This window comes from Nocardioides zeae, assembly GCF_010686755.1.
Classification (GTDB): domain Bacteria; phylum Actinomycetota; class Actinomycetes; order Propionibacteriales; family Nocardioidaceae; genus Nocardioides; species Nocardioides zeae.
The window spans coordinates 55,988-112,660 of record NZ_JAAGXA010000008.1 but is presented as its reverse complement, the minus strand read 5'-3'; the positions used below and the strand labels follow the sequence as shown (position 1 = coordinate 112,660).

The 56,673-nt window shown below is 74.7% G+C and carries 53 protein-coding genes (2 of these 53 only partly in view); 33 read left to right on the top strand and 20 right to left on the bottom strand.

Annotated elements, in window-relative coordinates:
• The 8 genes from G3T38_RS12745 to G3T38_RS12710 form a co-directional block, all read left to right on the top strand.
• Nucleotides 1-960 carry the 3' portion of a thiolase family protein gene (locus tag G3T38_RS12745; protein ID WP_163772690.1) on the top strand. The gene continues 177 nt to the left of window position 1, outside the view, so only the last 960 of its 1,137 coding nucleotides appear in the window; its start codon lies off the left edge, out of view; its stop codon occupies nucleotides 958-960.
• Nucleotides 961-1,011: 51 nt separating this feature from the next.
• Nucleotides 1,012-2,205, top strand: a complete 1,194-nt coding sequence (locus G3T38_RS12740) for a TetR family transcriptional regulator (RefSeq protein ID WP_163772689.1) — start codon at nucleotides 1,012-1,014, stop codon at nucleotides 2,203-2,205.
• Between the two features lie 77 nt (nucleotides 2,206-2,282).
• Nucleotides 2,283-3,512 (top strand): acyl-CoA dehydrogenase family protein, encoded by a 1,230-nt coding sequence (locus G3T38_RS12735; protein WP_163772688.1) that lies wholly within the window; start codon nucleotides 2,283-2,285, stop codon nucleotides 3,510-3,512.
• Nucleotides 3,509-4,615 carry an acyl-CoA dehydrogenase family protein gene (locus G3T38_RS12730; RefSeq protein ID WP_163772687.1) on the top strand — a complete coding sequence of 369 codons (1,107 nt, stop codon included), beginning with the start codon at nucleotides 3,509-3,511 and terminating at the stop codon, nucleotides 4,613-4,615. The genes G3T38_RS12735 and G3T38_RS12730 overlap by 4 nt, the downstream gene beginning before the upstream one ends.
• Nucleotides 4,612-5,364, top strand: coding sequence for an SDR family NAD(P)-dependent oxidoreductase (locus G3T38_RS12725; RefSeq protein ID WP_163772686.1), 753 nt, complete (start codon nucleotides 4,612-4,614; stop codon nucleotides 5,362-5,364). Before G3T38_RS12730 ends, G3T38_RS12725 begins: the two co-directional genes overlap by 4 nt.
• A gap of 7 nt (nucleotides 5,365-5,371) precedes the next feature.
• On the top strand, nucleotides 5,372-5,887 hold the full coding sequence (locus G3T38_RS12720; protein ID WP_163772685.1) for a thioesterase family protein: 516 nt from the start codon (nucleotides 5,372-5,374) through the stop codon (nucleotides 5,885-5,887).
• The gene (locus G3T38_RS12715; protein WP_163772684.1) at nucleotides 5,884-7,176 is read left to right on the top strand and encodes an MFS transporter; all 1,293 of its coding nucleotides are present in this window, start codon (nucleotides 5,884-5,886) and stop codon (nucleotides 7,174-7,176) included. The genes G3T38_RS12720 and G3T38_RS12715 overlap by 4 nt, the downstream gene beginning before the upstream one ends.
• Nucleotides 7,173-8,357, top strand: a complete 1,185-nt coding sequence (locus G3T38_RS12710; protein WP_163772683.1) for a thiolase family protein — start codon at nucleotides 7,173-7,175, stop codon at nucleotides 8,355-8,357. The genes G3T38_RS12715 and G3T38_RS12710 overlap by 4 nt, the downstream gene beginning before the upstream one ends.
• A 186-nt stretch (nucleotides 8,358-8,543) precedes the next feature.
• Here G3T38_RS12710 and G3T38_RS12700 read toward each other — a convergent pair whose 3' ends face one another.
• The gene (locus tag G3T38_RS12700) at nucleotides 8,544-9,782 is read right to left on the bottom strand and encodes an alpha-hydroxy acid oxidase (protein WP_163772682.1); all 1,239 of its coding nucleotides are present in this window, start codon (nucleotides 9,780-9,782) and stop codon (nucleotides 8,544-8,546) included.
• Between the two features lie 56 nt (nucleotides 9,783-9,838).
• Nucleotides 9,839-10,537, bottom strand: coding sequence for a FadR/GntR family transcriptional regulator (locus G3T38_RS12695; protein WP_163772681.1), 699 nt, complete (start codon nucleotides 10,535-10,537; stop codon nucleotides 9,839-9,841).
• 148 nt (nucleotides 10,538-10,685) lie between these two features.
• On the opposite strand from G3T38_RS12695, the gene G3T38_RS12690 reads away from it, so the two are divergent.
• On the top strand, nucleotides 10,686-11,684 hold the full coding sequence (locus G3T38_RS12690) for a hypothetical protein (RefSeq protein WP_163772680.1): 999 nt from the start codon (nucleotides 10,686-10,688) through the stop codon (nucleotides 11,682-11,684).
• A 123-nt stretch (nucleotides 11,685-11,807) separates the two neighbouring features.
• On the opposite strand, the gene G3T38_RS12685 is transcribed toward G3T38_RS12690, so the two are convergent.
• The gene (locus tag G3T38_RS12685; protein WP_163772679.1) at nucleotides 11,808-12,938 is read right to left on the bottom strand and encodes an RsbRD N-terminal domain-containing protein; all 1,131 of its coding nucleotides are present in this window, start codon (nucleotides 12,936-12,938) and stop codon (nucleotides 11,808-11,810) included.
• A 92-nt stretch (nucleotides 12,939-13,030) separates the two neighbouring features.
• Here G3T38_RS12685 and G3T38_RS12680 point away from each other — a divergent pair, with 92 nt between their 5' ends.
• Nucleotides 13,031-14,680, top strand: coding sequence for an FAD-binding dehydrogenase (locus tag G3T38_RS12680; RefSeq protein WP_163772678.1), 1,650 nt, complete (start codon nucleotides 13,031-13,033; stop codon nucleotides 14,678-14,680).
• Between the two features lie 83 nt (nucleotides 14,681-14,763).
• Here the strand turns inward: G3T38_RS12680 and G3T38_RS12675 are convergent, their stop codons facing one another.
• The 3 genes from G3T38_RS12675 to G3T38_RS22235 are packed head-to-tail and all read right to left on the bottom strand — an operon-like array spanning nucleotide 14,764 to nucleotide 18,060.
• On the bottom strand, nucleotides 14,764-15,645 hold the full coding sequence (locus G3T38_RS12675) for an endonuclease/exonuclease/phosphatase family protein (protein WP_163772677.1): 882 nt from the start codon (nucleotides 15,643-15,645) through the stop codon (nucleotides 14,764-14,766).
• Nucleotides 15,642-16,391, bottom strand: a complete 750-nt coding sequence (locus G3T38_RS22705) for a ZIP family metal transporter (RefSeq protein WP_163772676.1) — start codon at nucleotides 16,389-16,391, stop codon at nucleotides 15,642-15,644. Before G3T38_RS22705 ends, G3T38_RS12675 begins: the two co-directional genes overlap by 4 nt.
• Nucleotides 16,392-16,449: 58 nt before the next feature.
• Complete coding sequence (locus G3T38_RS22235; protein ID WP_163772675.1) at nucleotides 16,450-18,060, bottom strand: sigma-70 family RNA polymerase sigma factor; 1,611 nt, start codon at nucleotides 18,058-18,060, stop codon at nucleotides 16,450-16,452.
• Between the two features lie 406 nt (nucleotides 18,061-18,466).
• On the opposite strand from G3T38_RS22235, the gene G3T38_RS12660 reads away from it, so the two are divergent.
• From G3T38_RS12660 to G3T38_RS12650, 3 genes are read left to right on the top strand one after another with little or no spacing between them, the layout of a single operon-like run.
• Complete coding sequence (locus G3T38_RS12660) at nucleotides 18,467-22,909, top strand: DUF7507 domain-containing protein (RefSeq protein WP_163772674.1); 4,443 nt, start codon at nucleotides 18,467-18,469, stop codon at nucleotides 22,907-22,909.
• Nucleotides 22,906-23,370, top strand: a complete 465-nt coding sequence (locus tag G3T38_RS12655; RefSeq protein ID WP_163772673.1) for an FxLYD domain-containing protein — start codon at nucleotides 22,906-22,908, stop codon at nucleotides 23,368-23,370. The genes G3T38_RS12660 and G3T38_RS12655 overlap by 4 nt, the downstream gene beginning before the upstream one ends.
• Nucleotides 23,367-24,011: a class E sortase gene (locus G3T38_RS12650; protein ID WP_163772672.1), complete on the top strand. Its 645-nt coding sequence runs from the start codon at nucleotides 23,367-23,369 to the stop codon at nucleotides 24,009-24,011. The genes G3T38_RS12655 and G3T38_RS12650 overlap by 4 nt, the downstream gene beginning before the upstream one ends.
• A gap of 211 nt (nucleotides 24,012-24,222) precedes the next feature.
• Here G3T38_RS12650 and G3T38_RS12645 read toward each other — a convergent pair whose 3' ends face one another.
• A complete protein-coding gene (locus tag G3T38_RS12645; protein WP_163772671.1) occupies nucleotides 24,223-24,996 on the bottom strand; it encodes a sigma-70 family RNA polymerase sigma factor in 774 nt (257 codons plus the stop codon).
• A 65-nt stretch (nucleotides 24,997-25,061) separates the two neighbouring features.
• Between G3T38_RS12645 and G3T38_RS12640 the strand changes: the two genes are divergently transcribed.
• A complete protein-coding gene (locus tag G3T38_RS12640; RefSeq protein WP_163772670.1) occupies nucleotides 25,062-25,751 on the top strand; it encodes a hypothetical protein in 690 nt (229 codons plus the stop codon).
• A complete protein-coding gene (locus tag G3T38_RS12635) occupies nucleotides 25,748-26,470 on the top strand; it encodes a hypothetical protein (protein ID WP_163772669.1) in 723 nt (240 codons plus the stop codon). The genes G3T38_RS12640 and G3T38_RS12635 overlap by 4 nt, the downstream gene beginning before the upstream one ends.
• Here the strand turns inward: G3T38_RS12635 and G3T38_RS12630 are convergent.
• The gene (locus G3T38_RS12630) at nucleotides 26,433-27,830 is read right to left on the bottom strand and encodes a histidine kinase N-terminal 7TM domain-containing protein (protein ID WP_163772668.1); all 1,398 of its coding nucleotides are present in this window, start codon (nucleotides 27,828-27,830) and stop codon (nucleotides 26,433-26,435) included. The two genes, G3T38_RS12635 and G3T38_RS12630, sit on opposite strands and share 38 nt — an antisense overlap.
• 8 nt (nucleotides 27,831-27,838) lie before the next feature.
• Nucleotides 27,839-28,045: a hypothetical protein gene (locus G3T38_RS12625; RefSeq protein ID WP_163772667.1), complete on the bottom strand. Its 207-nt coding sequence runs from the start codon at nucleotides 28,043-28,045 to the stop codon at nucleotides 27,839-27,841.
• Between the two features lie 155 nt (nucleotides 28,046-28,200).
• Here G3T38_RS12625 and G3T38_RS12620 point away from each other — a divergent pair, with 155 nt between their 5' ends.
• Together G3T38_RS12620 and G3T38_RS12615 are read left to right on the top strand one after the other, a co-directional pair.
• A complete protein-coding gene (locus G3T38_RS12620) occupies nucleotides 28,201-29,784 on the top strand; it encodes a phospholipase D-like domain-containing protein (protein ID WP_163772666.1) in 1,584 nt (527 codons plus the stop codon).
• Nucleotides 29,785-29,837: 53 nt separating this feature from the next.
• Complete coding sequence (locus tag G3T38_RS12615; protein ID WP_163772665.1) at nucleotides 29,838-30,593, top strand: alpha/beta fold hydrolase; 756 nt, start codon at nucleotides 29,838-29,840, stop codon at nucleotides 30,591-30,593.
• A 306-nt stretch (nucleotides 30,594-30,899) separates the two neighbouring features.
• Here the strand turns inward: G3T38_RS12615 and G3T38_RS12610 are convergent, their stop codons facing one another.
• A complete protein-coding gene (locus G3T38_RS12610; RefSeq protein WP_163772664.1) occupies nucleotides 30,900-32,099 on the bottom strand; it encodes an acyl-CoA dehydrogenase family protein in 1,200 nt (399 codons plus the stop codon).
• Between the two features lie 364 nt (nucleotides 32,100-32,463).
• Between G3T38_RS12610 and ccrA the strand changes: the two genes are divergently transcribed.
• From ccrA to G3T38_RS12585, 6 genes are all read left to right on the top strand, one after another.
• Nucleotides 32,464-33,804, top strand: coding sequence for a crotonyl-CoA carboxylase/reductase (ccrA, locus tag G3T38_RS12605; protein ID WP_163772663.1), 1,341 nt, complete (start codon nucleotides 32,464-32,466; stop codon nucleotides 33,802-33,804).
• Between the two features lie 11 nt (nucleotides 33,805-33,815).
• On the top strand, nucleotides 33,816-34,298 hold the full coding sequence (locus G3T38_RS22230) for a LuxR C-terminal-related transcriptional regulator (protein ID WP_206675869.1): 483 nt from the start codon (nucleotides 33,816-33,818) through the stop codon (nucleotides 34,296-34,298).
• A 61-nt stretch (nucleotides 34,299-34,359) separates the two neighbouring features.
• Nucleotides 34,360-35,283 (top strand): LysR substrate-binding domain-containing protein, encoded by a 924-nt coding sequence (locus G3T38_RS12595; protein WP_163772662.1) that lies wholly within the window; start codon nucleotides 34,360-34,362, stop codon nucleotides 35,281-35,283.
• A 137-nt stretch (nucleotides 35,284-35,420) separates the two neighbouring features.
• Complete coding sequence (locus G3T38_RS12590) at nucleotides 35,421-35,771, top strand: CBU_0592 family membrane protein (protein WP_163772661.1); 351 nt, start codon at nucleotides 35,421-35,423, stop codon at nucleotides 35,769-35,771.
• Between the two features lie 126 nt (nucleotides 35,772-35,897).
• Complete coding sequence (locus G3T38_RS22700; RefSeq protein WP_307201983.1) at nucleotides 35,898-36,245, top strand: STAS domain-containing protein; 348 nt, start codon at nucleotides 35,898-35,900, stop codon at nucleotides 36,243-36,245.
• Entirely contained in the window at nucleotides 36,242-37,024 is a 783-nt protein-coding gene (locus tag G3T38_RS12585; RefSeq protein WP_338037636.1) for an alpha/beta fold hydrolase, read from the top strand. The genes G3T38_RS22700 and G3T38_RS12585 overlap by 4 nt, the downstream gene beginning before the upstream one ends.
• Before the next feature lie 6 nt (nucleotides 37,025-37,030).
• On the opposite strand, the gene G3T38_RS12580 is transcribed toward G3T38_RS12585, so the two are convergent.
• The 3 genes from G3T38_RS12580 to G3T38_RS12570 are packed head-to-tail and all read right to left on the bottom strand — an operon-like array spanning nucleotide 37,031 to nucleotide 38,744.
• Nucleotides 37,031-37,846: a DUF1295 domain-containing protein gene (locus G3T38_RS12580; protein WP_206675868.1), complete on the bottom strand. Its 816-nt coding sequence runs from the start codon at nucleotides 37,844-37,846 to the stop codon at nucleotides 37,031-37,033.
• Nucleotides 37,843-38,226, bottom strand: coding sequence for an STAS domain-containing protein (locus G3T38_RS12575; RefSeq protein WP_163772659.1), 384 nt, complete (start codon nucleotides 38,224-38,226; stop codon nucleotides 37,843-37,845). The genes G3T38_RS12580 and G3T38_RS12575 overlap by 4 nt, the downstream gene beginning before the upstream one ends.
• On the bottom strand, nucleotides 38,223-38,744 hold the full coding sequence (locus G3T38_RS12570) for an ATP-binding protein (protein WP_163772658.1): 522 nt from the start codon (nucleotides 38,742-38,744) through the stop codon (nucleotides 38,223-38,225). The genes G3T38_RS12575 and G3T38_RS12570 overlap by 4 nt, the downstream gene beginning before the upstream one ends.
• A gap of 205 nt (nucleotides 38,745-38,949) precedes the next feature.
• Here G3T38_RS12570 and G3T38_RS12565 point away from each other — a divergent pair, with 205 nt between their 5' ends.
• Nucleotides 38,950-40,164 carry a macrolide family glycosyltransferase gene (locus G3T38_RS12565; RefSeq protein ID WP_206675867.1) on the top strand — a complete coding sequence of 405 codons (1,215 nt, stop codon included), beginning with the start codon at nucleotides 38,950-38,952 and terminating at the stop codon, nucleotides 40,162-40,164.
• Nucleotides 40,165-40,170: 6 nt separating this feature from the next.
• Here the strand turns inward: G3T38_RS12565 and G3T38_RS12560 are convergent, their stop codons facing one another.
• Nucleotides 40,171-40,716 (bottom strand): HtaA domain-containing protein, encoded by a 546-nt coding sequence (locus G3T38_RS12560; protein ID WP_163772657.1) that lies wholly within the window; start codon nucleotides 40,714-40,716, stop codon nucleotides 40,171-40,173.
• A 56-nt stretch (nucleotides 40,717-40,772) separates the two neighbouring features.
• On the opposite strand from G3T38_RS12560, the gene G3T38_RS12555 reads away from it, so the two are divergent.
• Nucleotides 40,773-41,804: an MsnO8 family LLM class oxidoreductase gene (locus tag G3T38_RS12555; RefSeq protein ID WP_338037626.1), complete on the top strand. Its 1,032-nt coding sequence runs from the start codon at nucleotides 40,773-40,775 to the stop codon at nucleotides 41,802-41,804.
• 52 nt (nucleotides 41,805-41,856) lie between these two features.
• The gene (locus tag G3T38_RS12550; RefSeq protein ID WP_163772655.1) at nucleotides 41,857-42,270 is read left to right on the top strand and encodes a nuclear transport factor 2 family protein; all 414 of its coding nucleotides are present in this window, start codon (nucleotides 41,857-41,859) and stop codon (nucleotides 42,268-42,270) included.
• A gap of 61 nt (nucleotides 42,271-42,331) precedes the next feature.
• Here G3T38_RS12550 and G3T38_RS12545 read toward each other — a convergent pair whose 3' ends face one another.
• Both G3T38_RS12545 and G3T38_RS12540 read right to left on the bottom strand, forming a co-directional pair.
• The gene (locus G3T38_RS12545) at nucleotides 42,332-42,943 is read right to left on the bottom strand and encodes a TetR/AcrR family transcriptional regulator (protein WP_163772654.1); all 612 of its coding nucleotides are present in this window, start codon (nucleotides 42,941-42,943) and stop codon (nucleotides 42,332-42,334) included.
• A gap of 11 nt (nucleotides 42,944-42,954) precedes the next feature.
• Nucleotides 42,955-43,581 carry a TetR family transcriptional regulator gene (locus G3T38_RS12540; protein WP_163772653.1) on the bottom strand — a complete coding sequence of 209 codons (627 nt, stop codon included), beginning with the start codon at nucleotides 43,579-43,581 and terminating at the stop codon, nucleotides 42,955-42,957.
• Between the two features lie 78 nt (nucleotides 43,582-43,659).
• Between G3T38_RS12540 and G3T38_RS12535 the strand changes: the two genes are divergently transcribed.
• Complete coding sequence (locus G3T38_RS12535; protein WP_163772652.1) at nucleotides 43,660-44,712, top strand: LLM class F420-dependent oxidoreductase; 1,053 nt, start codon at nucleotides 43,660-43,662, stop codon at nucleotides 44,710-44,712.
• Between the two features lie 3 nt (nucleotides 44,713-44,715).
• Here G3T38_RS12535 and G3T38_RS12530 read toward each other — a convergent pair whose 3' ends face one another.
• The 3 genes from G3T38_RS12530 to G3T38_RS12520 all read right to left on the bottom strand — a co-directional run bounded on the left by G3T38_RS12530 (nucleotide 44,716) and on the right by G3T38_RS12520 (nucleotide 48,430).
• Complete coding sequence (locus G3T38_RS12530) at nucleotides 44,716-45,318, bottom strand: DnaJ family domain-containing protein (protein WP_338037625.1); 603 nt, start codon at nucleotides 45,316-45,318, stop codon at nucleotides 44,716-44,718.
• Nucleotides 45,319-45,548: 230 nt separating this feature from the next.
• Nucleotides 45,549-47,051, bottom strand: a complete 1,503-nt coding sequence (locus G3T38_RS12525; RefSeq protein WP_338037624.1) for an MFS transporter — start codon at nucleotides 47,049-47,051, stop codon at nucleotides 45,549-45,551.
• Nucleotides 47,048-48,430 (bottom strand): M20/M25/M40 family metallo-hydrolase, encoded by a 1,383-nt coding sequence (locus G3T38_RS12520; RefSeq protein ID WP_163772651.1) that lies wholly within the window; start codon nucleotides 48,428-48,430, stop codon nucleotides 47,048-47,050. Before G3T38_RS12520 ends, G3T38_RS12525 begins: the two co-directional genes overlap by 4 nt.
• Nucleotides 48,431-48,629: 199 nt before the next feature.
• Between G3T38_RS12520 and G3T38_RS12515 the strand changes: the two genes are divergently transcribed.
• Nucleotides 48,630-49,952, top strand: coding sequence for a serine hydrolase domain-containing protein (locus G3T38_RS12515; RefSeq protein WP_163772650.1), 1,323 nt, complete (start codon nucleotides 48,630-48,632; stop codon nucleotides 49,950-49,952).
• Here the strand turns inward: G3T38_RS12515 and G3T38_RS12510 are convergent.
• Nucleotides 49,887-50,501 (bottom strand): nitroreductase family protein, encoded by a 615-nt coding sequence (locus G3T38_RS12510; protein WP_163772649.1) that lies wholly within the window; start codon nucleotides 50,499-50,501, stop codon nucleotides 49,887-49,889. The two genes, G3T38_RS12515 and G3T38_RS12510, sit on opposite strands and share 66 nt — an antisense overlap.
• Nucleotides 50,502-50,599: 98 nt before the next feature.
• On the opposite strand from G3T38_RS12510, the gene G3T38_RS12505 reads away from it, so the two are divergent.
• From G3T38_RS12505 to dnaK, 5 genes are all read left to right on the top strand, one after another.
• The gene (locus tag G3T38_RS12505) at nucleotides 50,600-51,997 is read left to right on the top strand and encodes a formimidoylglutamate deiminase (protein ID WP_163772648.1); all 1,398 of its coding nucleotides are present in this window, start codon (nucleotides 50,600-50,602) and stop codon (nucleotides 51,995-51,997) included.
• Nucleotides 51,994-53,205, top strand: coding sequence for an imidazolonepropionase (gene hutI / locus G3T38_RS12500; protein WP_163772647.1), 1,212 nt, complete (start codon nucleotides 51,994-51,996; stop codon nucleotides 53,203-53,205). The genes G3T38_RS12505 and hutI overlap by 4 nt, the downstream gene beginning before the upstream one ends.
• 7 nt (nucleotides 53,206-53,212) lie before the next feature.
• Nucleotides 53,213-54,118, top strand: coding sequence for a sucrase ferredoxin (locus tag G3T38_RS22695; protein WP_163772646.1), 906 nt, complete (start codon nucleotides 53,213-53,215; stop codon nucleotides 54,116-54,118).
• A gap of 79 nt (nucleotides 54,119-54,197) precedes the next feature.
• A complete protein-coding gene (locus tag G3T38_RS12490) occupies nucleotides 54,198-54,800 on the top strand; it encodes a hypothetical protein (RefSeq protein ID WP_163772645.1) in 603 nt (200 codons plus the stop codon).
• Nucleotides 54,801-55,094: 294 nt separating this feature from the next.
• Nucleotides 55,095-56,673 carry the 5' portion of a molecular chaperone DnaK gene (gene dnaK, locus G3T38_RS12485; RefSeq protein ID WP_163772644.1) on the top strand. The gene runs 272 nt beyond the window's last position, so 1,579 of the gene's 1,851 nt are visible here — the first part of the coding sequence; it begins with the start codon at nucleotides 55,095-55,097; its stop codon lies off the right edge, out of view.

Here is a 56,673-nt window from a genome sequence, read left to right as displayed (position 1 = left end):
GTGAGCGCGCTCGGCCTCACCGGGATCCCCTTCATCAACGTCAAGAACGGCTGCGCCACCGGCGGCAGCGCGCTGACGGTCGCGGCTGCCGCGATCGAGAGCGGGCAGGCCGAGGTCGCCGTGGCGCTCGGCTTCGACAAGCACCCGCGCGGCGCCTTCAACGAGGACCCGGCGCGCTGGGGCCTCCCGGAGTGGTACGGCCGCACCGGGATGATGCTCACCACCCAGTTCTTCGCCATGAAGATCCAGCGCTACATGCACGACTACGGCATCAGCGACGCCGCGCTCGCCAAGGTCGCGGTCAAGGCGTTCGAGAACGGCGCGCTCAACGAGAACGCCTGGCGGCGCGCCCCGCTCACCGAGGCAGAGGTGGCCGGCTCCCGCATGATCAACCACCCGCTGACGCAGTACATGTACTGCTCGCCCGGCGAGGGCGCGGTCGCCGTCGTGCTGCGGCGCACGTCGCAGGGGGCGGCGTCCCGCGAGGTCAAGCTGGCCTCGGTCGCGTTCCGCACGCGGCGCTTCGGCTCGTTCGAGGTCTTCTCGCCGCACCTCGCGGCCGAGCGGGTCGACGGGCCGACGGTGGACGCGGCGGCTGCCTGCTTCGAGGCGGCCGGCATCGATCCGGCCGACGTCGACCTGGCGCAGGTGCAGGACACGGAGTCGGGCGCGGAGATCATGCACATGGCAGAGACTGGGCTCTGTGCGCACGGTGACCAGGAGAAGCTCATCGCCGACGGGAGCACCCGCATCGACGGTTCCCTGCCGATCAACACCGACGGCGGATGCCTGGCGAACGGCGAGCCGGTGGGCGCCAGCGGTCTCCGCCAGGTGTACGAGAACGTGCTGCAGCTCCGTGGCGACGCCGGACCGCGGCAGGTGCCGGGCTCGCCCAAGGTCGCGTTCACGCACGTGTACGGCGCACCCGGCGTCAGTGCCTGCACCCTGCTCACGGTCTGACCGGGCGGCGGGGGCCGGACGCGCGGCGTACCCGACCGCAGGAGGTGGCGCGTGACGACCGAGCGCATGCCGCCGCCGCGGCCGGGCACGCGGCCCCGCAACCGTCGCGACCTCGTCGTCGGGGCGGCTGCCGAGCTCTTCACCGAGCGCGGGTACGCCCGGGTGTCGATGGGCGACGTGGCCCGTGCCGTCAACGTCCAGCCGTCGGCGCTCTACCGCTACTTCGCCAGCAAGCAGGACCTGCTCATCGAGGTGGTGGCGCGGGGCACGCGCCTCCGGCTGGCCGCGATCCGCGAGGGTGCGGCCGAGGGACTCGACGTCGTGCTGGCGAACCTGGCCGACAGCGCGCTCGCGTCGCGCAGCTCCACGCGGCTGTGGTCGGTGGAGGCCCGGAACGCGGATCCGGCGGTCCAGGCGGAGCTGCGCGAGGAGGTGCGGGCGCTGCCCGACGAGCTGGGCCTCGTCATCGGCCGTGTCCGTCGCGACCTCTCCGCCGCCCATGCGCACCTCCTCGCCTGGGCGACCCTCGACGTCGTCGCGAGCATCTCGTTCCACGACGAGCGCCTGCCGGGCCGGGACCTGCGGGCCGAGCTGGTGGGGATGATGGAGCGCGTTGCGGCCGTCGACCTCGGCGGCGCGGCGCTCGACGATCCCGACCCGCGGGCGACGCCGGGTGTCCACCCGGCGCGCCGTGAACGCGTGATCGCGGCGGCGGCGTCGATGTTCGCCGCCCGCGGCTTCGCGGCGGTGCGGCTCGAGGACATCGCCGCTGCGGCCGGGATGTCGGCCGCGGGCCTCTACACCTACGTCGAGAGCAAGGCCCACCTCCTCGAGGTGGTCGTCGTGCGCGCCGCCAACGCCCTCGCCCACGCGCACGCCGTGGCCGCGGGGGCTCCCGCGGGACGGGGCATCGATGCGCACCTCGACGCGTACCTCGCCATGGCGTGGTCCGCTCCGGAGCTGCTGACCGTGCTGCTGGTCGACGTGCGGGAGCTCGAGGGCGGCGTCGCCGCGGCGGTGCGCCAGGTGACCGAGGACGTGGAGACGGCGTTCACGGCGACGTTGCGAGAGGCGCTCCCGCAGCTCGACGCCCCCACGGCCCGCATCCGAGCGCGGGCGGCGCAGATGGTGGCGCTCGACGTGCTCGCGACGCCGCGCCTGCGTCGTACGGCCGGCGCCCGGTCGCTCGTGCGGGCGGCGATGGCGGCCGTGCTCGGTCTGGGGGAGGACTCCGCCCGTCGGTGAAGTCGGTGGCGCCGACCCCTTTTCATCATGATGAACTTCGCGTTACGCTCCGAATGGAGAGTCACTTAGGAGTTCTGATGATGAAGACTGAAGCGGGCGAGGCGTTCCGTTCCCGTGTGCGTTCCTTCCTCGATCGCGAGCTCGGGGAGGGCTGGCCGGGGATCGGCGCCCTGACCCCCGAGGAGCGTGCGGTCTTCCGCGGTCGGTGGCGCGAGGCGCTCCGCGAGGAGCGCCTGCTGGCGCCCACCTGGCCGGAGGAGTTCGGCGGGGGTGGCCTCGGGCTCGCCGAGCAGGCGATCCTGCAGGCCGAGCTGGTCGAGGCCGGCGTGCCGGTGCTCCCGCTCGACACCGACCAGTTCGCCTTCACGCTCATCGGGCCCACGCTGCTGCACTGGGGGACCCCGGAGCAGAAGGCGCGGTTCCTGCCCCGCATGCTCACTGCCGAGGACCGCTGGGCGCAGGGCTACTCCGAGCCCGGCGCGGGCAGCGACCTGTTCGCCCTCTCCACCCGGGCGGTGCTCGACGGCGACGAGTGGGTCGTCAACGGGCAGAAGGTCTGGCAGACCGCGGCGCAGGACGCCAACTGGATCTTCGCCCTCGTGCGCACCGAGCCCGGCGAGTCCCGCGGACGCGGCATCTCGATGCTCCTCATCCCCATCGACCAGCCGGGTGTGGAGGTGCGTCCCATCCGCACCATCACCGGCGAGGACGAGTTCTGCGAGGTGTTCTTCACCGACGCGCGCACGGCGGCCGACAACATCGTCGGTCCGCGCGGCGCGGGATCGAAGGTGGCGCTCACGCTGCTGGGGTTCGAGCGCGGGTCGGCGTCCGGAGCGCTCTACGCGGGCTACCGCATCGAGCTCGACCGCCTCGTCGCGCTGGTCCGGGACCGCGGGCTGGACCAGACCGACTGGGTGCGCGACCGCATCGCACAGGCCCACCTGCGGCTCGAGATGCTGCGCTACCTGGGTGAGCGCAACCTCGCGGGGGCGCTGTCGGGCGCCCCGCCGGGCCCCGAGTCCTCCATCATCAAGCTCTACGAGAGCGAGTACCACGCCCAGATCACCGAGCTCGCGCTGGAGCTGCTCGGCGACGACGCCGTCGCCTGGAGCGGCGAGCCCGGGGTCGCGCACCTCGGACCCGATCCGTTGGGATCGCCCTCGTCGCCGGCCGCGTGGATCCGCCAGTTCCTGACGTCGCGCGCCGCCACCATCTACGGCGGTTCCAGCGAGATCCAGCGCAACACCCTGGGCGAGCAGGTCCTCGGCCTGCCCCGCGAGCCCCGACCGGTCCAGGAGGCCCGATGAACACCCAGGCGGAGCGCGACGAGCTGCGGTCGGTGGTGCGCAGCTTCCTCGAGAGCGCGCAGGACCTGGCGGCGGTGCGTACGGCGCTGGAGCACGGGCACGACGCGAAGACGTGGACCCGGCTGACCGGGGAGCTGGGTCTCGGAGCGGTCGGTCTGCCGGAGTCGCACGGCGGGACGGGTGCTTCCCTGGGCGACCTCGTCGCCGTCACGGAGGAGCTCGGCCGGCTGCTGGACCCGGGGCCCTACCTGCCGAGCCTCGTCCTGGCGGCGCGGCTGCTGACCGCCGCGGGCGGCCAGGAGGACCTCGTCGCCGAGCTCGCCGAGGGCCGTCGGGTGGCGACGTTCGTCGCCGCAGCCGACGACGGCACCCCCCTGGCGGCGCGCGAGCAGGACGGCGCGCTCGTCGTCTCCGGCGTCGCTCCCGCCGTGGTGCACGGCGCGACCGCGGACATCCTCGTGGTGGTCGCCGACCTCGACGGCGCTCCGACGGTGGTGCTCGTCGAGTCCGGTGCGCCCGGCGTCGAGGTGCAGCCCCTCCCGGCCGTCGACGGGACGAGGCCCCTGGCCGCGGTGCGGCTGACCGATGCTCCGGCGACCGTCGTCGCCGCCGGCGCGGCGGCCCGTGCCGCCCTCGCGGAGACACTGTGCTCGGCGCGCATCGCCCTGGCGGCCGAGCTGGTCGGGGTCGCGCAGGGCGCGCTCGACCTGACCACGGCGTACGCGAAGGAGCGGCAGCAGTTCGGCCGGGCCATCGGGTCGTTCCAGGCGATCAAGCACCGCCTGGTGGACGTGATGATGGAGGTGGAGGCCAGCCGCACGCTCGTGCGGCGGGCGGCGGAGGCGGTCGACGAGGCCGACCCGCGGGCCGAGGAGCTCTCCCGCCTGTGCAAGGCGGCGGCCTCCGAGGCGGCCCTGCTGGCGGGCAAGGCGTCCGTGCAGGTCCACGGCGCGATCGGCTTCACCTGGGAGCACGACGCGCACCTGTTCCTCAAGCGTGCGATGGGTGCGAGCCGCCTGCTCGGCTCCGCGCGCGACCACCGGCAGCACATCGCGGCACTGCTGCTCGACGGCCACGCCGCCACACTGGAGGAGTCACGATGACGGACCTGACGCAGAAGATCGCCCTCGTCACCGGCGGCACACGGGGTCTCGGCCGGGCCATGGCCCTGGCCCTGGCCGAGGCGGGCGCGACGGTGGTCGTGACGAGCCGCAAGCAGGACGCCTGCGACGAGACCGCGGCCGAGATCGCCCGGGTGACCGGGGCCCGGGTCGTGGGCGTCGCGATGCACGTCGGGCACTGGGAGACCATCGAGCCGACGATCGCGCGGATCGAGGAGACGGTGGGACCGATCGACGTCCTCGTCAACAACGCGGGGATCGCGCCTGTGTCGCCGTCGCTCGCCGAGCAGACCGAGGCCCTCTTCGACAAGACGATCGAGGTGAACCTCAAGGGCCCGTTCCGCCTGATGGCGGTGGTCGGCAGCCGGATGCGAGGCCGTGGTGCCGGGTCGATCGTCAACATCTCGAGCATCGGCTCGCAGCGCCCGAGCGCCCAGGAGGCGACGTACTCCGCCGCGAAGGCGGGGCTCAACGCCCTGACGATGGCGTTCGCGCAGGAGTATGCCCCGGCGGTGCGCGTGAACTGCGTGATGCCGGGTGCCTTCGCGTCGGACATGTCGGCGGACTGGCCCGAGGAGTTCGTCGCCACGGTCGTCGACCGTCTGCCCGCGGGTCGCCTCGGCCGTGCCGAGGAGCTGTCCGGCCTCGTGGTGCACCTCGCCAGCGATGCGGCCAGCTACACCACCGGGGCCGTCATCCCGGTCGACGGCGGCCGCCTCGCGGTCTACTGAGCGCGTCGTGAAGCCCGGACCCCCGGCGCTCGACGACGTGCGCCTCATCCCGGCGACGGCATCGGGCACCGTCGCCCCCGAGGAGATCGACTCCAACGGGCACATGACCCTGTCCCGCCACCTCCTGGCGGCGGGACGCGGGGTCGAGGCGATGCAGTGCGACGTCGGCGTGGACGAGGCCTACCGGCGTGGGCGCGCCCTGGGCATGTTCACCTCCGAGCAGCGGGTCGGCTACTTCGGTGAGCTCTACGAGGACGCCCGCTACAGCGCGCACGTGCGGGTGCTCGCCCGCGCGCCGCGCGCGGTGCACTGCGTCTCCTACCTGGTCGACGACGCGCGCGCACGGGTCGCCACCGCGGTGGAGTACCTGCTGGTCCACGTCGACCTGCGCACCCGCCGTGCCGCCGCCATCCCCGAGGACGTCCGGGCGGGGCTCGACCGGTGGATCGCGGCGTCCGAGGCGCTCGGGTGGGCCTCCGACACGGGTCGTCCGCTCGTGCTGCGCGACCGCGAGCACCCATGAGCGGCGTCGACGCCGAGCGGACGGGTCGCCTCGCGTGGGTGGTGTGGGCGGCGGCGCTCGCCTGCTACGTGCTCGGGGTCTTCCACCGCTCGTCGCTGGCGGTCGCCGGGCTCGAGGCCGCCGACCGGTTCGGGATCTCCGCCACGCAGCTGGGCGGGTTCGTGGTGCTCCAGCTCGCCGTCTACGCCGTGCTGCAGGTGCCGGTCGGCCTGTTGGTCGACCGGTTCGGGCCGCGCGTGGTCCTCCTCGTCGGGGTGGCCCTCATGAGCGTGGGTCAGCTGGTGTTCGCGTTCGCCGACAGCTACCTGCTCGCCGTGGTCGCCCGGGTGCTCGTGGGCGCGGGTGACGCATCGACCTTCGTCTGCGTGCTGCGGGTGATCGTGGCGTGGTTCCGGCCGCGCCGGGTCCCGCTGATCACCCAGCTGGCGGGGCCGACCGGTCAGGTGGGGACCATCGCTGCGGCCGTGCCGATGGCGTGGGCGCTCCACACCTGGGGGTGGGAGCGGACGTACCTGGCGGCCGCCGGCCTGGGGATCGCGCTCGCGATCGTGGTGCTGCTCGTCGTGCGCGACGAGCCGGGCCGGCGGACCGTGCGGGGGTCCTCCCAGCCGTGGCGGGCCGTCGCCTCGGGGCTGCGCGCCTCGTGGGCGGTGCGGGAGACCCGGCTCGGGTTCTGGGTGCACTTCTCCCAGCACTTCAGCTCGACCCTGCTCGCCCTCGTCTGGGGCTATCCCTACTTCGTGCTGGCCCACGGCGTGAGCGCCACGACGGCGGGCACCCTCATCACCGTGATGATCGTGGCGGTCATCTCGGCCGGCCCGCTCGTGGGCTGGCTGGTGGGTGCGCGGCCCGACCTGCGCATCCCCGTGGCGCTCGGCTCGATCGCCCTGGTCGCCGTCGTCTGGGCGGTGGTGCTGGTCTGGCCCGGCGGCGCACCGACGTGGGTGCTCGTGCCCTTCGTCGTGGTCGTGGGCGCGACCGGACCCGTGGCGATGATCGGCTTCGACCTGGTGCGCACGGCGCACCCGCCCGAGCGCCTGGGGTCGGCGAGCGGCCTGGTCAACCAGGGCGGCTTCGTCGCCAGCCTCCTCGTGATCTTCGCCGTCGGGCTGCTGCTGGACCTGCAGACCGACGGCTCCTCGACCGACTTCTCCGCCGCCGCGTTCCGGGTCGCGATGAGCGTGCAGTACGTGCTCTGGGGCCTGGCTGCGGTGCAGATCCTGCGGCTCTCACGCGCCCGGAGCGTCCCATCCCTTCTCGCATCCCCTCTCGAACGGAGCACGGAATGACCACCAGCCCCCAGAAGATCGTCCTCGTCGACGGTGCGCGTACCCCGGTCGGCAGCTTCGGTGGCGTGTTCAAGGACGTCGCGGCCCACGAGCTCGGCGCGCAGGCCACGACCGCGGCGCTGCAGCGGGCCGGTGTCGCGGGCGCCGACGTGCAGGAAGTCGTCATGGGCTGCATCGGGCAGGTCGGCCCTGACGCCTACAACGCCCGCCGGGTCGCGGTCACCGCCGGGCTGCCGAAGAACGTCCCGGCCTACACCGTGAACCGGTTGTGCGGCTCGGGCCTGCAGGCCATCTGGTCGGCAGCGATGGAGATGCGCTGGAACGACCTCGACCTCACCGTCGCCGGCGGGGACGAGTCGATGACCCGGATGCCGTTCTACGACTTCGGTGCCCGCAACGGCTACAAGCTCGGCAACCGCGACCTCGTCGACGGCACCGTCATGATGCTCACCGACCCCTTCGGCGGCATCCACATGGGCCTCACCGCGGAGAACGTCGCCGCGAAGTACGGCGTCTCGCGCGCCGAGCAGGACGAGTTCGCGTGCGAGTCCCAGCGCCGTGCCGCCACCGACGCCGCGCAGGCGGCGTTCGCCGAGGAGATCACGCCCGTCGAGGTCGGTGGCCGCAAACCGTTCACCGTCACCACCGACCAGCACCCCAAGCCCGACACCACCCTGGAGACGCTCGCCGGGCTGCGGCCCGCGTTCGCCAAGGACGGCACCGTCACCGCCGGCAACGCCTCCGGGATCAACGACGGCGCCGCCGCGGTCGTCCTGGCCTCCGAGCGGGCCGTGGCCGAGCGGGGCCTGACCGGGCTGGTGACCCTGGAGGCCGTCACCACCGGCGCGATGGAGCCCGAGCTCATGGGCTACGCCCCCGTCCTCGCACTCAAGGCGCTGTTCGCCAAGACCGGCACCACCCCGAGCGACATCGACGTCGTCGAGTGCAACGAGGCCTTCGCCGCCCAAGCCGTCGCCGTCGTGCGCGACGCCGGGCTCGACCCCGAGAAGGTCAATCCCTACGGCGGCGCCATCGCGCTCGGGCACCCCGTCGGCGCCACCGGCGCGATCCTGTCGCTGCGCGTGGCCAAGGAGCTCCACCGCACCGACAAGGAGCTCGGCATCGTCACCATGTGCATCGGCGGCGGCCAAGCCCTCGCCGCCCTCTTCCGCCGCATCTGAGGCGTGCATCGAGTCGTGGGGGGGGGGGGGGGGGGGGGGGGGGGGGGGGGGGGGGGGGGGCGGCGGGGGGGGGGGGGGGGGGGCGGCGGCGCCCCCCCCCCTTGTGGGGGGCCCTGGGTGGCGGGCCCCCCGGCCGGGGGTTTGGGGGGGGGGGGCCCCACGACCCTCGGCGTTGGAAGGGCGGGCTCAGCCCAGCGGCCGCGGCGCGAGCCGCACGAGCTGGGTCACGTGGCGCGGCTCGAGCTCGTCGAGCGTGGCGACGCCGAGCAGCTTCATGGTGCGCTCGATCTCGTCCTTGAGGATCGCGATGGTGCGGTCGACGCCCGGGCGGCCGCCGGCCATGAGGCCGTAGAGGTACGCCCGGCCGATGAGCGTGAAGTCGGCGCCGAGCGCGATCGAGGCGACGATGTCGGCGCCGTTCATGATGCCGGTGTCGACCATGACCGTCGTGTCCCGGCCGACCTCGCGCACGACCTCGGGCAGGAGGTGGAACGGCACGGGCGCGCGGTCGAGCTGGCGGCCGCCGTGGTTGGAGAGCACGACGCCGTCGACGCCGTGGTCGACGAGGCGCCGGGCGTCGGCGACGTTCTGCACGCCCTTGACGACGATCTTGCCGGGGAACAGGCCGCGGATGACCTCGAGGTCGTCGTAGCTGATCGTCGGGTCCATCGCCGAGTCGAGCAGCTCGCCGACGGTGCCGCCGGTGGAGGAGAGCGAGGCGAACTCGAGCTTCGGCGTCGTGATGAAGTCGATCCACCACCAGGGGCGGACCGCGGCGTCGAGCACGGTGCGGAGCGTGATCTGCGGCGGGATCGAGAAGCCGTTGCGCTTGTCGCGCAGGCGCGCGCCGGCCACGGGGGTGTCGACGGTGAAGAAGAGGGTGTCGTAGCCGGCTGCCGCAGCGCGACGGGTCAGCTCGTAGGACGTCTCGCGGTTCCGCATGACGTAGAGCTGGAACCAGTTGCGGCCGGCCGGATTGGCGTCGCGCACGTCCTCGATCGACGTCGTGCCCAGCGTCGAGAGCGTGAACGGGATCCCGGCCGCGCCCGCCGCCCCGGCGCCGGCGATCTCGCCCTCGGTCTGCATGAGGCGGGTGAAGCCGGTGGGGGCGATGCCGAAGGGGAGCGCGCTCCGCGCGCCGAGCACCTCGATCGAGGTGTCGACGTCGACCGCCGGGCGCAGCACGTCGGGGTGGAGCTCGACGTCCTGGAAGGCCTGCCGGGCCCGGGCGATGGAGAGCTCGCCCTCGGCGGCGCCGTCGGTGTAGTCGAACGCGGCCCGCGGCGTACGACGCTTCGCGATCACCCGCAGGTCGTCGATCGTCAGCGCCTTGGCCAGCCGCCGCTTGCGGGGGTTGAGCTCCGGCTTCTTGAACTTCAGCAGGTCGAAGATCTCGGCGGGCTTCGGGAACTGGCGGGCGACCATGGTCGGGGTCCTCTCGGGTGGAGCGGGTGGCGGTGCGGGCGGCGGTGCGGGTGGGGTCAGGGTCGGATCTGGGCGAAGTAGCCGTGGATGTGGTCGGCCACGCACGTCCGGGCGGCGTCGGCCCGGCCGCTGGCGACGGCGTCGAGGAGCGCGGTGTGCTCGGCGTGCAGGCGGGCGCCGGTGGCGGACCAATCGTCGATGCGCGCGAGGCCGAGGCGCACGTAGTCCTCGATCGCCGTGCGCAGCCCCGCCATCACGGCGAGCATCACCTGGTTGCCGGTCGCCTCCGCGAGCGCGAGGTGGAACCGCGCGTCGAGCGCGAGGAACTCCTCGGGCGCCAGCGCGTCGTCGCCCATCGCGACGAGCAGCTCGCGGGCGGGCGCGAGGTGGGTGTCGTCGTACGCCGCGGCGAGGGTCCCGACGACCGCCACCTCGAGCGCGACGCGGGTCGCGACGACGTCGTCGACGCCGAAGGCCTGCGCGGCGGTCTGCAGACGCAGCATCGTGGACATGCCGGCCCCGGGGCGCGCGACGATGATCGCGCCGGCCGAGGGTCCGGACCCGGTGGCCGTGCGCACCACGCCCATGACGTCGAGGACGCGCACCGCCTCGCGCACGCTCGAGCGGCCGACGCCGAGCCGGGCGGCGAGCTCGCGCTCGCCGGGCAGCCGGTCGCCGGGACCGAGGCGGCCCTCACCGAGCTCGCGCTCGAGGTGGTCGAGCACCGTGCGCCAGGCGCGTGTCGTCTCGGCCATGGGTCCCTCCGGCGGTCGTCGGCATGCTCGTCGTGTGGTCTGACCACACCGTAGCATGTGGTCAGACCACATCTCTCCGCGGACGTCGTGCGGTGCGGTGGCTCCCGCCGACGGTTCGCACGACGTCCCACGGGGAAGGGCGGTGGCCATGCGTCTCCTCCGTCCCCGCCGTGCCGCCCTCCTCGCGACCGCTGCCGTCCTCCCGCTCCTGCTCGCGGCGTGCGGCGACGGAGGAGACGGGACCGACGGGGGCGACGGGGGATCGGGCGACCGCGACGACCGCAGCGAGACGGCGGCTGACTGGGACGCCAGGGGCGGTACGGACGCCGACTCGGTGCCGTGCGGCCTGGTCTCGGCCGAGACGCGCGCCGTGCTCGACGAGGCGACGGTCGACGGCGACGCGGGTGGTGAGTCCGTCGGCCTGTTCCCGGGCGAGGAGACCTTCGTGGCCTGCGGGTTCGCCGGCGGGATGCTCGAGGTGGGGGTACGGGCGTTCGACGACGGCCGCCCGGTGGCGATGATCGCGACGCCCTACGGCAGCGACCCGGCCGAGCCCCTCGCGGACCTCGGCGACGAGGCGTACGTCGCGGTGAACTCCTACGACGGCCTCCGCGTGACGGTCAGGACGGGCGACCGGGTCGTGCTCGTCGACAGCCGGTTCCGCGACGACGCCGACGCCGCGCTGTCGGAGGACGTGCTCGTCGACCTGGCCCGCGAGGTGACCGAGGGCCTCGCCGACGTCGACGTGCCTGCCGTCGCGCTGCCCGCCGCCTGCCCCGACCCCGCGGACGAGCTCGTCACCGCCCGGGTCGGCGAGGTGCGGGCCGCCCGCGGTGCGGTCGGGGAAGCCGGGATCCGGTGCTCGTACGTCGGGGACGAGTCCTTCGCCACGATCGGTTCGCAGCTGACGAACGAGGGCTACCTCGCGATGGGTCTCGCCGGCTCCGGCGACCCCGTCGAGGTGGACGGCGACGAGGTGTACGTCGACGGCGACTCCGCGGTGCTGGTCGCCTCGGGCGAGTGCGCCGTCACGGCCACCAGCAGCCGCCTCGGCTGGGTGCTGGCCGACCCGCGGGACGAGGACGAGCAGCGCGACGACCTCGTGGAGCTCGCCTCCGCGGCGTACGGCGTGCTCGGCTGCGCCTGAGGGGCGAGCGGGCGCCGGGCCCGACGGGATGTAACGCGGTGTCCGGGTCACTATGGAGGTGGTAGACCACGTGCACAGTCGCCCGGACACCGCGTTACACGACGAGGGCCCCCGGCCCAACCCTCACGCCGAGCGGCCCAGGAGCGCCACCTCGAGCACGAGCCGGTCCCAGGTACGGCGCGGGTCGCGGCCGCTGAGCTCGCGAGTGCGACGCAGGCGGTGGCGCAGTGTCTGCGGGTGGACGCCGAGGCGCGCGGCGGCGGCGTCGGCGGAGCCCGTGGCGACGTGGGCCTCGATGCTCGCGAGCAGGTGGTCGTCCAGCCCGTCCAGCACCAGGCGCGCGAAGCGTGCGTGGTCCGTGTCGGGGTGGCCCGTGAGGAGCGCGACGAGGAGGACGTCGGCCTCGTCGAGGAGGCGACCTGCGCCGTACGCGCGCGACGGAGCGTGCTCGAGCGCGTGGGTGGCGAGGCGGAACGTCCGCGGCAGGTCGGTGACGCGGTCGTTCGGGACCAGCGCTCCGCGCCACGACGCGTCCCAGCGCGCGCTGACCCGGGCGGCGTCGGTGTCGAGCAGGGCGACGCCGTGGCCGTCGCGGTGCCGGAGCGGTGCGTCGTCGCCCACGAGGGCGGCGAGGTCGGTGCGCGACGGACCGTCGGGCGCGAGGGCGACCACCAGCAGGGTGGGCCGCGGCGGGATGGCCACGCGGAGCGCCCGGCCGCGGTCCTCGAGGTTGGTGCGCGCGACCTGGCGACCGGCCAGCAGGTCGTCGAGGAGACCCTCGATCGCGCCGTCGCGGTCGCCGGCCCGCTGGGTGCCGGCGGCGTACCCCTCGTGCAGCGCGTCGGTCAGCGTGTCGACGACCGCCATCCACAGCCGGGACAGCGCGATGGCGTCCGCGACCGTCAGGCGGTCCGCCGCCGTGGCCTCGATGTGGTCGACGACCTGCGTGGCGGCGAGGCGGTAGGCGCGGAGGATGCCCGGCAGGGGACGCCCGTCGAGCGCACGAGCGGCGCCGATGCCGCGGAACCGGTGCACGTCCGACGCTGTGAGGCCCGCCGCACCCTCGGCCCACAGGTCCAGCACGCGGGTGGTGCCCCACCGGGCGATCGCATCGACCTCGGCGAGCTGGGGCGGCGCGAGCGCGGCGTACGCCGGGATCTCGGCCACGATCTCGGCCGTGACGCGGGCGGCGATCTCGTCGAGGCGCGCGACCACCTCGTCCCGGACGGCGACACGCGTGGGGTCCACGGACATGACGGCTCCTCGTTGTCAGGGAATGACAAGCCTAGTGCTCAGAAGGGGTGAAAGCCCTTGCCGTGGGCCGAGCGTGCTCCGAGCCTGGCCCCATGGACGCAGACGCGATCGTGGTGGGTGGGGGACTGGCCGGGCTGGTCGCCGCGGCGGAGCTGGCGGACGCCGGACGGCACGTCCTCGTGCTCGACCAGGAGCCGGAGCAGTCGTTGGGCGGCCAGGCGTTCTGGTCGCTGGGCGGGCTGTTCCTCGTCGACAGCCCCGAGCAGCGACGCATGGGCGTGAAGGACTCGCTCGACCTGGCGCTGCAGGACTGGTTCGGCTCGGCGCAGTTCGACCGCCCCGAGGACCACTGGCCGCGGCGCTGGGCCGAGGCCTACGTGCACTTCGCCGCCGGCGAGAAGCGCTCCTGGCTCCGGCAGCTGGGCCACCGCCTCTTCCCCGTCGTCGGGTGGGCCGAGCGCGGCGACGGTCGCGCCGACGGGCACGGCAACTCCGTGCCGCGCTTCCACCTCACCTGGGGCACCGGACCGGGCGTCGTGGAGCCCTTCGAGCGTCGGGTGCGGGAGCACGTCGCCGCGGGCCGGGTCGAGCTCCGGTTCCGCCACCGCGTCGACGCCCTCGTCACCGACGACGGCGCGGTCACGGGTGTCCGCGGTGCGCTGCTGGCGCCGTCCGACGTCGTACGGGGCGCGGCGTCCTCCCGCGACGAGGTCGGCGAGTTCGAGCTGACCGCCCAGGCCGTGGTCGTCGCCTCCGGCGGCATCGGGGGCAACCTCGACCTCGTGCGCCAGGCCTGGCCCGCGCGCCTCGGCACCCCGCCCGACCGCATGGTCGCCGGCGTGCCCGCCCACGTCGACGGCCGGATGATCGGCATCACCGAGGCCGCCGGCGGGACGGTGATCAACCCCGACCGGATGTGGCACTACGTCGAGGGCCTGCGCAACTGGGACCCGATCTGGGCGAACCACGGCATCCGGATCCTCCCCGGCCCCTCGTCGCTGTGGATCGATGCCGAGGGCAACCGCCTGCCCGCGCCGTACTTCCCCGGCTTCGACACCCTCGGCACGCTGCGGCACCTGCGGGGCACCGGCCACGACCACTCGTGGTTCGTGCTCACGCAGAAGATCATCGAGAAGGAGTTCGCCCTCTCGGGCTCGGAGCAGAACCCCGACCTCACCGGCAAGGACGTCGGGCTGCTCCTCTCCCGGGTGCGCCCCGGGGCCCCCGGCCCGGTCGAGGCGTTCAAGGAGAAGGGCGAGGACTTCGTCGTCGCGGACAGCCTCGACGAGCTCGCCGCCGGCATGAACCGCCTCACCGGCCAGCCCCTCATCGACTCCGAGCGCCTCACCCGCCTCGTCGAGGCCCGCGACCGCGAGATCACCAACCCGTTCGGCAAGGACGCCCAGGTCACCGCCATCCACGGCGCCCGGCGCTATCGCGGCGACAAGCTCATCCGCGTCGCGACCCCCCACCGCCTCCTCGACCCCGCGGCGGGCCCGCTCATCGCCGTGCGGCTCAACATCCTCACTCGCAAGACCCTCGGCGGCCTGCACACCGACCTCGACGGGCGGGTGCTCGACGCGGCGGGGCAGCCGGTGCCCGGCCTGTACGCCGCGGGCGAGGCCAGCGGTTTCGGAGGTGGCGGCATGCACGGCTACAACGCGCTCGAGGGCACGTTCCTCGGTGGATGCCTGTTCTCGGGGCGGACGGCGGGACGCGCCGCGGCGGGGGCGATCGGCTGAGGGACCCTGGCCCCGGCGTGTAACGCGGTGTCCGGGTCACTGTGCACGTGGTCTACCCCTTCCACAGTGACCCGGACACCGCGTTACACGAGCGGGCGGGTGCCCCCGTCAGCCCCCATCACGTCGGTCGCGGCGCGAGCGCGCCGCACGAGCTCCACCCGCGCCGCGCGGTGGTCGCTGTCGGCCACGCGGTACGTCGCGGCGTCGCCCACGACGTACCGCCTCGCCGGGTCGTCCAGCAGCACGTGGTCGAGCTGCACCCGCGGACGGTGCGCCGGGTGGGTCGGTGCGTGCAGGGCGGGCGCGCCGGGGAACCGCACGAGCCGCGGCGGCAGGTTGAGGTCGCCGAGCAGCACGAGCGGGCGGGGCAGGTCGGCGCACCACCGCGCCACGTCCCGCAGCTGTGCCCGGGCCCGCAGCGGGGCGAAGGACAGGTGGGTCGTCACCACGCTCACCGGCCCGTCGGGCGCGGCGACCACCGCCGCGAGCGCCACCCGGGGCTCGTCGGGCACCCACAGCAGACGCCGCCCCGACCCCGGCGGGAGCGGTACCGGCAACCGCACCCGCGACGGACCGAGCCGCAGCTCCCGCCACGCCGTGACGGGGTGGCGGCTGAGGAGGGCGACGCCGTACGACGGTTCCTCCGGGCGGTCGTCCGCCACCGGGGCGGCGGGGCGGACGCCGGCGAGCGAGCCCGGGGTGCCGTGCACCGCCGCCGCGAGGCGCGCCGACCAGGCGGGACCGTCGCCGCGCAGCCGATCCGCGAGCACGCTCGTCTGGTCGACCTCCCCGCTGCGGGGCAGCCGGTGGTCGACCTCCTGCACGGCGAGCACGTCGATGTCGAGCGCGGTGGCGGCGTCGCTCCAGCGCGCCCACGACGCGGCGTCGATCCGGCCGCGCCGGTCCCGCCCGCTGGCGGCGTTGGCCGTGGCGACCGTGAACGGGCGCGAGCCGCCGACCGTCACGCCCGGCCCACGACGAACGCGAGCAGGAAGCCCGAGGCCGCGATCAGACCCGTGTAGAGGTGGGTGCGCTCGAACGCCTCCGGGATCATCGTGTCGGCCACCATCGCGAGGATCGCGCCGGCGGCGAGGGCCGTCACGACCGCGATCGCCTCGGCGGGGGCGCCCTGGAGCAGCAGTGCCCCGGCGAGCGCCGCGAGGCCGCTGATGACGGCGATCCCGCCCCAGACGGCGAAGACGTAGCGGGCGCTGCGCCCGGCCCACTTCATCCCCGCGGCGCTGGAGAGGCCCTCGGGCACGTTGGAGATGACGATGGCGGCCAGCACGGCGACCCCCACGGTGCCGCCGTCGAGCAGGGACAGGCCGAGCACGACGGACTCCGGCACCCCGTCGAGCAGCGCCCCCACGGCGATGGCGGTGCCCGAGCCCGGCTGGTCCGACTCCGTCGCCTGCTGGCCCCCGGAGCGCTTGCGGTGCGCCGCGCCGCGGCGGGCGAGCGCGACGTTCGCCGCGACGTACGCCACCGCGCCCACGAGGAAGCCCACCGCCGTCGCGAGGAGGCCGCCGCTCGCCTCGGCCTCGTCGACGAGCTCGAACGACAGGGCCGAGATGAGCACGCCCGCGCCGAAGGCCATGACGCCCGCGACCACGCGTTGCGGGACGCGCACGCACCACGCGACGAGGGCACCGAGCACGAGGGCTCCGCCGCCGACGAGGCCCCAGAGACCGGCCGCCGCCCAGGTCGGCACGTCAGCTCCGGGGGAGGGCGGTGGGGGTCACCCTGCGAGCGTACGACCGCCCCGGGACTCAGCCGCCCGGGTGCAGGATCGCGTCGACCTGGTTGTCGGCGGGGACGTCGTCGGGACGGTCGAGCGCCTCGAGGCCGAACCCGATCCACGCCAGCGCGTCGTGCCGCACCTCGACCACCAGCGGCTCCGCGGCGCCGAGCGCCGGGACCGTCCAGCCCGAGACCGGTCCCGTCGTGCAGCGGGGCTCCCCGGCGCCGACGAGGCAGACCTCCCGTGCGCCGCGGACGCTCATCGTGACGACCGTGCCGGGCGAGGCCGCGACGACCGGGACCGTCACGCGCGTCCACCCGGGCTGCGGGCCGGGGGCCGCGACCAGTCGCGACCGCTCGAAGCGGGGGTTGGCCGCCGGGTCGGTGCTCGGCGGTTCCGGGGAGGGGCCGGGCGCGGGCTCCGGCGAGGGCTCCGACGGCGCGCCCGGGGAGGGGGTCGGCTCGGACGAGGGCTGCGTGGTGCCGGGGCTCGCCGCGGCCGGGGGCTCGGCGTCCGGGGCCGGCGCACCGGGCGCGGGCGACGCCACCGGAACCCCGGGTGCCGGGGTCGGGTCGGCGACGGCCGCGGGAGCACCCGGCTCGCCGGGCTCATCCGGACCGTCCGGCTCATCAGGGCCACCCGGCTCGGCCACCGCGGACGGGGCCGTCGCGATCGCCGGTCCCGCGTCCGACCCGGCCCACGGCTGGAGCACGGCCGCAGCCGCCGCCAGGGCGACGGCGACGACGGCCGCCGCGACCACGCCGACCTGCGTCGTACGGCGCGGGTGCCGCCGGGTGCGCGACCGACCGGGCCCGGGGGCGGTGCCGGTCGCGGCACCGGGCAGGCCCGACGCCGCGAGCAGCCCCAGCAGGGGCAGCAGCACGGCGCCGAGGTTCGCCGAGATCTGGCCGAGCTCGTCGACGGCGTGGCGGCACCGGGCGCAGTCGGCGAGGTGCTCGGTGACGCGCTGGCGCTTGCCGACGGACATCGCGCCGCGCACGTAGGCGCCCAGCAGGGGCGTCGTGCGCCGGCAGCCCGCGTCGGCGGCTGCGGCGAGGTGGGCGTCGAGGTAGGCGGTGCGCAGTCCCTCCCGGGCGCGGTGGGCCAGCACGCCGACGGCGTTGCCGGTCAGCCCGAGCGCCTCGCCCACCTCGTCGTGCGCCATGCCCTCGACCGCGGTGTGCCACAGCACGTGCTGCCAGCGCGGCGGCAGGTCGGCGAACGCGGCGGCGACGGTCGCACGGTCGAAGCGGTCGTCGGCGCCGTCCGACGGCGCGGGGACGAGCGGCTCCAGGTCGTCGTCGTCCTCGACGAGCACGAGGCGGGAGTCGCGGCGCACGTGGTCGACCCAGGCGCTGTTGACGGTCGCGGCCAGGTAGGGACGGAACGCGGTCGTCGGGCCCTTGCCCTGCCGGAGCAGCCGGAGGATCCGCTCGAACGCGGTCGCGGCGATGTCGGGGGCGAGGTCGGGGCCGGCGTGCCGGGTCGCCAGGGCCAGCGCCACCGGGTGGTAGCGCTCGAAGAGCGCCGCGACGGCCTCGGCGTCGCCCGCGCGCGCCCGCGTCAGCAGCGCGGAGTCCGGGGGCTCGTCCGCCCCGATCGGCTCGGTGGGCTCCGGTGGGTGCGCTGCAGCGGTCATGGTCCTGGTCGCGGTGTCGTCGACGGGACATCGCGTCGCGCGACGTCGTGCCGACATCGCGTCGTGCTACCTCGTCGTGCGACTCGACCAGGCGTCCCCCGTGCGGCGGATCCTAGGCCACGACGCCGCCATCCCCGCCCTGCGAACCGTTGTGATCCAGACCACTCGAAATTCTCCTGAGAACCGCGTAAGGAACTCCGCTCCACCCCGTCCTCACCCTGCGGTCGCTCGACCGCACGCCCCGCGACCCGGGGCTCGAGACGACGATGTGGGGAAAGCGTTGAGCAAGCACGTGCGTGTGCGTGGGGGCACACGAGGGGGAGCCGGTCGGTCCGGCACGAGCAGGGCGCGGCGGTGGTTCGCGCACGCGGCCGCCACGGTCGTGGTGGCGTCGGGGCTCACGGGGGTGACCCTGTCGCTGGCCGCCGCGCCCGCGACCGCGGCTCCGGCGTTGGACTGCGGCACGGTCTACTCGATCCAGGGGGCCTCGCCCCGCAACATCTGGGCGCTCGGGGACGACGGCACGCAGACCAGCGTCGGCACCTTCGACATCGGCGCCACCGGCAGCCTCAACGGCCTCGGCATCTCCGACGACGGCAGCCAGGCGTTCGGCGTGCTGCCCGCGGCCCAGGGCACCGGCCGCACCATCTACCGCCACGACCGGGCGAGCGACACCACGACGGCGCTCGGCGCCGGCGCGGCGAGCACCCCCGTGACCCACGGTGCGGTGAACCCGCTCAACGGGTTCTACTACTACGGCGGCTTCAGCGGCTCGACCGTGCAGGTCTACGGCTTCGACACCACGACCAACACCTCGATCGGCCTGGTCGCGAGCGGCACGATCCCGACCGGCGGCGCCAACGGCGACTGGGTCTTCGACCAGCAGGGCCGCATGTACGTCGTCGGCGGTGCGAACGGCTCCAACGTCGTCTCCGTCATCGACCAGGAGATCCCGACGAGCGGTCCCGCCGTGACGGTGACGGGTCGCCAGATCACCGACATCTCGACCCCGTCCAACCAGGCCATCAACGGCATCGCGTTCGCGGGCTCGGGCCTGCTCTACCTGGCGAGCGGCAACCAGCTGTTCGAGGTCAACCCCTCGACGGGTGCGATCCTCTCGTCCTCGCCGCTGGCGCTGTCGGGCTCCGTGGACCTCGCATCGTGCGCCTCGCCCAACACGATCCGCGTGCAGAAGGACTTCCCGGACGGCCGCGCCGTCGCGGGTGACCAGGCCACGCTCGCCGTGACGGGCGGCGGCATCACCACCGGCAACACGGCGACGACGGCGGGCAGCGACTCCGGCCTGCAGGCGACGCCCGCCGAGACCGCCGGTCCCGTCTTCGGGCTCACGGGCACGACGTACACCGTGGCCGAGAGCGGCAACGGCACCCTCGCGAGCCGGTACGACGCGGCCTGGGCCTGCGTCGACGAGAACACGGGCAGCACGATCGCCAGCGGCACGGGCACGACCGGCAGCTTCACGATGCCCAACGGCGGCGCCGCCGGCGTCGCGGCCCTGTGCACCTTCACCAACACCGCGAAGCGTCCGTCGCTGGAGCTCGACAAGATCGCGGGCACCCCGACGGGCAGCACCGCCGGCTCGACGATCACCTACACCTTCGTCGTCACCAACACCGGCCCCGTGCCGCTGGCGACCGTCGCGGTCTCCGACCCGAAGGTCGGCGCCGTCACCTGCCCGCCCGGCGCCCTCGCGCCCGGCGAGGACGTGACGTGCACGGCCGCGCCGTACGTGCTCACGCAGGCGGACGTGACCGCCGGCGTCGTCGACAACACGGCCACGGCCTCGGGCAACACCGGCGTGCCCGGCGACCCCGACGTCACCGACGACGACAGCACGAGCACCCCGATCGACCACGACGCGGCGCTCACGCTCGAGAAGCGGGCCGGCACGCCGGTCGACGTCAACGGCTCGGGCCTCACCGACGCGGGCGACACGATCGCCTACACCTTCACGGTCACGAACACGGGCAACGTCCCGGTCACCGACGTCGCGGTCTCCGACCCGCTCGTCGGTGCGGTGACCTGCGACGTCACGAGCCTGGAGCCCGGCGAGGAGGCGGAGTGCGCCGCCGACGCGCCGTACGTGGTGACGGAGGCGGACGAGACCGCAGGTGCCGTGGTGAACGTGGCCACCGCCGCGGGTGAGGACCCGTCGGGCGACCCCGTCACCTCGGACGAGGACTCCACGACCACGCCGGTCGACGCGCCGGCGCCGAGCCTGGCGCTGGACAAGCAGGCGGGCACCCCGGTCGACGTCAACGGCTCGGGCCTGACCGACGCGGGCGACACGATCACCTACTCCTTCGTGGTCACGAACACCGGCAACGTCCCGCTGCGCGCGGTCGCGATCAGCGACCCGATGCTGACCGGGCTGACCTGCCCGGCGGGCGTGCTGGCGCCGGGGGCGTCGGTGACGTGCTCGGCCGCGCCGTACGAGATCACGCGTGACGACGTGGACGCGGGCTCGGTGGACAACACCGCGACCGCGGGAGCCACCGACCCCGACGGCGACCCCGTCGGCTCCGACCCCGACTCCACCTCCACCCCGACCGACCTCCCCGAGCCCGAGCTGACGCTCGAGAAGTTCGCGGGCACGCCGGTCGACGTCAACGGCTCGGGCATCACCGACGCGGGCGACACCATCGCCTACACGTTCACGGTGACCAACACGGGCAACGTGCCGGTCGACGCGATCCGCGTGCAGGACCCGCTCGTCGGCGACGTCACCTGCGAGGCGACGAGCCTCGCGCCGGGCGAGGCGACCGACTGCGCGGCCGACGAGGCCTACGTGGTCACCGAGGCCAACGAGCTCGCCGGCTCCGTCACGAACGTGGCGACGGCGGTGGGCAGCGACCCGTACGACGAGGACGTCGTCTCCGACGAGGACACGACGACCACGCCGGTCGAGCGCCCGGCGCCGGCCCTGCTGCTCGAGAAGCGCGCCGGCACGCCGGTCGACGTCAACGGTTCCGGCATCACCGACGCGGGCGACACCATCGCCTTCACCTTCACGGTGACCAACACGGGCAACGTCCCGGTCACCGACATCGCGGTCTCCGACCCGCTCGTCGGTGCGGTGACCTGCGAGGCCACCAGCCTCGCGCCGGGCGAGACCACGGAGTGCGCCGCCGACGCGCCGTACGTCGTGACCGACGCCGACGAGACCGCCGCGGTCGTCACCAACACGGCCACCGTCGAGGGCGAGGACCCGGACGGGGACCCCGTCACCAGCGACCCGGACTCGACGAACACGCCGGTCGCGACGCCGGCGCCGGTGCTGACCCTCGACAAGTTCGCGGGCACGCCGGTCGACGTCAACGGCTCGGGCCTCACCGACGCCGGCGACACGATCGCCTACACGTTCACCGTCACCAACGACGGCAACGTGCCGGTCTCCGACGTGCGCGTCGTCGACCCGCTGGCGGGCACCGTGACCTGCGAGGTCACGAGCCTGGCGCCGGGTGCGTCGACGGAGTGCGCCGCCGACGCGTCGTACGTGGTGACGGAGGCGGACGAGGTCGCGGGTGCCGTGGTGAACGTGGCCACCTCCGTGGGCGAGGACCCGGACGGCGACGAGGTGACCTCCAACGAGGACTCCACCACGACGCCGGTCGACACGCCGGCGCCGAGCCTGGCGCTGGACAAGCAGGCGGGCACGCCCGTCGACGTGAACTCGTCGGGCACCACCGACGCGGGCGACACCATCGCCTACACGTTCGTGGTGACCAACACGGGCAACGTGCCGCTGAGCGCCGTGGCGATCAGCGACCCGATGCTGGGCGGGCTGACCTGCCCCGCGGGCGTGCTGGCGCCGGGGGCGTCGGTGACGTGCTCGGCCGCGCCGTACGAGATCACGCGTGACGACGTGGACGCGGGCTCGGTGGACAACACCGCGACCGCGGGGGCGACGGACCCCGACGGCGACCCCGTCGGCTCCGACCCCGACTCCACCTCCACCCCGATCGAGGCCGTGCCCGGCCTCGCGATCGTCAAGCTCGCCGAGCTCGAGGACCTCGACCAGGACGGCGTGGCCGACCTGGGCGAGGAGATCTGGTACGGCTTCGAGGTCACCAACACCGGCAACGTCACGCTCGTCGACGTCGTCGTGAACGACCCGAAGGTCGGCACCATCACCTGCGAGGCGACCACCGTGCGCGCCGGCGACACCGTGTTCTGCGTCGTCGACGAGCCCTACGTCGTCACGCAGGCCGACGTCGACGCCGGCACGGTCCACAACGCGGCGACCGCGACCGGCACGCCGGTCGGCGGCGACGAGGACCCGGTGGACTCCCCGCCGTCGACGACGGACACGCCGACGGAGACGACCGCGACGCTCGGGCTCGTGAAGTCCAACGCCGTGGCCGGCGGTGGGCCCGCGCAGGTGGGCGACACCATCACCTACCGGTTCGACGTCACCAACACGGGTGCCGTGACGATCTCCTCGATCACCATCGACGACCCGATGCTGGACGACGCCGACGTCGCGATCTCCTGCCGCGAGACCACCCTCGCGCCGGGGGAGAGCACCACGTGCGAGGCGGACTACGAGGTCACGGCGGCGGACGTCGCCGACGGCCCGATCCTCAACCGCGCGACGGCCGGCGGGTGCACCCCGGCCGGGTGCGACACGGTGCCGCCGGTGGTCTCGCCGCCGTCGGACACGACCACCCCGGTCGCGTCCTCGCCGGCCCCGCCGAAGCCCGCCCCGTCGGGTCCGGCCCTGCCCGACACGGGCGGCCCGGCGGCCGGCCTGCTCGGCCTCGCGGCGCTGCTCCTCGGCGCCGGTGCCGCGCTGGTCTGGCGCGGACGCCGTCGGCGGACCGCGTGACCCGTCGTCTCCTGACGGCGGCCCTCGTGCCGGTGCTCCTCCTCGTCCCCGCCGCGTGCAGCGGCGGGGACGAGGGGGCCCTGTCCGAGCCCTCGAGCCCCCGGCCCTCGTCGACGGACCCCAGCCTCGACGAGGGCCGGGTCTCCCCGGCGGACCTGCCCCCGGCGCCCGTGCTGGAGGGAGGCACGGGCGCCCGTGGCGACCTCGCCGGGGCGGAGTGCGACGTCGCGACCGGCCCTCGGTCGGTCGCGGGGGAGCTGACGAACAGCGGTGGCACGGCCGCGGACTACGCGGTCGTCGTCAGCTGGACCACCGCCACCTCCGACGTCGTGGCCCGCGGCGTCGCGACGGTCGAGGACCTCGCACCGGGTGCGTCCCGCACGGTCGAGGTCACCGCGGAGGTGCCCGCCGGTGCCACCGCCTGCACCGTCAACGTGCGCCGCGCCCCGGTGGCGGGATGAGCCGACGCGTCCTCACGGCGACGGGGCTCCTGCTCGTCGTGGCGGGCCTCGGGGTGCTCGGGTACGTCGCGTGGCAGCTCTGGGGCACCACCCTCCTCGCGGAGCGACGGCACGACGAGGGCGTCGCGGCGCTCGAGGACGCCTGGGACGCCGGTGACGACACCGCCCGCACCGACGTCGGCGACGCCCTCGCGATCGTGCGGGTGCCCCGCTTCGGCGACGACTACGCCGTGCCGCTGCTCGCGGGCACCGACGACGACGTGCTCGCCGCCGGGCTCGGGCACTTCGACGGCAGCGCCGGCCCCGGCGAGGTCGGCAACCTCGCCGTCGCCGGCCACCGCATCACCCACGGCGAGCCGCTGCGCCGCATGACCGAGCTGGAGGTCGGCGACCTCGTGCTGGTGGACACCCGCACGACGACCTACACCTACCGCCTCGTCACCGCCGGCGACGCGCTCGAGGTGCCGTTCACGGCCACCTGGGTCGTCGATCCGGTGCCCGAGAACCCCGACGCCGGGGGGACCGGCCCCGACGCGGGACCGGACGCGCGGCTGCTGACCCTCACCACGTGCGCGGAGCTGTTCCACACCGACCAGCGGCTCGTCGCCTTCGCCGAGCTCGTCGACGCGGTGCCGCGCTGAGCGTGGCCCGCGCCGCGCTGGACGTGGCGCGCGGAAAGGGGCACGAACGCCACTCCGGACTGCGGATCCGCTGTCGTTCGTGACCCTTGTCGCGGCCCCGCGCGCTCGTCGGATCCGGGTGGACCGATGGCTCGCCTGCCACGGGACCGGCCCCAGGGCACGAACTGGGACGGTGGTGCCGCTCGGACGAGCAGGCCGCCCGCCCCAGGCGTCAGGCCGCGACCAGCGTCGCGGGCCGCAGCCGACGGAGCTCGTCGTACGTCGCGGCGCAGCCCCCGCAGCCCTCCAGGTGGCCGCGGACGGCGTCGGCCTGGTCGTCCGGCAGGCGCCCGAGGTGGAGGCTCGCCAGGCGGTCGCGCCACGGCGCGCAGCGGGGGTCGGCGGCGCGGGCGACGTGCGCCGCGACGTACGCCAGCCGGAGGCCCTCGCGCGCCCGGAAGGCGAGGGCGGCCGCTGCGTTCGGGTTGAGGTGGAGGCGGGCGCCCACGTCCTCGAGGGAGCGGCGCTCGACGAGCGTCCACCACAGCACGAGCTGCCAGCGGTCGGGCAGCGCCCGGAGCACCCCGCTCAGGAGCCGCGACTCCTCGCGGCGCTCCGTCTCGTCCGGGACGGCCGCGGTCGGCTCCGGGGCGTCGGTCCACACGAGCGGGGCGTCGCGCCGCACGTGGTCGACGTGGGCGTGCCGCACCGCGGTGAGCAGGTAGGCCCGGAAGGAGCTGCGGGGGCCGCCGCCGGTGGCGAGCTGGGCGAGCACCCGGGCGAAGGCGTCGGCCACGACGTCCTCCACGTCGCGCTCGTCGCACAGCCGGCCCGCGAGGCGGAGCGCCACGTCGCGGTGGCGGCGGTAGAGCTCGGCCGTGGCGGCGGAGGCGGCGCCAGGACCACCCGCCCGGGCCTGCTCCAGCAGGTCGGCGTCCGAGGCCAGGTCGACGAGCCGGGCGTCGACGGCACCCCTCGCATCGAGGGCGGCGACGGATACAGGCACGGGATCACACTTTAGTGCGAGGAGCCTCCGTCCGCCCCCGGAACCGCCCTAGGATGACCCCGCCCATGACCGACCGCCCGCACGGCCGCTCCGGACCGCGCCCTCGCCCGAGGCTCCGCGGGCGCCGTGGCGCGCCCCCGGCGGCGGCGCTCGCCCTCCTGGTCGGGGAGCTGTGGCCGGACGGCACGGACGGACCCCTCGACGAGGACGCGCTGCGCCGGGTGGCCCACGACTACGCCCGGCGCGGCGACGACCTGCGGCGGCTGCTCCACGACCTCGAGCAGGTCGTCGACCTCCTCGGGCCGGCCTGGACCGCCGACGAGGTCAGCGCGCTCGTGGAGCAGTCGGCCCTCGCCTGGTCGGACACCTTCCTCGGCGTGCGGGCGACGGGCGACCCGACGGGACCGTCCGACGCGACGCGCCGCCCCCGCCGTGCCGGCACGGTCGAGATCGTGACGGTGCGGCTCGCGGGCCTCCACGTCGCGCGACCCGACGGCGCCGGGGCCCCCGCGGAGGACCTGCGCACCGTCTCCCTCGTCGCCGCCGAGCACCTGCCCGGCAGCGAGGTGCTGCTCGTGCCCGCGGAGTCCGTCGCGCGGGTGGTCGTCCAGACGGGCGGCGACGCCACCGCCGCGGTCGCGACCTTCGCCGCGGCCTGCTCCGAGCTCACGACGCGACGGTGCACCGTGACCGTCGAGCGGGTCGCGGTCGGCTCGGCCGAGCACGAGCGCCTGCTCGGCCGGTCCGCCGGATGAGCCCGACCCCCGAGCCGTCCGACCCGTTCGGCCGCCGGGGTGCTGATCCCGCCACCCTGCCGCCCGAGGTCCGCGGCCTGCTGGAGGACGTGGCCGCGATGGCGCGGACGACGGCGGAGGACGGCCTGTCCATGGAGACGCTGATGGGCGACCTCCGGCTGCTCTGCGACCTCGACGACGGGGAGCCCCTGCCCCTCGACGTGCTGCGGGTCGCCACGCTGGCCTGGTCCGACCACCACGGCGAGCTCGAACGCCGCTCGGCGCAGCGCGACGGGGGGCTGGTCTCGCCGGACGACCTCGTGTGGGCGCTCGTGGGCCGTGACGACCGCCCGTCCGCCTCGCCGCACGAGGTGGTGGTGCTCCGCCTGGTCGCGTCCGCGGCGGCGGGGGCCGCTCCCGCGACGTACGGCGACCTCGGGTCCCTCCTCGCCGACGTCGTGCGCGAGGTGTTCGGCGCCGCCGACGACCTGGTCGCGCTCCCGACGGACGGGCACGCCGTGGTGCTGCCGGAGCGTGCGGACGACCTGGCGGACCGTGCCGCCGTGGCGGTCCGTGCGCTGCGCGGGGCGTCGGGGCCGGGGGTCGACGCGGACGTCGCGATCGTGCCGCTCGCCCCGACGTCCGTCTCCGCGGCCGCCGGCCTGCGGCGACTGCTGGCCGACCTCGAGCCGGGCGTGCCGGTCACCCCGCCGTCAGGCGACCCTCCGCCTCCCCGATGAGGGAGAGCACCGCGGCGAGGTCACCGTCGCCGTGGAGCACCTCGATGCGGGCCTCGGCGGAGACCGCGGAGCGTACGTCGCGGGCGATCGCCTGCGCGTCCTCGGGGTCCCGCTCGGCGAGGGCGACGACGGCCAGGCGCCCCGAGGTCCAGCGGGCGACGCCCACGGGGTTCTCGTGCTCCTCCGCCCAGCGCCCGAGGGCCCGGGCGTCCTGCGCGACGTGGTCGGGCCCGGGCTCGACGAGCGCCACGACGGCGCGGCGGGCGGACGCGTCGTCGACCCGCGGCCCGGTGTCGTGGAGGTGGGCGCCGAGCTGCTCGACCAGGCCGAGGGGCGTGAGCAGCCCGGTCTCGGCGTCGTGCTCCGGCAGGCTGCGCAGTGCCGTGCGGGCGGGGGTGCGGGCCACCGGGGGAGCCTCCTCCGGGACCCGGCGTCCGATCCGGCGGAGCACCACGGCCCAGCCGCCGCCGTCGCCCGCGTCGTACAGGGCGTGGCAGAAGCCGGTGAGCCGGGTGGTGCCGCCCGCGACCAGTACGTCGAGGACGGTGCCGTCGGCGAACGGGAGGTCGACGCCGAGGACGTCCGCGGCGGCGTCGCCCACGGCCGGGTCGCGGCCGGTGAGGGCGAGGAGCAGCTCGGTCGGACGGTTCCACTCGACGAGCCGCCGGTCGGCGTCGAAGGCGAGCACGAGGGCGCCGAGGTCGTCGAGCAGGCGTTCGGAGGACGGGGGCACGACCGGACGGGACGCGCCGCGGACGCCGGCACCGACGAAGACCGCGAGCGCGACGACCGCCGCCACGTCCGTCAGCTGCAGGCGCAGCGCCTCCGCGACGAGCGCGGCCACGGCACCCCACTGGATCGCGGCCGCCTGGAGGCGCACCGCGCCGGCCCGGTCGTTGCTGCGGCGCGCGAGGGCGAGGACCGTGAGCAGGAGCAGGGCGAAGCAGTAGGCCGTGTGGAGGGCGAAGAGCCAGCCGAAGGTCACCGTCGCCCCGCCCACGGAGACGACCGCGTGGGGCCCCAGCAGCACCTGCCAGCCGGCCACGAGGAGGGGCTCGGCCACGAGCAGGGCCACGACGGCGCGCGACGGACGCCAGGCGGCGTCCGTCATGCGGCGGGCCACCGTCCACAGCAGACCGCAGGTGGCCCCGACGGCCGGCAGCCACAGCAGCAGCGCGCGGGACAGCCCGAACGCCTCGAACCACACGACGTGCCCGGCCCACACCGCGGCGGACGCGCAGGCCAGCGCGACGGTGCGCCCCGCCACGAGACGGTCCCGGCGGACGAGGGCGACGACCGTCAGCGCCCCCGCGACGACGAGCGCGGCGGTGTGCACCGCGAGCGCGAAAGAGCTGGTCACGGCCTCATTCAACACAACTCCGCGGGCCTCCCGCGACGTCGCGCGATCGCCTCGGCCCCGGCGCGCAGGTCGCGCTCCCGGGGGATCCACCCGCGACGCAGCTCCGCCGCGAAGAGCGACGCCACCGCCGCGGCCTCGTCCTCCGAGAGCGCCGGTGCCTCCGCCGCGCGGCGGCGCCGCCCCGCGGCGCCCCGGTCGGTCCGTCCCCGTCGCATGCGCATGCTGCTCCTCTTCCCATCGCCGGCGTGGTCGGGATCGCCGCCCACGTCTCGTCTCCCGGGAGAGAGGACGCACGTCGGCGGCGTTCCTTACGCGGGTGGCGGCGATCGGGACGTGGCCTGGGTCGGCCGCGGAGTGGCAGGCTGGGGACGTGGCGGACCGAGGAGGACCCGAGGGCTGGCTCCTGACCGCCCGGGAGCGCGGCAACCCCCGCACCCGGGTCGACGACCTCCACCCGGGTGGGGTGGCGTGGTCCACCGACAACCGGGTGCGACCGCTCGTGCACGGCGCCACCTACTTCGCCGAGCTCCTCGAGCGCATCGACGCGACGGGACCGGGCGACCTCGTGCTGTTCACCGACTGGCAGGGCGACGCCGACCAGCTGCTCACGGACGACCCCGCTAGCACCGTGCTCGACGTCCTCGGCCGCGCGGACGAGCGCGGCGCGGACGTGCGTGGCCTGGTCTGGCGCTCCCACAGCGACCTCACCGGCTTCACGGCCCGACAGAACGCGAACCTCGGCCGCGCGCTGCAGCGACGGGGCGCCGAGGCGATCCTCGACATGCGGGTGCGGATCGGGGGGTCGCACCACCAGAAGCTGGTGGTGATCCGCCACGGCGACGACCCGTCGCGCGACATCGCCTTCGTCGGAGGCATCGACCTCGCGCACTCGCGCCGCGACACCGCCGCGCACGCCGGCGACCCGCAGCCGGTGCCGGGGATGCCGGAGGAGTACGGCGCGCGCCCGCCCTGGCACGACATCCAGGCGGCCGTGACGGGGCCGGCGGTGCACGACGTGGAGACGACCTTCCGGGAGCGCTGGGAGGACCCGACCTCGCTGCGCCACAGCCCGATCATCCTCGTGCGCGACCGGCTCCGCGGGCTCGACGTGACGCCCGACCCGCTGCCGCCGCAGGCGCCGCCCCCGCCGCCCGTGCCGGGCGGCACCCACGCGGTCCAGCTGCTGCGCACCTACCCCGACCTGCGCGGGGGCCGCGACTACGCCTTCGCGCACGGGGGCGAGCGCAGCGTGGCCCACGGCTACACGAAGGCGCTCGAGCAGGCGCGGCGGCTGGTGTACGTCGAGGACCAGTACCTCTGGGGCGACCACGTCGGCCAGGTGTTCGCCGACGCCCTCACGACCCACCCCGACCTGCACGTCGTCGTCATCGTGCCGCTCCACCCCGACGTGACGGGCCTCAACCGGCTCGCGCAACGGGAGGGACGGCGGCGTGCGATGGAGCCGATGCACCGGGCGGCGCCCGATCGGGTGGCGGTCTACGGCCTGGAGAACCACGCGGGCACCCCCGTCTACGTGCACGCCAAGACCTGCGTCATCGACGACACGTGGACCACGATCGGGTCCGACAACTTCAACCGGCGGTCGTGGACCCACGACTCCGAGCTGTCGGTGGTGGTCGTCGACGAGGCGGACGAGTACGCCCGTCGGCTGCGCCTCGCGCTGGCCGCCGAGCACCTCGACCGGGGCGAGGACGACCCGATGGAGGACTGCGCCGACCCGGTCGCGATGTTCGCCACCTTCGCCCGGGCCGCCGCCGACCTGGATGCCTGGCACGCCGGGGGCCGGGTCGGACCACGTCCCCCGGGCCGCCTGCGGCGCATCTACCCACCCCGGCTCGGCCGGGCGGCGCGGATGCTGGCGTCCGCGCCGTACCTGCTGCTCCACGACCCCGACGGACGCCCGCGCGAGCTGCGTCGGCGTGGGGAGTACTGATCGGGCGCGTCATGACGTAGAACGTCCGCACCGCGCCGTACGGAGGAGAGAACGTGGCCACACGCGTGTCGTTCGCCAGCTCGACCGGACCTCGGCTCGCCGGGCTCGTCGACGAGCCGGAGGGGGAGGTGCGCGGCTGGGGCGTCTTCGTCCACGGGTTCACCCTCGGCAAGGACTCGCCGGCGGCCGCCCGCGTCAGCAAGCAGCTCGCCCGTGAGGGCATCGGCATGCTGCGGTTCGACGCCCTCGGCCTCGTCGACTCCGAGGGGGAGTGGGGCCGCGGATCGTTCACGGTGAAGGTCGCCGACACGAAGCAGGCGGTCGCCTTCATGGCGGAGCGGGGCACCCCGGCGTCCCTGCTCGTCGGGCACTCCTGGGGCGGGGCGGCCGCGATCGCCGCCGCCTCCGACGGAGCCCCCGTCTCCGCCGTCGCCTCGCTCGCCGCGCCGGTGGACCCCGGGCACGCGGAGCACCAGTACGACGCGTTGGTCGACCGCGTCCTCGACGACGGCGAGGCGGAGTGGAGGGTCGGGGGCAAGACGCTCAAGCTGACGCGGGAGTTCGTCGAGGACGTGCGCCGGGCCGAGTTCCGCGACCGCATCGACCGGCTGCGGCAACCCCTGCTCGTCATGCACTCGCCGACCGACAACACGGTCGGCGTCGGCAACGCCAGCGAGATCTTCCAGCGGGCGCGCCACCCGCGGAGCTTCGTCGCGCTCGAGGGTGCCGACCACCTGCTGACCGCGCCGGGCCAGGCGAAGCGCGCCGCGCGGCTGATCAGCGCCTGGTGCGACCCGTACCTGGCCTGACCTGGCCCGCGGCACCACCCTCGGGACGTCATGCGTTCCGGTGGACGGGGCCCGCGCTCCGCATGACGTCCCGGAAGGGCCGGTCGGCTCGCTGCCTGGCCTCGCGGCCAGAGGGCGCGGAACTGTGCGGCTGGTACGGCTCTGGTCGCGGCGGGCGTGTCCCAGCTGCACATTTCGCGGCACCCCGAGCGGGTGCCCCCCCAGCCGTCCCCCCGCCGTACGCCGCGGAGCCACCGCCCCCGGGACGTCATGCGCCCCGGCGGTCGGGGCCGGCGTTACGCATGACGTCCTGGAGGTGCGAGGGGGTCAGGCCTTCAGCTTGTAGTCCTTGAGCAGGCTCCGGCCGATGATCATCTTCTGGATGTCGCTCGTGCCCTCGCCGATGAGCATGAACTTGACCTCGCGCATGAGCCGCTCGATCTCGTACTCCTTGGAGTAGCCGTAGCCGCCGTGGATGCGGAAGGAGTCCTCGACGACCTCGTTGGCGTACTCAGAGGCGAGCATCTTCGCCATGCCGGCCTCGACGTCCATCCGCTGACCCGTGTCCTTGAGGCGGGCGGCGCGCACCATCATCGTGTGGATGGTCTCGACCTTCGTGGCCATCTCGGCGAGCCGGAAGAGCACCGCCTGGTGCTCGGCGATCGCCTTGCCGAACGTCTTGCGCTGCTGGGCGTAGGCGATGCCCAGCTCGAAGCCGCGCCAGGCGAGGCCGCAGGCGCGGGCGGCGACGTTGACGCGGCCGACCTCGACGCCGTCCATCATCTGGAAGAAGCCCTTGCCGGGCTCGCCGCCGAGGATCTGGTCGGCCCCGATCTGGTGGCCCTCGAGGATGAGCTCGGTGGTCTCGACGCCCTTGTAGCCCATCTTCTCGAGCTTGCCGGGCACGGTGACGCCCTGGGCGGTCTCGCCGAAGCCGGGCTCCTTCTCGACGAGGAAGGTCGTCATGTTCTTGTAGACCGACTCGGCGCCCTCGTCGGTCTTGGTGAGGACCGCGACGAGCGTCGACGTGCCGCCGTTGGTCAGCCACATCTTCTGGCCGGTGATCGAGTACGACCCGTCGTCCTGCTTGACGGCCTTCGTGGACACCGCCGAGACGTCCGAGCCGAGCCCCGGCTCCGACATCGAGAACGCGCCGCGCACCTCGCCCGTCGCCATCCTCGGCAGGTACTTCGCCTTCTGCTCCTCCGTGCCGTGCTGCATCAGCAGGTACGCCACGATGAAGTGCGTGTTGATGACGCCGGAGACGCTCATCCAGCCGCGGGCGATCTCCTCCACGACGAGCGCGTACGTCAGGAGCGACTCCCCGAGGCCGCCGTGCTCCTCGGGGATCGTCAGGCCGAAGACACCCAGCTCCTTGAGTCCCTCGATGATCTCCGTCGGGTACTCGTCGGCGTGCTCCAGCTCCTGCGCGACGGGGATGATCCGCTCGTCGACGAACTCGCGCACCGCCTTGAGGATCTCGGTCTGCACATCGCTGAGGCCGTCCGTCTGACACAAGCGGGGCATGTCACTTCCTTCCACGTGCTGATGGGTGCGAGAGGGATCGCAGTTGGCCGACCTCTCCTGCGTCAACCCAGTGTGACGCAATCGCGATCGAGCGATCGGTCGGCGACCGCGTTCTCGGAGAGGCGTTCGGTGAGTGGACGCGGTTGGTTCGCCGTGATCGCTGCGACGGAACATAGCCCAGATGTGGGATCGAGACCCGTCCTGGCGGTGCGGAGTTCCTCGCGAGTAACCAGATCCGCGTCCGTTGAGTGATCCACGTCAACTTTTGTTGGCCGACAGACCGAGCGCTCGGTACGCTCCCGGCCAGTTAATGCGTGTTAACCCCTGCCGACCCCGTCGGCCGAGACCCCCCAGGAGTCCCGAGATGCAGCAGATCCTCGACGCGATCCTCTCCGGCAACGCGGAGAGCGGCGACTACGCCGCCATGGAGCTCCCCGAGTCGTTCCGTGGCGTGACCGTCCACAAGGACGAGGTCGACATGTTCGAGGGCCTGGCCTCGCGCGACAAGGACCCGCGCAAGTCGCTCCACCTCGACGACGTCCCGCTGCCCGAGCTCGGCCCGGGCGAGGCGTACGTGGCGGTCATGGCCTCGGCGATCAACTACAACACCGTGTGGACGAGCATCTTCGAGCCCGTCTCGACCTTCGGCTTCCTCGAGCGCTACGGCCGGCTCTCCGAGCTCACCAAGCGCCACGACCTGCCCTACCACGTGGTCGGCTCCGACCTCGCGGGCGTCGTGCTCAAGACCGGCCCCGGCGTGACCCAGTGGAAGCCGGGCGCCGAGGTCGTGGCCCACTGCCTCTCCGTCGAGCTCGAGGACCCCGCCGGCCACGACGACACGATGATGGACCCGCAGCAGCGCATCTGGGGCTTCGAGACCAACTTCGGCGGCCTGGCCGAGATCGCGCTGGTGAAGTCCAACCAGCTGCTGCCCAAGCCCGGCCACCTGACCTGGGAGGAGGCGGCGTCCCCGGGTCTGGTCAACGCGACGGCGTACCGGCAGCTGGTCTCCAAGAACGCCGGCCAGATGAAGCAGGGCGACAACGTGCTGATCTGGGGCGCGTCGGGCGGCCTCGGCGGGTTCGCGACGCAGTACGCCCTCAACGGCGGCGCCAACCCGATCTGCGTGGTCTCCAACGAGGAGAAGGCCAAGATCGTGCGCAGCATGGGCGCCGAGATGGTCATCAACCGCTCCGAGGAGAACTGGCAGTTCTGGAACGAGGAGGGCACGAAGCAGAACCCCAAGGAGTGGCAGCGCCTCGGCAAGAAGATCCGTGAGCTCACCGGCGGCGAGGACATCGACATCGTCTTCGAGCACCCGGGCCGCGAGACCTTCGGCGCGTCGGTCTACGTGACCCGCAAGGGCGGCACGATCACCACCTGCGCGTCGACGACGGGCTTCATGCACGAGTACGACAACCGCTACCTGTGGATGAACCTCAAGCGGATCGTCTCCAGCCACTTCGCCAACTACCGCGAGGCCTACGAGGCCAACCGGCTCATCGCGCAGGGCAAGATCCACCCGACGGTCTCGCGCACCTACAGCCTCGAGGAGGTCGGCCAGGCCGCCCTCGACGTGCACCACAACAAGCACCAGGGCAAGGTCGGCGTGCTCTGCCTGGCGCCCGAGGAGGGCCTGGGCGTGCGCGACCACGCCATGCGCGAGAAGCACATCGACGCCATCAACCGCTTCCGCGGCGTCTGAGGTCGGTCGACGTGCGCATCACGGTGGAGGTCCACCTCGACGACCTGGCCGGCGACCTCGCCGGAGGGCTCAGCGGTGCCCTGGGCGCGGACCGGAACGTCCGGGTGCGGGTGGTGGGCGACGACGGCGCCGAGCTCGGGGACGCCGGGGACGCGCTCGACCTCGACGGGGAGCCGGACGGCCCGGTCGGGGCTCCGGTCGCGGTGCTCCCGGCGCCGCCCGTGCCGATCGCCGGCCGGTGCATCGCGCCGGCCGAGCGCCTCACGGCCCGCGAGGTCGAGGTCGTCGGCCTCGTGGCCCACGGGCTGACGAACGACGAGATCGGGGCGGCGATGTACCTCGCCGGCTCGACCGTGAAGTTCCACCTGCGGCAGATCGCGATGAAGCTGCGCACGCGCAACCGCGTCGAGATCGCCGCGTGGGCCTGGCAGTCCGGGGTCGCCGCCCGTGCGGCGGACCGGCTGGTCCCCTCCGCGGCGGTCCAGGCCATCTGAGCCGCGCCTATGATCCTCCGCGCCCGGTGCGCTCGCGCCGGGCGCGGAGGAGAGGGTGCAGGTGGAGATCGACCCGCGACGGCTGCGCTTCCTGGTGGCGGTCGCCCGCTCCGGCGGCATCCTCGCCGCGGCCGAGCAGCTCGGGGTCTCGCCGTCCGCGGTGTCCCAGCAGGTGGCCCGCCTCGAGCGTGAGACCGGGCAGGCGCTCATCCGCCGCACGGTCCGTGGCACCCTCCTGACCCCGGCCGGGGCGACGCTCGCGGACGCGGGCGAGGAGGTCGAGCGCACCCTCAACCTCGCCGCCCTCCGCCTGGACGCCGCCGGTGCCGCACTGTCCGGCACCGTGCGGGTCGGCGGGTTCGAGAGCTTCCTGCGCACCATCCTGGTTCCGGCCCTCCCACGCTGGCGCCTGCAGCACCCCGACCTCGACGTCATCGTCACCGAGGCCGAGCGCGACGTGCTCATGCGTCGCCTGCGCACGGGTCACCTCGACGTCGCCATCATCGAGACCGACGCCGACGAGACCGCCCAGCTCCCGGCCGGCGTCGTCGAGCACCACCTGCTCGACGACCCCTGGCGCGTCGTCGCGCCCGTGGGGGCACTGGAGTCCGCGGACGTCGAGGGCCTGCGCGGCTCCTCCGTGCCGTGGCTGGGGGTCGCCGACTCCGAGGCCAGCGCGCGGGCCATCGCCCGGGTACGCCGCGGGCTCGGCCTCGGCGGCACCGTCAAGCACGCCTACTTCGGGCTGCAGACCGCCCTCGCCCTCGTCGCCGCCGGCGAGGGGGTCGCCCTGGCGCCTGCCCTGGCGCTCCAGGGGCTCACGCCGCCGGGGGTGGTGGTGCTCGAGGTCGACGGGCTGGGGGTGCGGCGCATCGTCGCGCGGCACCACGAGTCGCGCGGGCCGACCCCTGGCCCGGCCGTCACGGTGACCTCGCTCGTGAGCCAGGAGGCGGCGGCGCACGGCGGAGCGGACCCGCTGGGGTGAGCGGGCGACGTACCGGTGTGTGACCTGCGCGACGCGCCCCGTGCGGAGTGCCGCGCGGCTGCGCCTCTTCAGCGTTGCTGAAGCCGGGGTGCGCGGATCCGGCACTCCCGGGACGGGGGTCCGGTGGTCCACGATCCATGCCGGTCGGCCGCGCTCGCGGCCTCGCGGAGAAGGTCGGGAAGAGAATGCTCGCGGCAGTGCTGGGATGGGTCGGGACGATCGGGACGATCGGAGCCTTCGCCCTCCACTCCACCGGACGGATGTCGGCGCTCTCGGTGCGCTACGCCCTCCTCAACAGCGTCGGCGGCCTGCTCGCGTCGGCGGGCGCGGCCCTGTACGGCGCGTGGCCGAGCGCCGCCTCGAACCTCATCTGGGCCGCGCTCGGCCTCCGGGCGCTCGTCGTGGCGCTGCGCGAGCGCCGGGGAGCGCGGGTCGTCCTGGACGTGCAGGCCGACGAGGGACCGCAGCCGGTCACCCTCGCTGCCTGAGCCAATACCTCAACAGATACTCAGGCTCGCCTGTGTAGATATTTTCGGTTGAAGGCTGCATGATGGTCCTCGCGGCTCGGCACCTCGATCCGTGTCGTGCTGCACCCCTCGTCGGAAGGCCCACCCGTGAACCACCCCGCACCCGCCGACTCCCTCCGCATCCACCACACCGCGCCGGGCGACCTGCGCGTGACGGGTGGCGTCTACGAGCAGGAGGACCTCGAGCGTCTCGACTTCGAGGTGACCGGCGCGACCGAGGGCTTCACGCGGAACGTCTCCCTCGACCTCAGCGACATCGACTTCCTGCCCAGCCTCGCGGTGGGCACGCTCATCGCCCTGGCCCGGCGCGCCGAGCGCGACGGCGTCGCGGTGACGCTGACCGCGCGGGCGGGCACGCTGGCCCACCGCGTGCTGAGCGTCGTGGGCGTGCCGGTGGGCGAGCCCGCCGGCGGCACGGGCGACCTGGTCGGCTGATCGCCCCCGCCAGCCCCGCCAGCCCCGCCAGCCCGGTCAGCCTGGTCTGCCTCCACGCGCTCGGGGGCAGTGCCCGGTCCTTCGACGCGCTGGCGTCCGAGGTCGGGCCGGCGGCGCAGGTCGTCGCCCTCGACCTGCCCGGCTTCGGCGACAGCACCGGCCCCGGGGGCGACTGCGCCGCGACGGTGCGCCACGTCGCCGACCGGCTGGCCGCCCTGTCGCGCGCCCCCGGGCCGCTCGTGCTCCTCGGCCACAGCATGGGCGGCAAGATCGCCACCCTCCTCGCCGCGGGCGCGGTCGTCGCCCCTCCGGCCGACCTCGCGGCGGTCGTGCTGGTCGCGGCCTCCCCGGTCGTCCCCGAGCCCATGGGGGAGGACCGCCGGCGGCAGATGCTCGCCTGGACGCGGGACGGTGCGCTCGACCGCGCGGCGGCCGAGGAGTTCGTCGCGATGAACACCCAGGACCCCCTCCCGGCCGACCTGCACGAGACGGCGGTGGCGGACCTGCGGCGTACCGATCCGATCGCGTGGCGGCGCTGGCTGCTGGCGGGCTCGCGCGAGGACTGGTCGGCACGCGTGCCGCGCCTCGACGTGCCCGCCCTCGTCGTCTCCGGTGCCGGCGACGGCGACCTCGGGACGGCCGCGCAACGCGACCTGAACGGCGGGGTCGCGCACGACACGGAGCTGGTCGAGGTCGACGGAGCCGCCCACCTCGTGCCGCAGGAGCGACCGGCGGCCCTGGCCGCCGCGGTGGCGGGCCTCGTCGACCGCCTGGGCTGAGTCGGTTCAGTCCCCGGAGCGCCGGGGCAGCGGCACGAAGAACGACACGCGGCGCTGGTAGTCGCGGTAGGCGGGACGGTCCTCCATTCGCCGCTCGGTGCGCTTGGCGCCCGTGGCGAACACCAGGAAGTACGACATCGCGAGCGGGGCCGGGAACGTCCATGCGCCCGGCGCCGACGCGGCGGCAGCGAGCCACGCGCCGTCCCACACGACGGAGTCGCCGAAGTAGTTGGGGTGGCGCGAGACGCCCCACAGGCCGGTGTCGAGGACGTCCGGCCGCTCGTCGCGGTCGCGCTCCATGAAGCGGGCCTTCTGCCGGTCGGCGACGGCCTCGACGACCGCGCCGGCCACCATGACCGCGATGCCCGCCGGGACGAGCCAGCGGCGGGGGGTGCGGGGCAGCGTGCTCGCCGCGGCGAGCTGCAGCGGCGCCGCGACGGCCAGCTGGGCGATCCCCTGGGTCACGAACACCTTCGCCACCACGGCGGCGGGGCCGTCGCCCTCGAGGAACTCGGTGTAGCGCTCGTCCTCCTCGTCGGTGCCGCGCACGCGACCGAGCATGAGGCGCTCCAGCCGCGCCGCCCACGCCGTGGTGACGGCGGCCGTCGCCCAGCGCCGCCCGGGGTCACCGGAGCCGAGGGCCGCGCTCGTGAGCGCGACCGCGGCGAGGCCGGGGCCCCAGGCCGCGTCGGCGTAGTCGCGGCGACCACGGCGGAGGGCGACCACCGCAGTGCCGGCCTGGACGGCCGCCACCACGGCCGCGGACGCACCCACGACGCGGCGCAGGTTCGCGCCGTCGACCGACGAGGCCCGACCGCTCACGACGCCGTCCACGGGGGCGTGCCGTCGCCGCTGCTCTCGTCGGCCGCGCCGGGGTCCTCGACGGCGAAGCCCACCGCGCGCAGCATCCGGCGGCTCAGCGAGCCCTCGGCGGCGAGCAGGCGCAGGGTCGTGCCCCGGGCGCTGGCGGCCCGCTGGGCCATGACGAGGGACCGGATCGCGCGGCTGGGCAGGAACGTCACGCCGCTGAGGTCGACGACGAGGACGCCCCCCGGCTGGGTGCCCGCCGCGTCGATCAGCTCGTGCTCGAGCCGGCGGGCGTCGAGATCGGTGAACACGCCGCCGCTCACCGTCACCTCGCCGCGCCCGGCGTCGGTGGTCAGGTCGAGCAGGTCGGCCTCGCGCTCCTCCTCGGCCGTCATCGGAGCCGGACCCGGGCGGAGACCGTGGTGCCGGAGTCGCCGGTCTCGACGTCCCACGACTCGCTCAGCGCGTCCACGAGGTGCAGGCCGCGGCCGCGGAGGGCGTCGGGCGCGATGGGGGTCAGGATCTTGCTCCGCCACCGGTCGGCGTGGTCGGAGCAGTCGCCGTCGGCGCACTCCGGCGGGCACGCTCCGTTCGGGCTGCCGCAGTCGGTCACCCGGAGCGTGAGCACGTCGGAGGCGACCTCCCAGCGCACCTCCAGCGTGTGGTCCTCGCAGGGCGCGCCGTGGTCGATGCCGTTGCGCACGAGCTCGTGGAGGATCGTCGTGGCGTCCTCCACCACGTGGCGCTCCAGGCCGAGGGGCCGCAGCTGGTCGAGCAGGTCGTGGCGGGCCAGGTTCGCGGACGCGTCCGCGAAGGGCAGCGACGCGTCGTAGGTGCGCACGTTGTCGTCGGCGGCGTCGGGAGCCGTGCCGACGCCCGTCGTCGCCGGGTTCGTCCTCGTCTCGGGGTTCACGTCGGTCGCCTCGTCTGCACTGGTTCTCCTCACGGGTCCGGCATCCTCGCCGCGAGCGGGCAACGACGTGGTCCCGACAGTAGCGGTGGGCACCTGAGCCGGTACCCGTGCGGGAGCCGCCGCAGCGGGAAAAGCGGTCGCACCCCCGAGGGGCCGCTGGCTACGGTCGAGGTGCCCGCCGTCCGACGATCCCGAGGAGGACCCCGTGGCGCACCTCGCCATGGTCAGCATCCCGGCCCCCGGCCACGTCAACCCGAGCCTCGAGGTGGTCCGCCGGCTCGTGGAACGGGGCCACCGGGTGACCTACGTCAACGACCCCGCCTTCCGCGAGGCCGTCGAGGCGACGGGGGCGGAGCTCGCGCCGTACACCTCCGTCCTGCCGCGCACGAACCACGCCGGCCGCGCGGAGGGCGACGGTCCCGACGAGGCCTTCGAGGGCGACGCGATCGACCACCTCGCGCGCTTCCAGGACGAGTACGAGGTGATGCTCCCCGCGGTGCGCGAGCGCTTCGCCGACGACCGCCCCGACCTGTTCCTCTACGACATCGCGGGCATCCCCGCGCGCCTCCTCGCGGACGCGTGGGGGATCCCGGCGCTGCAGCTCTCGCCGACGTACGTCGCGTGGGAGGGCTACGAGGAGGACATGGCCGAGTTCACGTCGTGGGTGCGCAGCGACCCGCGCGGGGCGGCCTACCTCGAGCGGCAGCGCGCGATGCTCGCTGCCGAGGGCGTGACCGAGGACCCGCTGCACTACCTCGGGCGTCCACCGCGCTGCGTCGTGCTCGTGCCCGAGTCGCTGCAGCCGCACGCCGACCGCGTCGACCGGGACGTCTACACGTTCACGGGACCCGCCGTACGCCGCGCCGACGCCGACGCCGACGCCGACGCCTGGACGCCGCCGACGTCGGGGCGGGTGCTCCTGGTGTCCCTCGGCACGGCCTTCACGAAGCAGCCGGAGCTCTACCGGCGGTGCCTGGAGGCCTTCGGCGACCTGCCCGACTGGCACCTCGTGCTGCAGGTGGGGCGGCACGTCGCCGTCGACGAGGTGACCGGCGGACGACCGCTGCCGGCGAACGTGGAGATCCACCCGTGGGTGCCGCAGCGCGAGATCCTCGACCACGCGTCCGTGTTCCTCACCCACGCCGGCATGGGGGGCGCCAACGAGGGACTGGTGACGGGGACCCCGATGATCGCGGCCCCGCAGGACGTCGACCAGTTCGACAACGCCGACGCGCTCGTCGCGGCGGGCGTCGCCGTGCGGATCAACAGCACGACCATCGACGTGGACGGCCTGCGGGCCGCCCTCGACGCCGTCACCGCCCCCGAGGTGGTGGCCCGGTCGACGGCGCTGGCCGCCGAGGTCGCCGCCCTCGGCGGGCTCGACCGCGCGGTCGAGGTCGTGGAGTCGCTGCTGCCGTGAGGTGGCTCAGACCGTCCCGCTGCCGATCGGCACGACGACGGTCAGGGGCTCGAAGGGCTCGCCCGCGGCGTACACGTCGTTGAAGAGCGCGACGCCCTCGGCGGTGAGCCGCACGTCGTCCGACGCCCACAGCTCGACGCCGTCCGCGGCGGCCTCCGGGCTCGGGTGCTGCACGAGGGTGAGGTCGACCAGGGGAATGCGCGGGGCGTCGGGTCGCTGGTGGGGGTCCTCGATCGTCAGGCGGGCGCTCCCGCCGGGAGCCACCTCCAGCCGGGGGAGGGCGAGGCGGACGAACATCATGCCGCCGTGGCCCGCGAACCGGACGTCGCCCGCGAAGGCCCACGCCCGGGTCGTGCCGGGCGACGTGCCGACCGGCGGCGTCGGGTCGAGGGTGAAGAGCACCTCCGCGGTGCCCACCGGCACCGCGCCGTCCGCGATCGTGCCCTGGCCGCCGGGCATCCGGCGCACGTAGTCGATGAACGACGCCTTGATCCCCCAGCGCAGGCCGTGGGCGGGCGCGCCGGCGCGGTCGGTCTCCGTGGTCGACGTCATGGGCGGATGATTCCATGCGCACGGAAGGGGCGGGCGGCGCCCGTCGTTGTGCCCCCGTGAGGCTCTCGCTGCTCGACCGCTCCCGCACCCGCGCCGGCCACCCGGACGGCGCGGCCCTGCACGACACGATCGCGCGGGCCCGGCACGCCGAGGAGCTGGGGCTCCACCGGTTCTGGGTGGCCGAGCACCACGGGGTGCCGGGCGTCGCCTCCGGCTCCCCGCCCGTGCTGCCCGCCGCCGTCGGCGCCGCCACGTCGTCGATCCGTCTCGGGTCCGGCGGCGTGATGCTGCCGCACCACCAGCCGCTCGTCGTCGCGGAGCAGTTCCGCATGCTCGACGCCCTCCACCCCGGCCGCATCGACCTGGGGGTGGGGCGGTCGCTGGGGTTCACGGCGCCGGTACGCCGCGCGTTGCGCCACGACCCGGTGCCCGGCTCGGGGTCCGGATCGGGGTCCGACGTCGACGCCGTGTTCGCCGCGGGGGCGGACGCGTTCGCCGCCGACGTCGAGGAGCTGCGGGCCCACCTCGACGGCACGTCGGAGGTGACGGTGCGTCCCGCGACGGGGCGCACCATCCCCCTCCACGTGCTCGCCACCGGCCGCGGCCTCCTCCTCGCCGCCCGCCTCGGCCTGCCGGTCGTCGTCGGCGGCCCCGTCCTGGCCTCCGCCGACGTCGGGGACGCGCTCGCGGCGTACCGCTCGCAGTTCCGCCCGCACCCCGGCGGCCCCGAGCACCCGCGGGTGACGATCTCGCTCGACGCCTTCGTGGCGGACGACGCCGCCGAGGCGCGCGAGCTCGCCCTGCCGGAGGCCCACGCGATGGCGCTCTCGCGCACGACCGGCGAGTTCGGGCCGCTGCAGAGCCCGACGCTGCTGCGGGCCGAGGCGTGGCCCGAGCAGGTACGCCGCCGCGTCGAGGCCCACCTCGACCAGACCCTCGCGGGCACCGCGCCGCAGGTGCGGGCCGCGCTGGAGGAGCTGGTCGAGCGCACCGGGGCGGAGGAGGTGCTGGCGAGCACGTCGACGTGGGACCACGCGGCGCTGCTCGAGGCGGACCGCGCGCTGGCTGCCGCCGTGCTGGGCTCGTGACGGCTCGTGACGGCTCCTGACAGGCGCGACCCGCACTGCTTGACTGCGTCGCGTGAGCACCCCTGCTGAGCGCCCCGCGACCGTCGCCCGCTGGCACGAGCTCGTCGCCCACCGCGACGCCGCCGACGTGGACGCGCGCCTGCACGACCTCCTCGCGCCCGCGGCGGTCTTCCGGTCGCCCGCGGTGCACCAGCCGCAGGAGGGCCGGGAGCTGACGGCCGCGTACCTCCGCGCCGCCCTCGTGGTGCTGGGCCCGGAGCTGCGCTACGAGCGGGAGTGGTGGGACGAGCGCTCGGCCGTGCTCGAGTTCGCCACCGTCGTGGGGGGCCGCGAGGTCCACGGCATCGACATGCTGACGTGGGGCGACGACGGCCGGATCGTCGACTTCACCGTCATGGTGCGCCCCCTCCGCGGCCTCGAGGCCCTCGTCGAGCTCATGGGGGCGGAGCTGCGGCGGGGGCGGTAGGGCTCCGACACTTTCCCCGGTCGACCGGGGAAGGTGTCACTGAGCGCATCAAATTTGATGGTCAAAGCGGTCGGTTCCCCGGCTGACCGGGGAAAGTTGTCAACTCCTGTGACTCGCCCCCGGCGTCCAGCGCCCGGTCCTGGATGAGCCGGAGCGCCCACTCGAGGGCCTCGCGGCCGCCGGTGGCGTGCGACTGCTCGTACCCCACCAGCAGGAAGAACCCGGCCTGGGCGAGGTTGCGGGCGAGGTCCTCGGAGCCCGGTGGCATCGCGGCCGCGAGGGCCTCGGTGACCGTCGCGAGCCGCTGGTCGTCGACCTGCTGCTGGAGCTGCGCGACGCCGGGGTCGACTCCGGCCCAGACGCGGATGGCGGCCTCGGCGCGGTGGGGGAGCTCGACGGCGGCACGCACGAGCAGCTCGACGCGGCGGGCCGGGTCCGTCTCCTCGTCGGCGAGGACGCGGGCGCGGTCGGTGCGCTCCCGGTACCAGTGCTGCAGGAGGGCGCTGGTGTAGGTCGGCCAGTTCGGGAACGCGTGGTAGAAGCTGCCCGTCGTGACCCCGACGCGCCGGCAGAGGGGCGCGAGCTTGAGCGCGCCGTACCCCTCCTCCGCGAGCAGGTCGAGCCCCGCCTCGAAGAACCGCAGCTGCGGTGCCGTGGGCAGGGTCGCGGTCATGGCTGTGCAGTCTAGGAGCGTGCGCCCCACGACGGGGGGCCGCCCAGCAGCACCGCGTGCGCCATCGCGACGAGCCGCGCCTCGTGCCGCTCGATCGTGGTGGGCCGCGGGTCGAAGGCCGTCGCGAGGTGGAGGCCGCGGAGGCTGGTGGTGATGGTCTCCCGGAGGTCCTCGTAGCCGGGATGGGTCACGAGGTCCGGACCGAAGAACCCGTCGGTCGCGGCACGGATGGCGCGCGCGAGCTCCTGCTCGTGGGGGAGGAGCTGCGCCGCGAGGTCGGGGTGGGTGCGGGACGCCACCCACAGCTCCGTGGCCGCCCAGAAGTAGTCGGAGCGGTACGTCGCGGCCATGGTGGCCACGGCCGTCGCGATGCGCTCGGCGGGGTCGTCGGGCATCACGGCGGTGAGGGCCACGGCCTCCACCCGGACGGTGGCGAGGTGGTGGCACGCCGCGATCAGGAGCGCGTCGCGGGAGGGGTAGTGGTGGAGCAGCCGGCCTCGGGAGACGCCGGCGCGCTCCTGGATGCGGGTGGTGGTCGCGCCGGCGTACCCGTGGTCGACGAGCACGGCCACGGCGGCGTCGAGGATGCGGCGGCGCGCGTCGCGCGATCGCTCCTGCAGCGGTCGGTCCTCCTGCACGCCGCCATTCCACCACGGAGCGGTGTACCCTCACGCCGATAACAGTCACGTGTGACCGGTTTGCACCGAGGAGTTCCCATGAAGATCGGCATGCCCATCGCCTACGCCGGCGGGTTCGCGGAGACCGCCGAGCAGCTCGTCGAGTTCGAGGGCGTCGGCCTCGACGTCGCCTTCGTGGCGGAGCCCTACGCGTTCGACGCCGTCTCCCAGCTCGGCTTCCTGGCGGCGAAGACGCGCACGCTCCAGCTGGGCACCGGCATCATCAACATCTACTCCCGCACGCCCACCCTCGTCGCGATGACCGCGGCCGGGCTGGACTACGTCTCCGGCGGCCGGTTCGTGCTCGGCATCGGAGCCTCGGGTCCGCAGGTCGTCGAGGGCTTCCACGGGGTGCCGTTCGACGCGCCCCTCGGCCGCACCCGCGAGGTCGTCGACATCTGCCGCCAGGTCTGGCGCCGCGAGAAGGTCGACTTCCACGGCCGGTTCTACGACGTGCCGCTCACCAAGGAGAAGGGCGGCTCCGGGCTCGGCAAGCCGCTCAAGCTCATCAACCACCCCGTCCGCTCCGAGATCCCCATCGTCCTGGCGGCTCTCGGGCCCAAGAACGTGGAGCTCGCCGCCGAGCTGTGCGACGGGTGGGAGCCGATCTTCTACTTCCCCGAGCGCGCCGAGGCCGCCTTCGGCGAGCCGTTGGCCGCCGGACGGGCGAAGCGCTCGGAGACCCTCGCACCGCTCGACGTCGTGGCCGACACGAAGGTCCTCATCTCGACCGACCGCGACGAGGTCGCCGCCGCCGAGCAGCAGGTGCGCGACAACCTGGCGCTCTACATCGGGGGCATGGGCGCGAAGGGCAAGAACTTCTACAACGACCTCGCCGGCCGCTACGGCTTCGCCGAGGAGGCGGCCCGCGTGCAGGACCTCTACCTCGCCGGCGACAAGGCCGAGGCCGCGCGTTCGATCCCCGCCGAGCTGCTCCACGGCGTTGCCCTCGTGGGCGACCCCGAGCACGTGGCGTCGCGGGTCGCCGCGTTCGCGGCCGCCGGCGTGACCACCCTCAACGCGACCCCGCTCGCCGCCACGCACGAGGCGCGGCTGGCGGACGTGGCGCGGCTGGCCGAGTACGCCCGCTGACCCTCAGCCCGAGCGCCGGAACCAGCGGCGCCGTGCGTCCCGCTCGACCTGCTCCGTGCGGGCCCGCTCCGCGGCAGCCGTACGGCGCTGCTCCAGCCGCTCCCGCCATGCCGCCACCTCCGCCTCGACGTCGCGTCGAGGCGTGAGGAGCGGAGGGCCTCCGGGATCGCCGTACAGGGCTCGGCGGACGCGCTCGTTGAAGTCGAGGAGCTCGCGGCGCACCTCGGCCTCGCTGGTGAGCCGGTCGAGCCGCGCGTCGAGCTCCGCGTCCTCCTTGCGCAGCTGGAGCGCCGCGGGCAGCACCCCGGTGATCTGCTCACGCTCGACGAGCCGCTTGACCCACCAGTCCGGGTCGTGGTCGGAGCCGAGGTCCGCTATCGGCTTGCCGAACCCGGGGAGGTCGTCGAACTCGCCGCGGTCACGGGCGCGCTGCAGCTGCAGCTCCACCCACTGCCCCTGGTGCCGCATGCGTTCCGCGGCGGCGCTACGTCCGGTGCGCCCGTCCCGCTCGGTCTCGCGGAACCGCTGCTCCGCGGGCCCGGTCGGCCCGGTGGGCTCGGTGTCCTCGTCGGCCACGGCCGCCACCTCCTCGCTCGTCGACCGCACGTCGACGGTAGCGCGGTGCAGGTGGAGGAAGAGCGCCCCCGGACCGGTCGGGGGAAATCGGTCCGGGGGCGCCGTGGCGATCGTCGGTCGGGGGTTGTCCGACGACCGCGTGAGCAGAACGGTAGTCGGCCCTCCTAACGGGAGGCTCTGCGACGACGCGCGTTCCGCGCAGGAACGCCGCAAGTCCGACGGCGGACCGCGGGTGGGCGCAAGCCCCCGGCAGGAACGGCTCAGGCGTGCCGCAGGTCGTGCGGCTCGGGGCTGCCGGGACCGCCGGGCACGTCCGGCACGTCCGGCGGGGTCGGCGCCCGGCGGGCGAGGAGCAGGAGCAGTGCGCCGACCAGCGCGCTGACGGAGCACACGCTCCACACGGTCAGGTAGCCCGCGAGGGAGGCGGCTCCGACACCGGGCTCGTCGAGCGAGCCCGTGGACGTGAGCGCGATGGCGAAGACGGCCGACGCGATCGCACCGCCCACGGTCTTGGTCGCGTTGGTCATGCCGGTCGCGAACCCCGTGCGGTCGGGCGGGGCGGCCGCCGCAGCCGCGGCGGGGAGGGCGGCGACGAGCAGCCCCGACCCGATGCCTGCGATCCCCAGGTTGGCCAGCAGCTGCCCCGTCGAGTCGTGCAGCGGCACGAAGAGCCCGTAGCCGACGGCCACCAGCAGCATGCCGGCGACCATCGCTCCCCGCGCCCCGAGGAGGCGGGAGGCGAGGGGCAGGAGCAACGCCCCGACGAGCAGCGACACCACGTAGACGCCCACCAGCGTCGACACGAAGCCGGCGCTCGCGCCGAGCCCGTAGCCGACCTCGTCGGGATCCGCCCGCGCGAACGTCGACAGCGGGATCTGCGCGCCCAGCACGCTCATGCCGAAGAGGAACGCGGTGAGCTGCACCGACCACTGCGCCGGCACGGCGAGCAGCCGGACGTCGATGAGGGGCTCGGCGATCCCGGCCTCGTACCGCACCAGCGCCACGGTCGCGACGACGCCGGCGGCCACGAGCGCCCAGGGCCACGGCGAGCCGACGCCCTGCAGGCGCACGAGCACGAGCCCGCCCATGACGAGGCCGAGCACGACGGTCAGCAGGCCGACGCCCGCGTAGTCGTAGTCGCCCGTCGCGACCCCCGGCGCCCGCTCGATGCCGAACCAGACGACGACGAAGCACACGGTGACGGCGATCGCGGGCAGGGCGAGGAGCACCGGCATCGACGTGGCCTCGACGAGGGCGCCGCTCGTCAGCGCCCCGAGGATGACGCCCGCCTCGAGGGCGGCCACGAGCAGCGCGGCCGCCCGTCGGGTCAGGCGCCCCTGCTGGCCGGTGCCCGCCGTGCGGCGGTGGATGATCGCCACCTCCACCGGCAGCCACACCACGTAGGCGCCCTGCAGCGCCCAGCCGACGAGGAAGGTCGTGAAGCCCGGCGAGAACACGAGCACCCACGAGCCCACGGCGGTGATCGCCGTCGAGAGCAGCAGCACGTTGCGGTGGCCCCACAGGTCGCCCAGGCGCGACAGCAGGGGGACGGCGAGCGCCGACAGCATGAGCTGGGCCGCCTCGAACCAGTTGACGTCGCCCTCGCGGATCCCCAGGTGGTCGGCGATGTCGGTGAAGATCGGCGTGTAGTAGCCCTGGAGGATGCCGCTCGCGACCTCGACGGCGACGAGGAAGCCCACGACCGCCCACAGACCGGGCACCACGACCCGGCCGGGGCCGGGCTGGACCGCCGGCGCGCTCACGCCGGCAGCCCGGTGAGCAGCGCGGCGTACCAGTCCACGCCCGCGAGGAAGCCCTCGACCGTGATGCGCTCGTCGTACGAGTGGATCGACTCCCGTTGTGCCTTGCTCATCGGGAAGGGGGCGAACCGGTAGACGCGCTCGCAGATCGCCGTGAAGAAGCGGGAGTCGGTCGCCGCCATCATCACGTACGGCGCGGGGACCGCGTCGGGGAAGACCGCGGTGATGGTGCGCTCGAGCAGGGCGAACGCCGGGTCGTCCTCGTACGGCGACACGGGGCTCGGCTCGCCGGCCTCGACCACCGCGACCTCGACCCCGGCGCCGACGACGCGACGCAGGTGCTCGGCGACGCTCGCGACGGTGTCGCCGACGAGGATGCGGGCGTTCACCGTGGCCGTGGCGGTCGAGGCGATGACGTTGGCGGCCGGCGAGCCCGACAGCATCGTGGTCGCCAGGGTCGTGCGGGTCATCGCCGCCGCCTCGGGGCCGGCGGCCTGCAGCGCGCGGGTCAGCGCCGGCGTGAGCCTCCCGCCCACGGCACCGAGCGCGAGGCGCAGCGGCAGGGGCGTCAGCGGGGCCATCCGGTGCAGCAGCGCCACCGTCGGCGCGGGCAGGCGCGTCGCCATCGGTGCGGCGTCCACGCGCGTCACCGCGCGCGCCACGCGCACGGTGGGGCCGTTGCGGGCCGGCGTGGACGAGTGGCCACCGCGGCCGGTGGCGCGGAGCTCGAACAGCGACGTGCCCTTCTCGGTGACGCCGACGACCCCGATCGGACGGCGCACGCCGGGGAACGCGCCCGCGGCGACGGCGCCGCCCTCGTCGAGGACGAACCACGGCGTCACGCCGGCGTCCCGCAGGTGGTCGACGGCGGCCAGCGCCGACGTGCCCGAGACCTCCTCGTCGCAGCCGAAGGACAGCCAGACGTCGCGCTCGGGCGTGGCGCCGCCGGCGAGCAGCCGCTCGACGGCCGCGCAGATCGCGACGACGCAGCCCTTGTCGTCGAGCGTGCCGCGGCCCCAGACGGCCGGCCCCTCGGGGGAGTCCGCGACCACCGCGGCGAAGGCCGGGTGGGTCCACGGGTCCGAGGGCTCGACGGGCACCACGTCGAGGTGCGCCATGAGCACGACCGGGTCGGCGTCGGTGCGGCCGCGCCAGCGGAACAGCAGGGCCTGGCGCGGGACGCGCACCAGCTCGAGGTGCTCGTGGAGCAGCGGGAAGTGCTCGGCCAGCACCGCGTGGAGCCGGTCGAACGCCGCCGCGTCCACCCGGGCCGGGTCGCGGTGCGACACGGTGGCGGCCTGCACCGCCGCCCGCAGGGCAGCCACGGCGGGATGCTGCGCGTCGGGCTGGTGGGGGTCCCCGGCAGGGGTGGTCGTCGTCATCGGCTGCCTCCTCCGGCGCACCGTACTCCCGCCGACGGGGTGCGCGGGCCGGCTCTCCACAGCCGTCGCCAGGACGTGACATTCGTCAGTGCAGGACCGTCGGTGGGCGGACCTACGGTGGTCTGGACCAGTCGACCAGGGCCTGATCTCGGCAGACCCCGACGGGCGGGGTGGCCACGGCCACGGAGGGGGAGCACCCATGAACGAGAAGACGACGACACCGACCGGCCGCCGGTCCCTGCACCGGGTCGCGACGCTCGCGAGCGCCGCCGTCCTGACCCTGGTGGCGCCGGCCGCCGCCCAGGCCGCCCACGCCGCCCAGGCCGCCACGAGTGCGGCGGCCCCCGCGGAGCAGCGGGTGCAGCAGGCGGCCGCGCCCCTGCCCTACGACACGGCGGCGCTCGAGGCCGCCATGGCCGCGGCGGTCGACGAGGAGCACGTCGCCGTGGTCGGCGAGGTCCGGGGCGAGCGGGGCCGGTGGTCCGGCGCCGACGGCGTGCGCGACCTGGCCTCGTCGGAGCCTGCCGCGGCCCGCGACCGGTTCCGCTCCGCGAGCACGACCAAGATGCTCGTCGCCGTGCTCGCGCTGAAGGCCCAGGAGCGGGGCCTGTGGCGGCTGGACACGACGGTGGACGAGGTCGCGCCGGGCCTGCTCGGGGAGCACGGCGATGTGACCGTGCGCGAGCTGCTGAGCCACACGGCCGGGCTGCCGGAATACCTGACGCCGCTCCTCGTGACGGAGAGCGACGGCGACTTCTCGACCGAGCGCTTCCTCGAGGTGCTCGGCGAGCCGCGCGAGCCCGGGGAGCTCATCGACCACGGCGCGGGCGCGCCGTGGACGCCGCGGGGCGAGTTCGTCTACTCCAACACGGGCTTCGTCGTCGTGGGCGAGCTGCTCCAGCGCGTCACCGGGCAGCGGCTCGGAGACCTGCTGCGGAGCTGGGTGCTCGTGCCGGCCGGCATGTGGCGGACGTCGCTGCCCGGCGGCCCGCAGCTGCCCGAGGACGCGCTGACGGAGTACGCGACGGTGGGCGGGGAGCGGGTCGACCTGTCCGCCTTCGACCCGACGCTGTTCGGGGCCGCGGGCGGCCTGGTCACGTCGGCGGAGGACCTCAACCGCTTCCAGCGGGCCCTCGGCACCGGCAAGCTCCTCGGCGCGGGGTCGGTGCGGCTGATGCGCCAGGTGGTCGCGGCGGGGCCGATGGAGTACGGGCTGGGCAGCTACCGCCTGCCCGACCCCTGCGAGCCGGGGAGCTACCTCCACGGCCACGACGGGGCGAGCTACGGCACGTGGACGGTGTCGTACGCCTCGGCCGACGGGCAGCGGTCGGTGACGGTGGCCGTGACGGGGCGTGACCTCGACACGGTGACGCCCGACCTGTCGGCCTTCAACACCCTGGTGGGGGAGGCCCTGCTCCAGACGTGCGCGACCGACGTGGCGCCGCCGGGAGCGCGGTCAGCCGCCCCAGTAGCCCCGGTGCACGACCTCGTCGACAGCACGCCGCTCCCGCCGCGCCGGTGACCCGCGCGAGCCGGTGTCGTCGGGGTGGCGGTGACCGATGGTGACGGCGCCGAGGGGCTGGTACGCCGCGGGCACGCCGAACGCCGCGCGGAAGTCGTCGACGCGCGACGGCGTGATGCCGAAGAAGCAGGCGCCCAGGCCCTCCTCGACGACGGTCTGCAGGATCAGGAGGGTCGCCATGCCGGCGTCGACGTACCAGTACGGCACCGGCCACCGCGCCTCGTCGCGATCGGTCCAGCCCTTGTCGGGGGCGGCGTAGCGGTCGAGGTAGGCGTCCTTCGACGTGAGGGGCACGATGACGACCGGGGCCGACCGCATCCCCGCCAGCCAGCGGCTCTCGGGGTCGGCGTGCTCCGGCGTCGTCACCTCCCAGAACCGTGCGACGTCGACGGGGGTGTCGAGGCGGAGGAAGGCCCAGCCCTGGCTGAAGCCCGCACTGGGCGCGCGGGTGGCGTGCTCGAGCATGCGGTCGACGAGCGCGGGGTCGACGGGACGGTCGGCGTAGCGGCGCACCATGCGGCGCCGGCGCACCACCTCGGAGAACTCCATGGGGCCACACTCTCAGGTCGGTCGGTCGTCTCGCATCCGAGACGCCGCGAGGTGGTCGAGCGTTGACCCCGCCGCTCGCGGGGCGTGGGATCGGCACCGTGACGACGACCTACCGCCTCGAGCGTGCGTGGCTCGCCCTGCCCGGCGAGGCGCCCCGGGTGCACGACGACGTCGTCGTGCGCATCGAGCGCGGGCGCTTCGTCGAGGTACGCCGCGCGGAGGGGCCCGACGACGCGGTGGCTGCGGGGGCCGAGCGCCTCGTCGGCCTGACCCTCCCGGGCCTCGCCAACACCCACTCCCACCTCTTCCACCGGGCCCTCCGCGGGCGGGTGCAGCGCGGCGGGGGCTCGTTCTGGACGTGGCGCGACGACATGTACGGCCTGGCCTCACGGCTCGACCCCGCGTCGTACCGGCTGCTCGCCCGCGCCGTCCTCGGCGAGATGCTCGCCGCCGGGATCACGACCGTGGGCGAGTTCCACTACGTGCACCACCGGCCCGACGGCACGCCGTACGGCGCGGACGACGGCGGCCCGCACGCGATGGCGCTCGCCGTGCTGGAGGCCGCGGCCGAGGTGGGGATGCGGGTGACGCTGCTCGACACGTGCTACCTGGCCGCCGGGTTCGGGCGCCCGACCGAGGGGGTCCAGCGACGCTTCGACGACGGCTCTGCCGCCGCCTGGCTCCGTCGCCACGCCGACCTGCGCGAGGTGGTCGCCGCGCACGACGCGACCGCGCACGTCGGCACGGCCCTCCACTCGGTGCGAGCCGTGCCCGTGGCCGCGCTGGAGGAGCTGGCCCGGGCCGGGGTCGGCGGGGGCGCCGAGCCGGTGCACGTCCACCTCTCCGAGCAGGTGGCGGAGAACGAGCAGTGCCGCGCCGCCACGGGCCTGACGCCGACCGGGCTGCTGGCCCGTCACGGCATGCTGGGGCCGATGACGAGCCTCGTGCACGCCACCCACCTGACCCCCGCCGACGTCGGGACGATCGGCTCCGCGGGGGCGTACGTCGCGTTCTGCCCCACGACCGAGCGCGACCTGGGCGACGGCATCGGACCGGCCCGCGCGCTCGTCGACGCGGGCGCCCGGCTGACGCTCGGCAGCGACAGCCACGCCGTCGTCGACCCCTTCGAGGAGATGCGGGCCGTCGAGATGCACGAGCGGCTGGCGGCGCAGCGCCGCGGCCACTTCACGGCCGCCGAGCTGCTCCGCGCCGGCACCGTCGACGGCCACGCCTCGCTCGGGGTGCGCGACGCGGGACGCATCGCGGTCGGCGCCCGGGCGGACCTCGTCACCCTCGACACGGCCTCGCCCCGCACGGCGGGCACGGGCGCCGACGAGCACACGGCGGTCTTCGCCGCGAGCGCCGCCGACGTGGTCCACGTCGTCGCCGACGGGCGGGTCGTGCACCGCGCGGCGGACGCGCCCGCCGTGGGCGCGCTCCTCGCGGAGGCCCTGGAGGCCCTGGCGGCGCTGGCGGCGCTCGGGGAGCGCCCGTGAGCGCCCTCCTCACCGGCATCGGCGAGCTCCTCACCGGACGCCTGCCGGGCGACGAGGGTCCCGAGCTCCCGCTCGTGGTCGAGCGGGCCGCGCTGGTGCTCGACGGCGACCGCGTCGCCTGGGTCGGCACCGCGGAGGAGGCGCGCTCCGCCGCGCTCGCGGCCGACGTCCACGTCGACGCGGGCGGACGCGCCGTCGTCCCCGGGTTCGTCGACTCCCACGCGCACCTCGTCTTCGCGGGCGACCGGTCGGCCGAGTTCGCGGCGCGGGTGGCCGGGGAGCCGTACGCCGCGGGCGGCATCCGCACCACCGTCGCCGCCACCCGGGCGGCGTCCGACGAGGTCCTCCTGGCCGGGGCCGCCCGGCTGGTGGGGGAGATGCTGCGCCAGGGCACGACGACCGTCGAGATCAAGTCGGGCTACGGGCTGACCGTGCGCGACGAGGCCCGCAGCCTGGCCGTGGCTCGACGGCTGACGGAGGAGACGACGTACCTGGGGGCGCACGTCGTCCCGGACGGCCCCGGCGGCATCCCGGGCGACGTCGCGGCGTACGTCGACCTGGTGACGGGGCCGATGCTCGCGGCCTGCGCCCCCCACGCGCGCTGGATCGACGTCTTCTGCGAGACCGGCGCGTTCGACGTCGACCAGGCCCGGGCGGTGCTCGCGGCGGGTGCCGCCGCCGGGCTGGACGGTCGGCTCCACGCCAACCAGCTCGGCCCCGGTCCGGGGGTGCGGCTGGCCTGCGAGCTGGGACTGGCGGCCGTCGACCACTGCACCTACCTCGACGACGCCGACGTGGCGGCGCTCGCGGACTCCGGCACCACGGCGACGCTGCTGCCGGGGGTGGAGTTCTCGACGCGGCAGCCCTACCCCGACGCGCGACGGCTGCTCGACGCCGGCGTCCACGTCGCGCTCGCCTCGGACTGCAACCCGGGGTCGAGCTTCACCAGCTCGCTGCCCTTCTGCGTGGCCCTCGCGGTCCGCGAGATGGGCATGACCCCCACGGAGGCCGTGCTGGCCGCGACGCGCGGGGGCGCACGGGCCCTGGCGCGCGACGACGTCGGCCGGCTCGTGCCCGGGGCGCGGGCCGACCTCGTGCTGCTCGACGCACCGAGCCACGGGCACCTCGCCTACCGGCCGGGGGTGCCTCTCGTCGCGGGCGTGTGGCAGCGTGGCCGGCCGGTCCTGCCGCAGCCGGGCCCGTCATGATGGCGGGGTGACCGACCGCTGCACCGCCCTCAGCGCCGCCGCCGGCGAGGACCAGTCCGGCACCGCGCCGGGGGAGGGCGTCTGGCTCCTCGTCGAGCAGCCCGGCCCGTGGGGCCGCAAGGCCCTCCGGCAGAGCGAGCTGCCCGACGACGTCGCGGCGCTGCTCGGCGGGCTGGGTGCGCACGTGGCGCCGGGGGCGCCGGACGTGCGGGTGCAGCTGGTGCGTCGCCCCGGCCGCGCCGAGCCCGGGTCGCGCCGCACGGTGCTGGCGGCGCGACCCGCGGAGGACGCCCCGGGGCTCGCGGTGACCCGGCTCGAGGTCGGCGACGTGCGGGACCTCCTCGACCACGACCCCGCGGACCTGGCGGCCGGGCGCCTGGCCGGGGCGGCGCCGTACGAGGGTCCCCTCTGGCTCGTCTGCACCAACGGTCGCCGCGATGTCTGCTGCGCGGAGCTGGGCCGTCCGGTCGCCGCGGCCCTCGCCGAGCGCTGGCCGGAGGCGACCTGGGAGACGACCCACCTGGGCGGGCACCGGTTCTCGGCCACGCTGCTCGCGCTCCCCGCCGGGGTCGCCCTCGGGCGGCTCGACCCGGTGACGGCGCTGGCCGCCTGCGCGGAGCTCGCGGAGGGCCGGATCCCGCTCGACGTCGCCCGTGGTCGCGTCGGGGTGCCGGCGACCGTCCAGGCGGCCGAGCTCGTGCTGCGGCGCCGCCTCGGGGTCCGGGGCGTCGACGAGGTCGCGGTCGTCGGCCGGGGGGACGGCTGGGTGGAGCTGGAGGTGCGCGGTGACGCGGTGCGTTGGTACGCCGCGGTGACGTCGCACCCCGGCGTGCCGAGCCCCGCGAGCTGCGGCGACGCGACGCCGAAGGCGGCGCCCGTGCACGAGGTCGTGCTGCGGGTGCGCGAGCCCTGAGGTCCGGGTCGGTGTTGGCGCGGGGGCGCCCGCCGACGACAATGGCCCGACGCGGGAGCCGTGGGGCCCCGGAGCCGACGTGACGGGAGTCGACGACGTGGTGGACGAGACGGAGGACCGGCCGGTCCTGGTGGGCGTCATCGCGCTCGTCGGCGTGAGCCTCATCGTCGGTCTCATCGTGGGCGTCGTCGCCCTCGGTGGTGCCCGCGTGTTCGGCCTGAACGGTGGTGGCGGTGGTGGCGGCGGGGGTGCGGCCGTCGAGCCCACGCTCTCGCTCCCGCCCGTCACGGAGACGCCGACCTCGAGCGGTCCCCTCATCACGCTCACGCCGGGCGACGAGGGCGAGGGCGGCGAGGAGTCCGCGCCCACGGAGCCGACCGAACCGACGACGACCACCACCGAGGCCGCCGAGGGCGAGATCACGCTGCAGGTGAGCATGACGACGGCCGGCCCCATGGAGCGGATCGACGTGTCGGGCATCTACACCGGCGGCGACGGCGCGATCCTCACCATCCAGCGGTTCACCGACGGCAGCTGGAACGACATCGCCGCCAACGCCGCTGTCTCGGGCGAGCTGTTCAGCACCTACATCGCCCTCGGCCGGCCCGGCGAGAACCGCATCCGCGCGATCGACCCGTCCGCCGACGTCACCTCCAACGAGGTCAGCGTCACCATCGGCTGACCCCTCCGCCGACCACCGCCGTCGTGGCCCCCGCGCACCGGATTCCGTCGCGCTGGGGCCACGACCGTTCGTGGGGCGCGCGGTGACCGGCATCACTCCCGCCGTCGGGATGATCCAGCGGTCACCGGCGTTCTACCTGGCAAGAAAGTTGAGTCGATCTGACTCAGGTAACTTGCGAGACGACCTCCGGCGACGCACCATGGGAAGCACGCCCGGTGCCGAGGCGCTCGCAGCGCCTGACGGACCGGCCCGACGGACATCCACGTCAGCACACCCACGCAGCAGGAGGCACACATGGCTCGCGCAGTCGGCATCGACCTCGGTACGACGAACTCGGTCGTCGCGGTCCTCGAGGGCGGAGAGCCCACGGTCATCGCGAACGCCGAGGGCGCCCGGACGACCCCCTCGGTCGTCGCGTTCTCCAAGTCCGGCGAGGTCCTCGTCGGCGAGGTCGCCAAGCGTCAGGCGGTCACCAACGTCGACCGCACCATCCGCTCCGTCAAGCGCCACATGGGCACGGACTGGAAGACCAAGCTCGACGACAAGACCTTCACGCCCCAGCAGATCAGCGCCTTCGTGCTGCAGAAGCTGAAGCGCGACGCGGAGGCCTACCTGGGCGAGACCGTGACCGACGCGGTCATCACCGTCCCGGCCTACTTCTCCGACGCCCAGCGCCAGGCCACGAAGGAGGCCGGCGAGATCGCGGGCCTCAACGTGCAGCGCATCGTCAACGAGCCGACCGCGGCCGCGCTCGCCTACGGCCTCGACAAGGGCGACGACCAGACGATCCTCGTCTTCGACCTCGGTGGCGGCACGTTCGACGTCTCGCTGCTGGAGATCGGTGAGGGCGTCGTCGAGGTCAAGGCCACGAGCGGCGACAACGAGCTCGGTGGTGACGACTGGGACAAGCGCGTCGTCGAGTGGATGGTGAAGAAGTTCAAGGACGCCAACGGCGTCGACCTCGCCGCCGACAAGATCGCCGCCCAGCGTCTCCAGGAGGCCGCGGAGAAGGCGAAGATCGAGCTGTCGTCCTCGAGCGAGACCACGATCCACCTGCCCTACATCACGCACGGCGAGTCGGGCCCGCTCCACTTCGAGGAGAAGCTGACGCGCGGCGAGTTCCAGCGCATCACGGCCGACCTGCTCGACCGCACGAAGGCGCCCTTCCAGCAGGTGCTGAAGGACGGCGGCGTCGCGGTCTCCGCGATCGACCACGTGGTGCTCGTCGGCGGCTCGACCCGCATGCCGGCCGTGCCGGAGCTCGTCAAGGAGCTGCTCGGCGGCAAGGAGCCCAACAAGGGCGTCAACCCCGACGAGGTCGTGGCCCTCGGTGCCGCGCTGCAGGCCGGTGTGCTCAAGGGCGAGGTCAAGGACGTGCTGCTCCTCGACGTCACGCCGCTGAGCCTCGGCATCGAGACGAAGGGCGGCATCATGACCACCCTCATCGAGCGCAACACGACGATCCCGACGAAGCGCAGCGAGATCTTCACGACGGCCGACGACAACCAGCCGTCCGTCGAGATCAAGGTCGCGCAGGGCGAGCGCCAGATCTGGGCGCAGAACCAGCCGCTCGGCAACTTCGAGCTGACCGGCCTCCCGCCGGCCCCGCGCGGCGTGCCGAAGATCGAGGTCACGTTCGACATCGACGCCAACGGCATCGTCCACGTCTCGGCGAAGGACCAGGGCTCCGGCAAGGAGCAGTCGATGACGATCTCCGGCGGCTCGGCGCTCGGCAAGGACGAGATCGACCGCATGGTGAAGGAGGCCGAGCAGTACGCCGAGGAGGACGCCCAGCGTCGCGCCGCGGTCGAGGCCCGCAACACCGCCGACCAGCTCGTCTACACGACCGAGAAGTTCCTCGGCGAGAACGCCG

Bases quoted from the DNA above. Each gene is read 5' to 3' on its own strand.
- G3T38_RS12735 (WP_163772688.1), top strand. From the start codon at position 2,283: ATGATGAAGACTGAAGCGGGCGAGGCGTTCCGTTCCCGTGTGCGTTCC.
- G3T38_RS12730 (WP_163772687.1), top strand. From the start codon at position 3,509: ATGAACACCCAGGCGGAGCGCGACGAGCTGCGGTCGGTGGTGCGCAGC.
- G3T38_RS12725 (WP_163772686.1), top strand. From the start codon at position 4,612: ATGACGGACCTGACGCAGAAGATCGCCCTCGTCACCGGCGGCACACGG.
- G3T38_RS12715 (WP_163772684.1), top strand. From the start codon at position 5,884: ATGAGCGGCGTCGACGCCGAGCGGACGGGTCGCCTCGCGTGGGTGGTG.
- G3T38_RS12710 (WP_163772683.1), top strand. From the start codon at position 7,173: ATGACCACCAGCCCCCAGAAGATCGTCCTCGTCGACGGTGCGCGTACC.
- G3T38_RS12700 (WP_163772682.1), bottom strand. From the start codon at position 9,782: ATGGTCGCCCGCCAGTTCCCGAAGCCCGCCGAGATCTTCGACCTGCTG.
- G3T38_RS12695 (WP_163772681.1), bottom strand. From the start codon at position 10,537: ATGGCCGAGACGACACGCGCCTGGCGCACGGTGCTCGACCACCTCGAG.
- G3T38_RS12690 (WP_163772680.1), top strand. From the start codon at position 10,686: ATGCGTCTCCTCCGTCCCCGCCGTGCCGCCCTCCTCGCGACCGCTGCC.
- G3T38_RS12685 (WP_163772679.1), bottom strand. From the start codon at position 12,938: ATGTCCGTGGACCCCACGCGTGTCGCCGTCCGGGACGAGGTGGTCGCG.
- G3T38_RS12680 (WP_163772678.1), top strand. From the start codon at position 13,031: ATGGACGCAGACGCGATCGTGGTGGGTGGGGGACTGGCCGGGCTGGTC.
- G3T38_RS22235 (WP_163772675.1), bottom strand. From the start codon at position 18,060: ATGACCGCTGCAGCGCACCCACCGGAGCCCACCGAGCCGATCGGGGCG.
- G3T38_RS12650 (WP_163772672.1), top strand. From the start codon at position 23,367: ATGAGCCGACGCGTCCTCACGGCGACGGGGCTCCTGCTCGTCGTGGCG.
- G3T38_RS12640 (WP_163772670.1), top strand. From the start codon at position 25,062: ATGACCGACCGCCCGCACGGCCGCTCCGGACCGCGCCCTCGCCCGAGG.
- G3T38_RS12635 (WP_163772669.1), top strand. From the start codon at position 25,748: ATGAGCCCGACCCCCGAGCCGTCCGACCCGTTCGGCCGCCGGGGTGCT.
- G3T38_RS12625 (WP_163772667.1), bottom strand. From the start codon at position 28,045: ATGCGACGGGGACGGACCGACCGGGGCGCCGCGGGGCGGCGCCGCCGC.
- G3T38_RS12610 (WP_163772664.1), bottom strand. From the start codon at position 32,099: ATGCCCCGCTTGTGTCAGACGGACGGCCTCAGCGATGTGCAGACCGAG.
- ccrA (WP_163772663.1), top strand. From the start codon at position 32,464: ATGCAGCAGATCCTCGACGCGATCCTCTCCGGCAACGCGGAGAGCGGC.
- G3T38_RS12590 (WP_163772661.1), top strand. From the start codon at position 35,421: ATGCCGGTCGGCCGCGCTCGCGGCCTCGCGGAGAAGGTCGGGAAGAGA.
- G3T38_RS12575 (WP_163772659.1), bottom strand. From the start codon at position 38,226: ATGACGGCCGAGGAGGAGCGCGAGGCCGACCTGCTCGACCTGACCACC.
- G3T38_RS12560 (WP_163772657.1), bottom strand. From the start codon at position 40,716: ATGACGTCGACCACGGAGACCGACCGCGCCGGCGCGCCCGCCCACGGC.
- G3T38_RS12545 (WP_163772654.1), bottom strand. From the start codon at position 42,943: ATGACCGCGACCCTGCCCACGGCACCGCAGCTGCGGTTCTTCGAGGCG.
- G3T38_RS12535 (WP_163772652.1), top strand. From the start codon at position 43,660: ATGAAGATCGGCATGCCCATCGCCTACGCCGGCGGGTTCGCGGAGACC.
- G3T38_RS12520 (WP_163772651.1), bottom strand. From the start codon at position 48,430: ATGACGACGACCACCCCTGCCGGGGACCCCCACCAGCCCGACGCGCAG.
- G3T38_RS12515 (WP_163772650.1), top strand. From the start codon at position 48,630: ATGAACGAGAAGACGACGACACCGACCGGCCGCCGGTCCCTGCACCGG.
- G3T38_RS12510 (WP_163772649.1), bottom strand. From the start codon at position 50,501: ATGGAGTTCTCCGAGGTGGTGCGCCGGCGCCGCATGGTGCGCCGCTAC.